The 56393-nt window shown below is 67.3% G+C and carries 52 protein-coding genes, 6 tRNA genes, 2 pseudogenes and 1 riboswitch; of the genes and pseudogenes, 25 read left to right on the top strand and 35 right to left on the bottom strand.

Translation table 11 applies throughout. From position 1 onward, the window contains the following. Positions 1-93 precede the first annotated feature (93 nt). Entirely contained in the window at positions 94-534 is a 441-nt protein-coding gene (gene hisI / locus ACETK3_RS17455; protein WP_236802115.1) for a phosphoribosyl-AMP cyclohydrolase, read from the bottom strand. Positions 535-645: 111 nt separating this feature from the next. Between hisI and ACETK3_RS17450 the strand changes: the two genes are divergently transcribed. Beyond that, positions 646-1290, top strand: coding sequence for a TIGR03085 family metal-binding protein (locus ACETK3_RS17450; RefSeq protein ID WP_236802836.1), 645 nt, complete (start codon positions 646-648; stop codon positions 1288-1290). 50 nt (positions 1291-1340) lie between these two features. Here the strand turns inward: ACETK3_RS17450 and hisF are convergent, their stop codons facing one another. From hisF to ACETK3_RS17380, 14 genes are all read right to left on the bottom strand, one after another. Beyond that, entirely contained in the window at positions 1341-2117 is a 777-nt protein-coding gene (gene hisF, locus ACETK3_RS17445; protein ID WP_373993259.1) for an imidazole glycerol phosphate synthase subunit HisF, read from the bottom strand. A 42-nt stretch (positions 2118-2159) separates the two neighbouring features. Beyond that, on the bottom strand, positions 2160-3020 hold the full coding sequence (gene hisG, locus ACETK3_RS17440; protein WP_142134150.1) for an ATP phosphoribosyltransferase: 861 nt from the start codon (positions 3018-3020) through the stop codon (positions 2160-2162). Between the two features lie 91 nt (positions 3021-3111). After that, positions 3112-3375, bottom strand: a complete 264-nt coding sequence (locus tag ACETK3_RS17435; protein ID WP_236821832.1) for a phosphoribosyl-ATP diphosphatase — start codon at positions 3373-3375, stop codon at positions 3112-3114. Positions 3376-3476: 101 nt separating this feature from the next. Beyond that, complete coding sequence (ribH, locus tag ACETK3_RS17430) at positions 3477-3965, bottom strand: 6,7-dimethyl-8-ribityllumazine synthase (RefSeq protein ID WP_018770776.1); 489 nt, start codon at positions 3963-3965, stop codon at positions 3477-3479. 32 nt (positions 3966-3997) lie between these two features. After that, complete coding sequence (gene ribA, locus ACETK3_RS17425; protein WP_236802114.1) at positions 3998-4732, bottom strand: GTP cyclohydrolase II; 735 nt, start codon at positions 4730-4732, stop codon at positions 3998-4000. Continuing rightward, complete coding sequence (gene ribB / locus ACETK3_RS17420) at positions 4729-5472, bottom strand: 3,4-dihydroxy-2-butanone-4-phosphate synthase (protein ID WP_373993258.1); 744 nt, start codon at positions 5470-5472, stop codon at positions 4729-4731. Before ribB ends, ribA begins: the two co-directional genes overlap by 4 nt. Beyond that, positions 5469-6131, bottom strand: a complete 663-nt coding sequence (locus ACETK3_RS17415; RefSeq protein WP_236802113.1) for a riboflavin synthase — start codon at positions 6129-6131, stop codon at positions 5469-5471. The genes ribB and ACETK3_RS17415 overlap by 4 nt, the downstream gene beginning before the upstream one ends. Beyond that, positions 6131-7270 carry a bifunctional diaminohydroxyphosphoribosylaminopyrimidine deaminase/5-amino-6-(5-phosphoribosylamino)uracil reductase RibD gene (gene ribD / locus ACETK3_RS17410; RefSeq protein ID WP_373993257.1) on the bottom strand — a complete coding sequence of 380 codons (1140 nt, stop codon included), beginning with the start codon at positions 7268-7270 and terminating at the stop codon, positions 6131-6133. The genes ACETK3_RS17415 and ribD overlap by 1 nt, the downstream gene beginning before the upstream one ends. A gap of 185 nt (positions 7271-7455) precedes the next feature. Further along, positions 7456-7605, bottom strand: a riboswitch (FMN riboswitch). A 39-nt stretch (positions 7606-7644) separates the two neighbouring features. Further along, positions 7645-8322 (bottom strand): ribulose-phosphate 3-epimerase, encoded by a 678-nt coding sequence (gene rpe, locus ACETK3_RS17405; protein WP_306969762.1) that lies wholly within the window; start codon positions 8320-8322, stop codon positions 7645-7647. Positions 8323-8404: 82 nt separating this feature from the next. Continuing rightward, entirely contained in the window at positions 8405-10033 is a 1629-nt protein-coding gene (locus ACETK3_RS17400; RefSeq protein ID WP_306969764.1) for an RsmB/NOP family class I SAM-dependent RNA methyltransferase, read from the bottom strand. Continuing rightward, positions 10030-10950 (bottom strand): methionyl-tRNA formyltransferase, encoded by a 921-nt coding sequence (fmt, locus tag ACETK3_RS17395; protein WP_306969765.1) that lies wholly within the window; start codon positions 10948-10950, stop codon positions 10030-10032. The genes ACETK3_RS17400 and fmt overlap by 4 nt, the downstream gene beginning before the upstream one ends. After that, positions 10947-11549 (bottom strand): peptide deformylase, encoded by a 603-nt coding sequence (gene def, locus ACETK3_RS17390; protein ID WP_237430281.1) that lies wholly within the window; start codon positions 11547-11549, stop codon positions 10947-10949. The genes fmt and def overlap by 4 nt, the downstream gene beginning before the upstream one ends. A 74-nt stretch (positions 11550-11623) precedes the next feature. Then, positions 11624-12499 (bottom strand): cytochrome, encoded by an 876-nt coding sequence (locus ACETK3_RS17385; protein ID WP_237430280.1) that lies wholly within the window; start codon positions 12497-12499, stop codon positions 11624-11626. Between the two features lie 106 nt (positions 12500-12605). Then, positions 12606-12677 (bottom strand) — tRNA-Val (locus ACETK3_RS17380). Positions 12678-12983: 306 nt separating this feature from the next. Here ACETK3_RS17380 and ACETK3_RS17375 point away from each other — a divergent pair. The 7 genes and pseudogenes from ACETK3_RS17375 (at position 12984) to ACETK3_RS17345 (ending at position 15337) form a co-directional block, all read left to right on the top strand. Beyond that, positions 12984-13056: transfer RNA gene (locus tag ACETK3_RS17375), tRNA-Gly, on the top strand. Positions 13057-13103: 47 nt separating this feature from the next. Continuing rightward, a tRNA-Cys gene (locus ACETK3_RS17370) sits at positions 13104-13174 on the top strand. Between the two features lie 38 nt (positions 13175-13212). Continuing rightward, a tRNA-Val gene (locus ACETK3_RS17365) sits at positions 13213-13284 on the top strand. A gap of 54 nt (positions 13285-13338) precedes the next feature. Then, a tRNA-Gly gene (locus ACETK3_RS17360) sits at positions 13339-13411 on the top strand. Between the two features lie 34 nt (positions 13412-13445). After that, positions 13446-13520, top strand: a tRNA-Val gene (locus ACETK3_RS17355). 137 nt (positions 13521-13657) lie between these two features. Continuing rightward, the gene (locus ACETK3_RS17350; RefSeq protein WP_373462176.1) at positions 13658-13927 is read left to right on the top strand and encodes an antitoxin; all 270 of its coding nucleotides are present in this window, start codon (positions 13658-13660) and stop codon (positions 13925-13927) included. A gap of 173 nt (positions 13928-14100) precedes the next feature. After that, positions 14101-15337 (top strand): annotated as a pseudogene (locus tag ACETK3_RS17345) (benzoate/H(+) symporter BenE family transporter). Here the strand turns inward: ACETK3_RS17345 and zapE are convergent. Further along, positions 15334-16371, bottom strand: coding sequence for a cell division protein ZapE (gene zapE / locus ACETK3_RS17340; protein ID WP_306969769.1), 1038 nt, complete (start codon positions 16369-16371; stop codon positions 15334-15336). The pseudogene ACETK3_RS17345 and the gene zapE sit on opposite strands and share 4 nt — an antisense overlap. Positions 16372-16585: 214 nt before the next feature. Between zapE and ACETK3_RS17335 the strand changes: the two genes are divergently transcribed. Genes ACETK3_RS17335 through ybaK form a run of 3 tightly spaced genes read left to right on the top strand, consistent with a single transcriptional unit; the run spans position 16586 to position 18512 of the window. Beyond that, positions 16586-17509, top strand: a complete 924-nt coding sequence (locus ACETK3_RS17335) for a sulfurtransferase (protein ID WP_237430277.1) — start codon at positions 16586-16588, stop codon at positions 17507-17509. A 30-nt stretch (positions 17510-17539) separates the two neighbouring features. Continuing rightward, a complete protein-coding gene (locus ACETK3_RS17330) occupies positions 17540-18001 on the top strand; it encodes a SufE family protein (protein ID WP_236802103.1) in 462 nt (153 codons plus the stop codon). Positions 18002-18011: 10 nt separating this feature from the next. Then, positions 18012-18512: a Cys-tRNA(Pro) deacylase gene (ybaK, locus tag ACETK3_RS17325; protein ID WP_237430276.1), complete on the top strand. Its 501-nt coding sequence runs from the start codon at positions 18012-18014 to the stop codon at positions 18510-18512. On the opposite strand, the pseudogene ACETK3_RS17320 reads toward ybaK, so the two are convergent. The 3 genes and pseudogenes from ACETK3_RS17320 to ACETK3_RS17310 form a co-directional block, all read right to left on the bottom strand. Next, positions 18495-19348: pseudogene (locus ACETK3_RS17320) on the bottom strand (SDR family NAD(P)-dependent oxidoreductase). The gene ybaK and the pseudogene ACETK3_RS17320 sit on opposite strands and share 18 nt — an antisense overlap. A gap of 47 nt (positions 19349-19395) precedes the next feature. After that, positions 19396-20967 (bottom strand): succinic semialdehyde dehydrogenase, encoded by a 1572-nt coding sequence (locus ACETK3_RS17315; RefSeq protein WP_237430275.1) that lies wholly within the window; start codon positions 20965-20967, stop codon positions 19396-19398. Position 20968: 1 nt separating this feature from the next. Further along, complete coding sequence (locus ACETK3_RS17310) at positions 20969-22240, bottom strand: S9 family peptidase (protein WP_237430274.1); 1272 nt, start codon at positions 22238-22240, stop codon at positions 20969-20971. A 158-nt stretch (positions 22241-22398) separates the two neighbouring features. On the opposite strand from ACETK3_RS17310, the gene ACETK3_RS17305 reads away from it, so the two are divergent. The 9 genes from ACETK3_RS17305 to ACETK3_RS17265 all read left to right on the top strand — a co-directional run bounded on the left by ACETK3_RS17305 (position 22399) and on the right by ACETK3_RS17265 (position 32543). Beyond that, the gene (locus ACETK3_RS17305; protein ID WP_236802098.1) at positions 22399-22890 is read left to right on the top strand and encodes a hypothetical protein; all 492 of its coding nucleotides are present in this window, start codon (positions 22399-22401) and stop codon (positions 22888-22890) included. Between the two features lie 59 nt (positions 22891-22949). Beyond that, on the top strand, positions 22950-23408 hold the full coding sequence (gene msrB, locus ACETK3_RS17300) for a peptide-methionine (R)-S-oxide reductase MsrB (protein ID WP_237430494.1): 459 nt from the start codon (positions 22950-22952) through the stop codon (positions 23406-23408). A gap of 233 nt (positions 23409-23641) precedes the next feature. Next, positions 23642-25009, top strand: a complete 1368-nt coding sequence (locus tag ACETK3_RS17295; RefSeq protein ID WP_237430273.1) for a DUF6421 family protein — start codon at positions 23642-23644, stop codon at positions 25007-25009. Further along, entirely contained in the window at positions 25006-25749 is a 744-nt protein-coding gene (locus ACETK3_RS17290; protein WP_237430272.1) for an SDR family oxidoreductase, read from the top strand. The genes ACETK3_RS17295 and ACETK3_RS17290 overlap by 4 nt, the downstream gene beginning before the upstream one ends. 40 nt (positions 25750-25789) lie before the next feature. Further along, positions 25790-26887, top strand: a complete 1098-nt coding sequence (locus tag ACETK3_RS17285; RefSeq protein ID WP_237430493.1) for a low specificity L-threonine aldolase — start codon at positions 25790-25792, stop codon at positions 26885-26887. 58 nt (positions 26888-26945) lie between these two features. After that, positions 26946-27635: a DUF3000 domain-containing protein gene (locus ACETK3_RS17280; RefSeq protein WP_237430271.1), complete on the top strand. Its 690-nt coding sequence runs from the start codon at positions 26946-26948 to the stop codon at positions 27633-27635. A 12-nt stretch (positions 27636-27647) separates the two neighbouring features. Then, on the top strand, positions 27648-28982 hold the full coding sequence (locus tag ACETK3_RS17275; RefSeq protein WP_236802095.1) for an HRDC domain-containing protein: 1335 nt from the start codon (positions 27648-27650) through the stop codon (positions 28980-28982). 121 nt (positions 28983-29103) lie between these two features. Further along, complete coding sequence (locus tag ACETK3_RS17270) at positions 29104-30384, top strand: acetyl-CoA C-acyltransferase (protein WP_236802094.1); 1281 nt, start codon at positions 29104-29106, stop codon at positions 30382-30384. After that, positions 30381-32543: a 3-hydroxyacyl-CoA dehydrogenase NAD-binding domain-containing protein gene (locus ACETK3_RS17265; RefSeq protein ID WP_237430270.1), complete on the top strand. Its 2163-nt coding sequence runs from the start codon at positions 30381-30383 to the stop codon at positions 32541-32543. Before ACETK3_RS17270 ends, ACETK3_RS17265 begins: the two co-directional genes overlap by 4 nt. Positions 32544-32588: 45 nt before the next feature. On the opposite strand, the gene ACETK3_RS17260 is transcribed toward ACETK3_RS17265, so the two are convergent. From ACETK3_RS17260 to ACETK3_RS17210, 11 genes are all read right to left on the bottom strand, one after another. Then, positions 32589-34193 carry an ABC transporter ATP-binding protein gene (locus ACETK3_RS17260; protein WP_237430269.1) on the bottom strand — a complete coding sequence of 535 codons (1605 nt, stop codon included), beginning with the start codon at positions 34191-34193 and terminating at the stop codon, positions 32589-32591. Next, positions 34186-34974 carry an energy-coupling factor transporter transmembrane protein EcfT gene (locus ACETK3_RS17255; protein WP_237430268.1) on the bottom strand — a complete coding sequence of 263 codons (789 nt, stop codon included), beginning with the start codon at positions 34972-34974 and terminating at the stop codon, positions 34186-34188. The genes ACETK3_RS17260 and ACETK3_RS17255 overlap by 8 nt, the downstream gene beginning before the upstream one ends. Before the next feature lie 9 nt (positions 34975-34983). Beyond that, positions 34984-35838: an ECF transporter S component gene (locus tag ACETK3_RS17250; protein WP_237430267.1), complete on the bottom strand. Its 855-nt coding sequence runs from the start codon at positions 35836-35838 to the stop codon at positions 34984-34986. A gap of 201 nt (positions 35839-36039) precedes the next feature. After that, the gene (locus ACETK3_RS17245; protein WP_236821822.1) at positions 36040-37065 is read right to left on the bottom strand and encodes a nucleoside hydrolase; all 1026 of its coding nucleotides are present in this window, start codon (positions 37063-37065) and stop codon (positions 36040-36042) included. Positions 37066-37071: 6 nt separating this feature from the next. After that, the gene (locus ACETK3_RS17240) at positions 37072-38049 is read right to left on the bottom strand and encodes an aldo/keto reductase (protein ID WP_236802088.1); all 978 of its coding nucleotides are present in this window, start codon (positions 38047-38049) and stop codon (positions 37072-37074) included. Between the two features lie 9 nt (positions 38050-38058). After that, positions 38059-38619 carry a hypothetical protein gene (locus ACETK3_RS17235; RefSeq protein ID WP_373993256.1) on the bottom strand — a complete coding sequence of 187 codons (561 nt, stop codon included), beginning with the start codon at positions 38617-38619 and terminating at the stop codon, positions 38059-38061. Next, positions 38616-39236: a DUF402 domain-containing protein gene (locus tag ACETK3_RS17230; RefSeq protein WP_236802086.1), complete on the bottom strand. Its 621-nt coding sequence runs from the start codon at positions 39234-39236 to the stop codon at positions 38616-38618. The genes ACETK3_RS17235 and ACETK3_RS17230 overlap by 4 nt, the downstream gene beginning before the upstream one ends. Continuing rightward, complete coding sequence (gene dxs / locus ACETK3_RS17225) at positions 39233-41206, bottom strand: 1-deoxy-D-xylulose-5-phosphate synthase (RefSeq protein WP_236821821.1); 1974 nt, start codon at positions 41204-41206, stop codon at positions 39233-39235. The genes ACETK3_RS17230 and dxs overlap by 4 nt, the downstream gene beginning before the upstream one ends. A gap of 142 nt (positions 41207-41348) precedes the next feature. After that, positions 41349-44162 (bottom strand): aconitate hydratase, encoded by a 2814-nt coding sequence (locus tag ACETK3_RS17220; protein ID WP_237430266.1) that lies wholly within the window; start codon positions 44160-44162, stop codon positions 41349-41351. A 165-nt stretch (positions 44163-44327) separates the two neighbouring features. Then, positions 44328-45731 (bottom strand): class I SAM-dependent RNA methyltransferase, encoded by a 1404-nt coding sequence (locus ACETK3_RS17215; protein WP_237430265.1) that lies wholly within the window; start codon positions 45729-45731, stop codon positions 44328-44330. Further along, positions 45728-47704, bottom strand: coding sequence for an APC family permease (locus tag ACETK3_RS17210; RefSeq protein ID WP_236802082.1), 1977 nt, complete (start codon positions 47702-47704; stop codon positions 45728-45730). Before ACETK3_RS17210 ends, ACETK3_RS17215 begins: the two co-directional genes overlap by 4 nt. A 118-nt stretch (positions 47705-47822) precedes the next feature. Here ACETK3_RS17210 and ACETK3_RS17205 point away from each other — a divergent pair, with 118 nt between their 5' ends. Both ACETK3_RS17205 and ACETK3_RS17200 read left to right on the top strand, forming a co-directional pair. Further along, entirely contained in the window at positions 47823-48497 is a 675-nt protein-coding gene (locus ACETK3_RS17205) for a TrkA family potassium uptake protein (protein WP_236802081.1), read from the top strand. Next, the gene (locus tag ACETK3_RS17200) at positions 48494-49249 is read left to right on the top strand and encodes a TrkA family potassium uptake protein (RefSeq protein WP_236802080.1); all 756 of its coding nucleotides are present in this window, start codon (positions 48494-48496) and stop codon (positions 49247-49249) included. The genes ACETK3_RS17205 and ACETK3_RS17200 overlap by 4 nt, the downstream gene beginning before the upstream one ends. A gap of 93 nt (positions 49250-49342) precedes the next feature. Here ACETK3_RS17200 and ACETK3_RS17195 read toward each other — a convergent pair whose 3' ends face one another. The 4 genes from ACETK3_RS17195 to dut all read right to left on the bottom strand — a co-directional run bounded on the left by ACETK3_RS17195 (position 49343) and on the right by dut (position 51814). Continuing rightward, positions 49343-50125 (bottom strand): DUF3159 domain-containing protein, encoded by a 783-nt coding sequence (locus ACETK3_RS17195; protein WP_236802079.1) that lies wholly within the window; start codon positions 50123-50125, stop codon positions 49343-49345. After that, the gene (locus ACETK3_RS17190) at positions 50122-50430 is read right to left on the bottom strand and encodes a hypothetical protein (RefSeq protein ID WP_236802832.1); all 309 of its coding nucleotides are present in this window, start codon (positions 50428-50430) and stop codon (positions 50122-50124) included. Before ACETK3_RS17190 ends, ACETK3_RS17195 begins: the two co-directional genes overlap by 4 nt. A 46-nt stretch (positions 50431-50476) precedes the next feature. Continuing rightward, the gene (locus ACETK3_RS17185; protein WP_236821818.1) at positions 50477-51190 is read right to left on the bottom strand and encodes a DUF3710 domain-containing protein; all 714 of its coding nucleotides are present in this window, start codon (positions 51188-51190) and stop codon (positions 50477-50479) included. Positions 51191-51295: 105 nt separating this feature from the next. Beyond that, positions 51296-51814, bottom strand: coding sequence for a dUTP diphosphatase (gene dut / locus ACETK3_RS17180; RefSeq protein ID WP_236821817.1), 519 nt, complete (start codon positions 51812-51814; stop codon positions 51296-51298). Positions 51815-51965: 151 nt separating this feature from the next. Here dut and ACETK3_RS17175 point away from each other — a divergent pair, with 151 nt between their 5' ends. The 3 genes from ACETK3_RS17175 (at position 51966) to ACETK3_RS17165 (ending at position 54638) form a co-directional block, all read left to right on the top strand. Continuing rightward, complete coding sequence (locus ACETK3_RS17175) at positions 51966-52454, top strand: DUF3093 domain-containing protein (protein ID WP_236802076.1); 489 nt, start codon at positions 51966-51968, stop codon at positions 52452-52454. A gap of 163 nt (positions 52455-52617) precedes the next feature. Then, positions 52618-53937, top strand: a complete 1320-nt coding sequence (gene sepH / locus ACETK3_RS17170; RefSeq protein WP_236802075.1) for a septation protein SepH — start codon at positions 52618-52620, stop codon at positions 53935-53937. 95 nt (positions 53938-54032) lie between these two features. Beyond that, a complete protein-coding gene (locus tag ACETK3_RS17165) occupies positions 54033-54638 on the top strand; it encodes a dihydrofolate reductase family protein (RefSeq protein WP_236802074.1) in 606 nt (201 codons plus the stop codon). A gap of 54 nt (positions 54639-54692) precedes the next feature. Here ACETK3_RS17165 and ACETK3_RS17160 read toward each other — a convergent pair whose 3' ends face one another. Then, on the bottom strand, positions 54693-56141 hold the full coding sequence (locus tag ACETK3_RS17160; RefSeq protein WP_236802073.1) for an HNH endonuclease signature motif containing protein: 1449 nt from the start codon (positions 56139-56141) through the stop codon (positions 54693-54695). Positions 56142-56393: the final 252 nt, after the last annotated feature.

Here is a 56393-nt window from a genome sequence, read left to right as displayed (position 1 = left end):
CTGTTCTTCGAGAGCGCCGGCCGTGCCGGCACCTTGGGTGTGCTTGCTGGGTGGCTGCAGCCTCGATGGGGCCGGCCCGGGCAGCGGTTCTGCCTAGCCCGCCTGGCCTTCCACCACGGCCAGGTCCCTGCCGTCAAAGCAGGTCCGGGTGCCCGTATGGCACGCGGCACCCACCTGGTCGACGCGCACCAGCAGTGCGTCGCCGTCGCAGTCCATGGCCACGGATTTGACCCACTGGACGTGCCCCGAGGTGTCGCCCTTGCGCCAGTACTCCTGGCGTGAGCGGGAGTAGAACGTCACCCGGCCGGTGGTCATGGTGCGGTGCAGGGCTTCATCGTCCATCCAGCCGAGCATCAGCACTTCGTTGGTGTCGTACTGCTGCACCACTGCTGCCACCAGGCCTGCGGCGTCGCGCTTGAGTGCCGCGGCGATCCCTTCCGGAAGGGGGCTGGCGGAGGGCGCTTCAACGGACGACGACGGCACGTGAGGCACGTCGGGTCCTGCGGTTTGGACGGGGGTTGGCTGCTCAGACATCGGGTCAAGTCTAGTGCCTTCACGCACCCGCTCTCCTGTTGTGAACAACGGCACGCCACCGGCGCTCCAGTGCTGCCCAACTCCACAGCTCTCGTGCTAGTTTCACAAGTGATGCATTTCGTCGAACCGTCCCGAGAAGTCCTGGCCGAAACCCTGCTTGCGGCGGGCCCTGATGCGCCAACGCTGTGCAAGGGCTGGCGCACCAGGGACCTTGCCGCGCACCTGTACCTGCGCGAGCGCAAGGCTGCCGTCGGTCTCGGCCTGGTGATCAAGCGGCTGGCCAAGGCATCGGACCAGGCCACGGCCAAGCTGGCTGCCAAGCTCACCGGCAGCGACGACTACGCCCGGCTGGTAAACACCTTCCGCGCGGGCCCGCCCGCGCTCTCTCCGATGAGCATCAAGGCGCTGGACGAAAGCGCCAACCTGATCGAGTACTTCGTGCACACCGAGGACGTCCGGCGCGCCGTGGACCGGTGGGCCCCCAGGGCACTCGATGAGGCCTACTCCGACGCGCTGTGGGACGAACTGGTGAAGCGCGCCGCCATCCTGTACCGCGGCGTGGACCTTGGCATTGTGCTGGTGCGCCCGTCCGGCCCCCGCCACGTCGCCAAGCGCGCGCCTGTTTCCGTGGCCATTGTCGGCGAGCCGGGCGAACTGCTGATGCACGCCCACGGCCGCACCCGCCACGCCCTGGTCACCTTCGAAGGCCAGCCGGACGCCGTCGCCCTCCTCCAGTCAGCCGAAGTAGGGCTCTAGAGAAGAAGGCCGGGTCACCTCAGTGACCCGGCCTTGTTTTTCCGTGGGAACTACCGTACTTCGAAGCCTGCTTCGCGGATGGCGTCCTTGACCTGGTGCATCATGTTGTCCGGGCCCCAGTGGAAGATCGATGCGGCCAGGACTGCGTCCGCGCCGGCCGCTACTGCGGGCGGGAAGTGGGCAGGCTCCCCTGCCCCGCCGGAGGCGATGATGGGGACCTTGACGGCGGCCCGGACCAGCTTGATGAGCTCGAGGTTGAAGCCGTCCTTGGTGCCGTCGGCGTCAATGGAGTTCAGCAGGATCTCCCCCACCCCCCGGTCCGCAGCTTCCCTGGCCCACTCGATCGCGTCGATCCCGGTGCCGGTGCGCCCGCCGTGGGTGGTCACTTCGAATCCCGACGGCGTGGGCTGGGATCCCGGGCGGGTGCGCCGGGCGTCGACGGACAGGACGAGCACCTGGGAACCGAAGTGCCGGGTGATCTCGTCGATGACGTCGGGCCGGGCCACGGCCGCGGTGTTGATCGAGGCCTTGTCGGCGCCGTAGCGCAAGAGCTTGTCCACTTCGGCCACGCCGCGGACGCCGCCGCCCACGGTCAGGGGGATGAAGACTTCCTCGGCGGTGCGACGGACCACGTCGAAGGTGGTCTCGCGGTTGCCGGAGGATGCCGTGACGTCGAGGAACGTCAGTTCGTCGGCACCGGCATTGTCGTAGCGGTGGGCGAGCTCCACGGGGTCGCCGGCGTCCCGGAGGCCCTCGAAGTTGACGCCCTTGACCACGCGCCCGGCGTCGACGTCGAGGCAGGGAATGACTCGAACTGCTACTGCCATGGGAACTCCTGGATGTTCTGTGCTGCTGAAGGGTGCCGGTTGTCAGATGCGGCAGGCGTGGATGCTGCTGACCAGGATGGCGCGGGCGCCGAGGTCGTACAGCTCGTCCATGATCCGGTTGGTCTCCTTCTTGGGCACCATGGACCGGACGGCCACCCAGTCGGAGTCGCGCAGCGGCGAGACCGTGGGCGACTCGAGGCCGGGGGTCAGGCTGGCCGCTTTTTCCACCAGTTCCTTGCGGATGTCGTAGTCCATCAGCACGTACTGCCGTGCCACCAGGACGCCCTGGAGGCGGCGGATCAGGACTTCGATCTCCTTGGCCGTGCCGTTGGCGGCCCCGCCGTTGCCGGTGCGCCGGATCAGGACTGCTTCGGATTTGAGGATGGGGTCGCCGAAGATTTCCATTCCGGCGGCCTTCAGGGTGTTGCCGGTTTCCACGACGTCGGCGATGGCGTCGGCGACCCCGAGGCGGACGGAGGATTCGACGGCGCCGTCCAGGCGGACCACCTTGGCGTTGATGCCGCGCTCGGCAAGGTAGTTCCGGAGCAGGCCGTCGTAACTAGTGGCCAGGCGCTTGCCTTCCAGCTCCGCGGCGGAGCTGAAGTCGCCTACCGGGCCGGCGAAGCGGAAGGTGGAGGCGGCGAATCCCAGCGGAAGCAGCTCTTCGGCTTCCACCTCGGCATCCAGCAGCAGGTCGCGGCCGGTGATGCCGACGTCGAGCGTTCCCTGCCCCACGTACACGGCAATGTCGCGGGGGCGGAGGAAGAAGAACTCGATGTCATTGTCGGGGTCCACCATGACCAGCTCGCGGCTGTCGCGCCGCTGGCGGTATCCGGCTTCGGAGAGCATGGCGGAGGCGGCTTCGGACAGGGAGCCTTTGTTGGGGACGGCTACTCGCAGCATGGGAAGTACTTTCTGGATTTAGAGTTGTCTAGGTGTTCAAGCAGTGCAGGCCACGGCAGGAACCGGCGGCAAAAACGCGCCGGACCGGTGGCTACAGATGCTTGTAGACGTCTTCCAGGGTCAGGCCTTTGGCGAGCATCAGAACCTGCAGGTGGTACAGCAGCTGGGAGATTTCCTCGGCCGCGGCTTCATCGGATTCATATTCGGCAGCCATCCAAACCTCGGCTGCTTCCTCAACGACTTTTTTGCCGATGCCGTGAACACCGGACTCCAATTCAGCGACGGTGCGGGAGCCTTCCGGGCGGGCGGCTGCCTTCTCGCTGAGCTCAGCGAACAGCGTCTCGAAATTCTTCACGCCCTCCAGCCTACTTGCTGCGGCCGCACGGGCGCTTCCCGGGCCCTTGCATGACGGGCGCGATGTGAGGGAATACACACCGCACCCGTCCGCTGCAGCGTTTAGCTGCGGTACTGCTTGAGGACGACGGCGGTGGCCAGCGCTGCGGTCACGGCTTCGTGGCCCTTGTCTTCCTTGGAGCCGGGGAGCCCGGCGCGGTCCAGGCCCTGCTGTTCGTTGTCGCAGGTGAGCACACCAAAGCCCACCGGCACTCCGGTGGAGACGCTGACGTCGGTCAGGCCCGACGTCGCGGCCTGGCAGACGTAGTCGAAGTGCGGGGTTCCGCCGCGGATCACGACGCCGAGGGCAACGACGGCGTCAAAGTGCGGTGCCAGCCGCGCGGCAGCCACCGGAAGCTCAAAACTGCCGGGAACGCGCAGGACGGTGGGCTCGGCGATGCCGGCGTCCTTGGCCGCCCGGAGCGCGCCGTCCAGGAGCCCGTCCATGATCTGGGTGTGCCAGCTGGCTGCGATGATCGCCAGCTTCAGCTGTGAGGTTTCGGCCGGGTTGAGGGTGCTCAGGTCAATGTCGGGGGCGCCGTGTCCGCTCATGGGTTCTTCTGTTCCGTTCGTTCTTGAAGACGTCAGTCTTGTTCGTGGTCGTAGGGGGCTTCGGGGGCCGGCACGGAAACGGGGGCCGCCTGCGTGTCCAGCAGCAGGCGGTGTTCCATGCGGTCCTTCTTGGTGCGCAGGTACCGGATGTTCTGTTCGCGGGACGGCACCTCGGTGGGCACCATTTCCACGACCTTCACCCCGGCCTTGGCCAGCCTGTTCTGCTTGTCCGGGTTGTTGCTCAACAGCCGCACCTCATGCAGCCCCATCTCGGCGAGGATCTGGGCCGCGGCCTTGTAGCACCGGGCGTCAACGGGCAGGCCCAGCTGCTCATTGGCTTCCACGGTGTCGAAGCCAGCTTCCTGCAGCGCATAGGCCTTGATCTTGTTGGCCAGCCCGATGCCGCGGCCTTCCTGGCCCCGGAGGTAGAGCAGGGTGCCGCCGTTGTCCCGGATCAGTTCCAGTGCGAAGGCAAGTTGTTCACCGCAGTCGCAGCGGTAGGAACCGAAGACATCGCCGGTCAGGCACTCGGAGTGCAGGCGCACCAGGGGAGCTTTTCCGTCGGTGGGAGGGTTGGGGGAACTGACGGCGAGGTGCTCAACGCCGGTCACGAGGTCCGTCCATGCCTGGGCTACGAAGTCGCCAAAGGCGGTGGGGAGTTGGACGATGGGCCCTCCGCTGACGGGATGGGGCGCTTCACCGGACACCGCGTGGGGCTTCCGGTGGCCGTCCTGGTGGCTGTCGTCGCTGGCTGCCGCTGCCGTCATGGCTTCTCCTTCTCTTCGCCCGGGACCGCCCGGGCATCCTCCTGCGGGACTCCCCCGGCCCCGGCTTCAAGATACGCCACCAGGTCCTCGATGGAGATCAGGGGGCATCCATGTTCAGCTGCGAACGAACGGAGCCCGTCCAGGCGCATCATTTCACCGTCGTCGTACACCACTTCCGCGATCACCCCGACAGGCTCCAGGCCTGCCAGGCGGCACAGGTCCACCGCGGCCTCCGTATGGCCCTGGCGTTCCCGCACACCTCCGTCAACTGCCCGGAGCGGGAAAATATGCCCCGGCCGGGTCACGGATGCCGGACCGGCATTCGGGTCCGCGAGGACGCGGGCGGTCAGGGCCCGGTCGGTGGCGGAGATTCCCGTGCTGACACCGGTGGCGGCGTCACAGGACACGGTGTAGGCGGTGCCCTTCGCGTCCTCGTTGACGGCCGTCATGGGCGGCAGGGCCAGGGCATCGGCACGGACTCCCGTCAACGGCACGCAGATGACGCCGGAGCTGTAGCGGATGGTCCAGCCCATCAGTGCCGGCGTGGCGTGTTGGGCGGCGAAGATAATGTCGCCTTCGTTTTCGCGGTCCTCGTTGTCCACCACCAGAACGGGGTGGCCGGCGGCCATGGCGCGCACGGCGTCCTCGATGGTGTCCAGTCCCCTGGCCGGTGCGGCCGGCGCTGCGGCGGACACCAGATCGGCGGCAACCTGGGATTCCAGGTGTACTGCGGCGTTCACCGGGCACCTCCGGCAATTGCGGCTTCGCCGGCGGAGGTTGCTTCGCCTGCGCCGCGGAAGGCAAGCAGGCGTTCGGTGTATTTGGCCAGCACATCCACTTCCAGGTTCACCCGGCTGCCGGTGGTCTTGGTGCCCAGACCGGTTTCGGCCAGGGTGGTGGGAATCAGGCCCACTTCGAACCACGGCTCCTGCTCGGCTGCCGGGCTGACTGCCGTCACCGTGAGGGAGACGCCGTCGATGGCGATGGAGCCCTTCTCGGCGATGTAGCGGGCCAGGTTGGCGGGCACGCCAAAGCGCAGCCGCTCCCAGTTGCCCTGGGGTTCGCGTTCCAGCAGGACGCCGACGCCGTCCACGTGTCCCTGCACCACGTGCCCGTCCAGGCGGCCGCCGGCGGGAACGCAGCGCTCCAGGTTCACGGTGTCCCCGGCGGTAAGCTCGCCGATGGTGCTGCGGACCAGGGTTTCGCCCATGACGTCCACGCTGAAGTCCTTGCCGTCAATCGCTGTTGCCGTGAGGCAGACCCCGTTGACGGCGATGGAGCCACCCAGTGCCAGGCCCTCGGTCGAGCCGGGCGCGTGCAAGCGGAGGGTGGCGCTGGTGTCGCCGTCACGCTCCACGGACAGCACCTGCCCCTGCTCGGCAATAATTCCGGTGAACATCAGTAGCCTCCCTGGGCTTGCTCCGCGGTGGCGCGGGTTGGTTGGTGGTCGAGTGCAACTTTGCGCTGCGGTCTCAGGTGCAGTCGAAGGTCCCGGCCCAGCGTACGGACAGCGCCGCCGTCGGACGGGTCCCATTCCCACTGCTGGGCGTCCGGGAGGCTGGTGATGCCGAGCCCGTTCAATGAGGGGGTGCCGGATCCCAGCAGGGTTGGCGCCAGGTACACAATGAGTTCATCCACCAGGCCTGCGGCGAGGAAGGAGCTCAGGATGCTGGAGCCGCCCTCCACCATGACGTGGCGGGTGCCGGCGTCGTAAAGCATGGACAGCGCCTCGCGCGGGTCGCGGGTGGGAAGGTGCACGGCCAGGCCGTCGTCGCCGTGGATGGCGGCGTCCGCCGGAATTCCGCGGAGCCCCATGACGGCCCGGACGGGCTGTTTGGGCGAGGGATTGCCTGAAGCGTCCCTGGCGGTCAGCCGGGGGTTGTCCACCAGCACGGTCTGGGTACCTACCAGGATGGCGTCGATGCGGCTGCGGATCCCGTGGTTGTCCGCAAGGGACTCGGGGCTGGAGATCCATTGGCTGGTGCCGTCTTCCGCGGCGATCCGGGCGTCCAGCGTCTGGGCGATGTGGACGGTGACGAAGGGGCGCTTGGCGGCCACGGCCTCGAACCACTGGCGGTTCAGGTCCAGCGCTTCCTCGGCGCCAAGGCCGCTCCTGACCCGGATGCCCGCCGCGCGCAGGGTTGCGGCGCCGCCGGCGGCGGGGTCGTGGGGGTCGTCAACGGCGTAGACGACGTCGGTGATCCCCGCGGCGATGATCGCCTCCGTGCACGGGCCAGTGCGGCCTACGTGGTTGCAGGGTTCCAGCGTGACCACCATGGTGCAGCCGGAAAGATCCAGGCCGACGGCGGCAGCCTGGGCAATGGCGTCGGCTTCGGCGTGCGCGGTGCCGGCTCCGCGGTGGTAACCCGTTACGAGGTCCTTCCCGTCAGGACCGACGACGACTGCGCCCACCAGGGGGTTTGCACCGCGCGGTCCCTGGAGGGCTGCCTGGAGGGCATGATCCATGGCCCGGGTTTCGTCTGCGGTGAAGGCGGTGACCACCCCGGCGGCGGGGTGCAGTTCCACGGCGCCCGTCATGCGGCGGCCGTTGTTGGCAGCGCGGACGCGGGATGTGGGCCTGCCATCAAAGCGGCAGGAGTTTCGGCGTTAAAGAGCCATCGCTGGGGGTTCATTCGTGTGTCGTTCCTTCCCTGTCGAACCGCGATGGCTCCGGGGATACGACAGCAGAACGCTGCGCGGCGCAAGGCTGCACAGATACAGCTGTACGTGCTTCTCTCATCCAGACTTTAACTGTCGGTACCGGAATTCCACCGGTTCAACCGTCCGCCGGGATCCCCCTGAAGAGAACACCGGCTCGCGGGTCGCGGACTGTCACCGCCGGTTCGGACTTACACCGACCCCGGAGCACGTATGTGTGTTGTTATTGTGCCACAACCTGCAGGGGCTCCCGGTTATTCCGTCGCCGCACGTAATGTCCGCGCACCCTTGGCGCGCAGCAGGTCGATGGCGGCGGCGGGATCGTCCGCGCCGTAAACGGCGGAGCCTGCCACGAAGACATTGGCGCCGGCCTCAGCGGCGCGCTCAATGGTTTCCTCGGTGATGCCGCCGTCCACCTGGATGGCCACGGCAGCCCCTGATCCGTCCACGGCTGCGCGGGCCCTGCGGATCTTGGGCAGGGTGACGTCCAGGAAGGCCTGGCCGCCGAAGCCTGGCTCCACCGTCATAATGAGCAGCATGTCCAGCTCGGACAGCATGTCCAGGTACTGCTCAACCGGCGTGGCAGGCCGCAGGGCCATCCCCGCCTTGGCTCCCCTGCTGCGCAGCTCCCGGGCCAGCTTGATGGGTGCAATGGAGGCCTCGGCGTGGAACGTCACCGACGCCAGGCCCGCGTCGGCGAACCCGGGTGCCCAGCGGTCGGCATCGGCAATCATGAGGTGGGCGTCGAGCGGAACCGGGCTGACGGCCTGGATCCGCTCGACGACGGGAAGCCCGATGGTCAGGTTGGGGACGAAGTGGTTGTCCATGACGTCTACGTGCACGGCGTCGGCATTGCTGATCCGCTGAAGTTCGGCTTCAAGGTTGACGAAGTCGGCGGAGAGGATGCTCGGGTTGATGCAGCATTGCGTCAAGGGTGTGCCTTTCGCTGAAGGTGCGGTGGTCCCGCGGACAAATACGTCGGTGGGTTGAAAGCTGCACGGGTTTTCCTCCCGTTCAGGCCTTCTTCTTGATCAGGGCCAGGAACATGGCGTCGGTGTGGTGGATGTGGGGCCAGAGCTGGGCCGTCATGTCGTGCCCGGCCTCAAGGCTTCCGGTCAGGCTGACCGCGTCAAGGGCGGCGCCGGCGTCGAGGAGTTCCAGGTCATCGCGCTTGCGCAGGACGTCCGCCACCACAGCAGTGGTCTCCGCCGGATGCGGTGAACAGGTCACGTACGCCACCACTCCCCCGGGACGGACTGCCGCAAGGGCGGAGGCCAGCAGTTCGCGCTGCAACGGGCCGAGGTCCGTGATGTCCTTGGGCGAGCGCCGCCACCGGGACTCCGGCCGGCGCCGCAGTGCTCCCAGGCCGGTGCAGGGAACGTCCACCAGCACTCGGGTGTACCGTTCCGGCTGCTCGGCCCCCACGTCCCGGCCGTCACCGGTGCGGACCTGCCAGGTGTCGTGCGGAACTGCAGACAACGCCTGGCTGACGAGCTTTGCCCTGTGCGGCGCGGGTTCGTTCGCCAGCAGTGTGGCACCGCGCTGGTGTGCCAGGGCGCCAAGGAGCGCAGCTTTTCCACCGGGTCCCGCGCAGAGGTCCAGCCAGGCCTCCTTTGTTGAGCCGGGGGCTGTGCGGTCTGCGCCTGCACGGTCCGCCGCCCCGCCGAGGTCCACGGCAGCAAGGGCCCTGGCCACCAACTGGGACCCAACGTCCTGCACCCGCGTGGTGCCGGCCCGCACGGACGCGAGGCGGCCCAGGTCCCCGCCGCTGGAGAGCGCGGAGCCTTCCACCAGTTCGCCGGGGGCGGCACCGTTTTCCAGGGCTTCGTCCAGGCTGCCCAGCCCGGGCAGGGCCACCAGGTTGACCACCGGGGCGGCATTGTCGGCTTCCAGCAGGCCGTCGATTTCGGTGGCGGGCCTGCCGTGTGCCACAAGCGACTGGCGCATGGCCCGCACGATCCACTCGGGGTGGGCGAACCGCAGCGCGGCAATCTTCGTCTGGTCGGTTTCGCCCTCCACCAGCAGGTCCAGCCATTCTTCAAGGGTGCGGGCGGACACCTTGCGCAGGACGGCGTTGATCAAGGCGGAGGGACCGGCGCCAATGACTGCACGGGCCAGCCCCACGGTCTGGTCCAGCGCCGCGTGCGCCGGGACCCGCATGGCCAGCAGCTGGTGCGCGCCGATGCGGAGGGCGTCCAGGACGGCGGGATCGAGTTGGGACAGGGGCCGGTCCACGCAGCGTGCCAGGATGGCGTCGTAGGTGCCCTGGCCGCGCAGGGCCCCGTAGCTCAGCTCGGTGGCAAAGCCGGCGTCCCGCTTGTCCAGGTGGTGGTGCCGGATGCGGGCGGGCAGCACCAGGTTGGCGTAGGCGTCCTCCTGGGCCACGGCGCGAAGGACTTCGAAGGCCACCAGGCGCGCGGGGTCGGCGCGCCTGGTCCGCTGCGACGGCGCCTGCTCGGTGAAGTTCCGTTTGGGCCCGCGGTTGCGTTCCCGTCCCTGGGCATTGCGCCTGCTGGTGTCCGGAGGTCCGCCCCTGCCGCGGCCACCGGCGGGTCCGCCGCTGCTGCCTTGGCCGTTCCTCCCGGCGCCACCCCGCCCTCCGGCGCTGCCTTGTCCGCCTGCGTTGCCGCCGGAGCTGCTCATTCGAACACCACACTTTCCAGAGAAGCCAGGCCGCGCGCCCAGTCGGCTGCGGCCATCATCTTTTTGCCGGCTGGCTGGATCCGGGTGAGTTCCACGGCGTGGGAACCTGTTCCAACCAGCACAGCTTTCCCGTGGAGCGCCACTGCGCCAGGAGCCAGGTGGGTCACCTCGGGGCGGAGCCGGACCGGCTCGAGTTTGACCCGTTGTCCGTCCAGCAGGGTCCAGGCGCCGGGCTCCGGGGTAACGCCGCGTGCCTGCCTACTGATGGCCAGCGCCGGATGGGCCCAGTTGAGATGGCCGTCCTCCAGGGTCAGCTTGGGCGCAAGCGACACCTCGCCGGCCTGCGGCTGGGGGGAGGCCTTTCCGGCGTCGATGGCCGACAGTGTCTGTGCCAGCAGCACCGCGCCGCTGTGGGAAAGCCGCTCCAGCAGGTCCCCTGCCGTGTCCTGGGGTTTGACGGCTTCCGTCAGGGTGCCGAAAACAGGGCCCGTGTCCAAGCCTTCCTCGAGTTGGAAGGTAACAGCACCGGTGACGTCGTCACCGGCCATGACGGACCGCTGGACGGGGGCGGCACCACGCCAGGCGGGCAGCAAAGAGAAATGCAGGTTGACCCAGCCGTGCCGCGGTATGTCCAAGGCTGCAGGTGGGACCAGGCCGCCGTAGGCGACGATGGCAGCAACGTCCGGCTGCACTGCGGAGATTTTGGCGATGGCCTCAGCGTCCAGGCGGGCTGCGTGGATGACGTCGATGCCAAGTTCAGCGGCCCGCTGCGCAACGGGCGACGGCGTCAGCACGCGTTTCCGGCCGATGGGTGCATCGGGGCGGGTCAGGACGGCGACGACTTCGAACCCGGCGTTGACGAGTGCGTCAAAGGATGGGACTGCGGCCGCGGGGGTTCCCGCAAAGAGGACCCTCACCCGGCTGCGCCGAAGCTGGCGCCGGGGGCGCTGTTTCCGCCAATGCTTGACCCGCCGAAACTCGACCCCACGCTCTTGGCGCGCTTGGCCGTGGTGCGTTCGGTCACGGCGTCATAGTTGGCGTTGCGGATGGACCGTAGTGCAGCCTTCCGGTCCTCGCCCTCAAGCCGGTCGGTGTAGAGGATGCCGTCCAGGTGGTCGTTTTCATGCTGGAAGCAGCGTGCCAGCATGCCCTCCCCTTCGATGGAGACGGGGTTGCCATGCATGTCCACGCCGGTGACCCGTGTGGACCGGAAGCGGCGGACCGGGAACCCGAGGCCCGGAATGGAGAGGCAGCCTTCCACATGGTCCGGCTGGTAGTCCCCGCTGTTCTCCAGGACCGGATTGATGATGTGTCCTTCGACGCCGTCGATGCGGTAGGTGAAGACGCGCTTGCTGACGCCGACCTGCGGAGCGGCAAGCCCGGCGCCGTCGACGTCCTCCATGGTCTCGGTCATGTCGGCGACCAGTTTGGCAAGCTCGGGTCCGAATTCCGTCACTGGATCGGCGACTGTGCGCAACACAGGATCGCCGATGATGCGGATATTCAGAATAGCCATGCGCTGTTTGTCCTCACGGTTGGCGGCAATTGGAACCTATCCAGTTTAGGTGCAGTGCTGATGGCTGCACGGAGCTAAGCCGTGCGCGCCTGGACAGCTCCTGCCTGGGCGAGCGGCGGAGGTGCGATAGGCAGCAGCGCCGTGCCGGCACCGATCGTGTCGGCGTTCAGTTCCCAGACCCGGCGCAGCGCGCAGAATTTCCACCAGTGGTGCTTAAGGACTTCAGGGTTTGCCCGGACGGGCCGGACCTCTGTCTCACCGATGGCGACCGCCAGCAGGACGGGATTTTCCCCATACTTCCAAGGCTCCCAGGTTCCCGCCTCCGCATCCACGAGGCTCTCTTCCGCCTTCATCCCAGCCACCAACTGCATGACCACTTTGTTATCCAGGGGCTTGACCAGCCCGTCCCGGGTGGTGCCCTTGGTCTTGTAGTCAATCAGGCAGACGCGCCCGTTGATACGTGCTACGAGGTCCAGGGTTCCGGCGTAACCGACGGAATCGTTCCACACCGTGATCTCGGGAGCGATGGGCTCCACCCGGAAAAGTTCCCACCATTCATCGAAGCGCACCGCGAAGGCTTCCTCGCCGTTGGCGGCCAGGGCCTCGCGGGCTTCCTTCATGGCGTGCGGCCGCCCCAGTGCGCGCAGCGCCACCTGTTCGCAGTAGTTATGGACGCGGTCGCCGCGCCGGGCGGCGTCATCCCGGTAGGTTTCGGCAGCCTTGGCGGCACGGTTGATGGCCTGCTTGATCTTGGCAGGGCTGCCCAGGCAGTCCGAGAGCAGCGGGTCATTGGCCAGGCTGCTGGCACCCATGTAACCGAACCAGCCGTCGAGGCCGTGTGGCTGCTGGCTGATCACGGTGGTGATGGAAGGGACGGCGAACTGCTCAGACGTTGACCGTGCGTACATCCGACCGTATTCGGTGGCATGGGCGAGAAGCGGATCAGTCATACAAAAGACTCTTTCACAGGGGGCCGACAAAAGCTCCGGGAGCCGGAGCTGCACACGAAAAAAGGTCCGCTTCCGCTGCTGATGAGCGGAAACGGACCTCTGCGGGTGGGCGATACTGGGTTCGAACCAGTGACCTCTTCGGTGTGAACGAAGCGCGCTACCACTGCGCCAATCGCCCCGATGCATTTGAATGCTAGCCCACCTCTGCCCCATTTCAAAAATCGGCCTCGGCGCCCTCGGCGCCTCCCGGCAAAAGTGCCTCCAGCAGCACCTCCCACCAGCAACCCGGCCGCGGGAGACCGCCAGACGCCGTCGTAAAATTACACAGCTGTAAGTCACTAAACCCCCGGAATCACGCGGAAGCGGGGGGCATCCCGCATCAGGCGGACGGAGCGATTTGGAGTTTCCCGGAACCTCCTATATTGTTTTTACTCGTTGGAACGCGAGGAAATGCCGGAAACGGCAGGGAATCAACCTCCAAAATGCGGACGTAGCTCAGCTGGTAGAGCACCACCTTGCCAAGGTGGATGTCGCGAGTTCGAATCTCGTCGTCCGCTCGCAGGACACTGTCACAGCAAACGTTCCCAGGAACCGAAGCTAACACGGTGGGTTGGCCGAGAGGCGAGGCAGCGGCCTGCAAAGCCGTATACACGGGTTCGAATCCCGTACCCACCTCGGTGAAAACCATGGATTCCGGATCTTTCGGATTCAATGGGCGATTGGCGCAGCGGTAGCGCGCTTCCCTGACACGGAAGAGGTCACTGGTTCGATCCCAGTATCGCCCACTGGCAAGGAAACTTGCCCGCAGTACCACCGGTTTACCGGAACATCCTGCATCCGCGGACGTAGCTCAGCTGGTAGAGCACCACCTTGCCAAGGTGGATGTCGCGAGTTCGAATCTCGTCGTCCGCTCTCTTTTTATCCCATTTGCCGGTCTTCCGGTTCCGGGCGATTGGCGCAGCGGTAGCGCGCTTCCCTGACACGGAAGAGGTCACTGGTTCGATCCCAGTATCGCCCACCACGAAAAGCAGCTCTCCGGAGCTGCTTTTGTCGTTTCGGGTATCCGCTGCTGGCGAACGCAATTCCCTTGGCACCCCTTCTCCGCCCCCGATAGGATCGAATGCGCGAGGAGCAACCTGGCTCCGCGATAGAAGGGAGGTGCTCGTGGGTTTGATTGACGATCTAAAGGGCAAGGCTCAGGGTCTCATCCGCGGTAACGAGCAGGCCATCAAGAACGGCATCAGCAAGGCCGGCGATTTCGTCGACACCAAGACCGGCGGCAAGTACGCAGGCCACGTCGACAAGATCCAGGATGGCGCTTCCAAGCTCGTGGACAAGAACGGAACCCCGGGCCAGGCACCTGCCACCGGGCAGGTTCCCCCGGCTGCTCCTGCAAATCCGGTTCCGCCGGTTGACAGGGCTCCGTAAAGGATTTGGCCAGGGCCTTGCCCTAGCACGTCAACGGGGCGCGGGTCCCGCCGCGAGGCGGCGCCCGCGCCTTTGGCGTTTAAGGACTGTCTATACGCGGCACAGTTGAGGCCGGTTGACCGCGATGCCGTTGCAATTCCCGCTTCCCCAAGCCCCACCGGTAACCTGCGGATATGCCCAAGCCCCCCGCACCTTCCACCACTCCACCTGCCGGCCGGACCCGGATCGAGTCCCGTCCGGTGGTGGCCGGCATCGTCACCGCGCTGGTGGGCTTCACCTCGTCGTTTGCCGTCGTCCTGGCCGGGCTCAGGGCAGTGGGCGCCGATCCCGCGCAGGCAGCGTCCGGCCTGCTGGCGCTGACGCTCGCCGTCGGCCTTGGCGTCCTTGTCCTCGCCTGGCGCTCCAAGGTTCCGGTAACGCTGGCCTGGTCCACGCCGGGCGGGGCGCTGCTTGCGGCGTCAGGGATGCCCGACGGCGGGTGGCCGTCTGCCGTCGGGAGCTTCATTGCCGCCGGGGTGCTGCTGGCCCTGACCGGCCTTGTGCCGGCGCTCGGCAGGGTGATGGCGAAGATCCCCTCCTCCCTGGCCCAGGCGATGCTGGCCGGGGTCCTGCTGCAACTCTGCCTGGCCCCCTTCAAGGCGCTGGGCACGGTGCCCGTGTTTGTGGCGCCGGTAATTCTCTGCTGGCTGGTGATGATGAAGTTCGCTCCGCGGTGGGCCGTGCCCGCTGCCTTGCTTGTGGCCCTGGCCGTGATCGGTGTTTCGTTGGCCTCTGCCGGCACGTCCGTGGATTCGGGTGCCCTGATGCCTGCACTAACGTGGACCACGCCCGCATTCAGCCTGCAGGCCATGGCAGGGATCGCCCTCCCGTTGTTCGTGGTGACCATGGCCTCGCAGAACGTGCCCGGCGTAGCGGTGCTTCGTTCCTTCGGGTATGAAACACCTTGGCAGCCGGCCATGCTGGTCACGGGAGCGGGAACTGTTGCGGCGGCGCCATTTGGCGGCCACGCCATCAACCTCGCGGCGCTGAGCGCGGCGCTGGCCGCCGGCGATGAGGCCGGCGCCGACCGCAGCAGGCGGTGGGTGGCCGGCTTCACGTCCGGACTGCCTGGTGCTGGCCGCCTTCTCCACCGCCCTGGTCTCCGTGGTGAACCAGGCGCCGGCGGGAATGCTCGAAGCCGTGGCGGGTCTGGCCCTGCTGGGCACGCTGGCGTCAGCCGTGTCTGCCGCGCTGGCGGACCCGGAGGACCGCATCGCGCCCGCCGTCACCTTTTTGATGGCAGCTTCGGGCCTGGCCTTTGCGGGCATTGGTTCAGCATTCTGGGCACTCCTGGCCGGCCTGGTGGTCCGGGCAACTCTGGTCAGGCGGCAGAAACCGGAACGCAGCGGCGGTGAACCGGGAACCCGCTAGGAAGGTTCGTGGTTCTGGCCTTCGCGCGCCAGGGCTGTAAGGCGGGACACGGCGCGGAAGTACTTCTTCATGTACCCGCCGGTCATCATTTCCTCGGTGAACAGCTTGTCGAACGGAACACCGCTGGCCAGGATCGGAACGTCCTTGTCGTAGAGGCGGTCCGCCAGCACCACGAAGCGCAGCGCCACAGCCTGCTCGGTAATGGTTTCCACGTTGCGCCACACCACACCGTCAATGCCGTCGATCAACTGGCGGTAGCGGCTGGGGTGCACGCCGGCGAGGTGGTGGATGAGCGTGGAAAACTCGTCCTGTGCCACGGTCTTGCCGTCGAACTCCGCCTTCATGTGGGCATTCAGCTCGCTGTTCCTCAGCGGGGCCGGTGCCGCGGGGAGGCCGCGGTGCCGGAAGTCCTCGCCGTCGATGCGGATGACCTCGAACTGGTCTGCCAGCACCTGGATTTCGCGCTGGAAGTCCACGGCGGCGAACCGGCCGTCGCCCAGGGAGCCCGGCAGGGTGTTGGAGGTGGCGGCAAGTTTGACGCCGGCGTCGGCCAGTTCCCGCATGAGCCGGGACATCAGGACGGCGTCGCCCGGATCGTCCAGCTCGAATTCGTCGATGCAGACCAGTTGGTAGCTGCTCAGGGCGTCCACGGTCTTGCGGAAGGAGAGGGCGCCCACCAGGTTGGTGTACTCCACGAAGGTACCGAAAGCCTTGGGGCCCGGGGCTGCGTGCCACAGGGACGCGAGCAGGTGCGTCTTGCCCACGCCGAAGCCGCCGTCCAGGTAAATGCCGGCCCTGGACTCGTCCTTCTTGCCGAACAGCTTCTTGAAAAGCCCGCCCCCGTTGCCCGACCCCACGCCGTCGGCGAATCCCTGCAGTTCACGCACTGCGGCGGCCTGGCTGGGCTGTTTGGGGTCCGGGCGGTAGCTCGAAAAGGAGACCTCGCCAAACCGCGGCGACGGGTAGAAGCCCTTGAGGAGCTCGTCCACCGAGACTGCCGGGGTGCGGGCGGCAAGCTGTTCGATCTGTACCAAGGTGGTCCGTTCTGCTGGTGGTTGGTCCCCAGAAAGGATACCGGCAATGCGGACCGTACCCGGGCGGGAGGCCGTCCTGCCGCCCGCCACGTGATGAAGGCAACATTTCCCCCTGTTAACGGAATACGGACAACCTCCCGGGCGCTGGCTAGGGTGGGAAGAGGTTCCAACGCATGTTCCGCGGTTTCCCGTGCTCTTACTGAAAGGCCAAGCCATGCCCTACCCGGTTGAACAGAATGAGAAGTTCGCAGCCTATGCCCACCCGGAGCGGCTCGTTTCCACCGAGTGGCTCGCAGCTGCCATCGAAGGCGGCGCAGTGGCAAACGGCGAACTCGTCGTGGTGGAGTCCGACGAGGACGTGCTGTTGTACGAGACCGGCCACATTCCGGGCGCGGTCAAGATCGACTGGCACACCGACCTGAACGACGAAGTGTCCCGCGACTACGTTGACGGCGCCGCATTCGCCGAACTGGCCGCATCCAAGGGAATTTCCCGGGACAGCACCGTGGTGATCTACGGCGACAAGTCCAACTGGTGGGCTGCCTACGCCCTCTGGGTGTTCACGCTCTTCGGCCACCAGGACGTCCGGCTGCTCGACGGCGGCCGGGACAAGTGGGTTGCCGAAGGCCGGGAACTGACCAAGGACAAGCCAACGCCTGTCCGCGGCAACTACCCGGTGGTCGAGCGCGATGACGCTCCCATCCGGGCCTTCAAGGACGATGTCCTGGCCCACCTGGGCAAGCCGCTCATCGACGTCCGCTCCCCCGAGGAATACACCGGCCAGCGCACCCACATGCCGGCCTACCCGGAAGAGGGCGCGCTGCGCGGCGGACACATCCCCACCGCTGCGTCCGTCCCGTGGGCCCGCGCCGCTGCCGCCGACGGCACCTTCCGCAGCCGGGAGGAACTTGAGGCGATCTACCTTGGCGAGGCCGGCCTGGCCCAGGGTGACGACGTGGTGGCTTACTGCCGCATCGGCGAACGATCCAGCCACACCTGGTTCGCGCTCAAGTACCTCCTGGGCTTCGATTCCGTCCGCAACTACGACGGATCCTGGACCGAGTGGGGCAACGCCGTGCGCGTTCCCATCGTCAAAGGCGCTGAGCGCGGGTCCGTACCCGTCGCCGTCGGAGCCTGACCCTCTGCTCCCCCGCGTAGACTTGGACCGATGACTACTCAAGCTTTGCCTTCCGCCCTGGCGGCGATTGTGGACGACTTCCAGGCCCTGTCCGAACCCGAAAGGCTTCAGTTGCTGCTGGAGTTCTCGGAAGGACTGCCGGAGCTCCCCGACCGGCTCAAGGACCACCCTGAGCTCCTTGAGCAGGTGGTGGAGTGCCAGTCGCCGCTGTTCCTCACCATCGAGACAGAGTCCAACGACGCCGGTCCCGCCGGCGAAGTGCGCCTCTACTTCAAGGCTCCCGCCGAGGCTCCCACCACGCGGGGTTTTGCCGGTGTCCTGCACGAGGGGCTGGACGGCCTTTCCGCAGCAGAGATCCTGTCTGTCCCGGATGACATGCCGGAACTGCTGGGGCTCACCCGCGCCATCACGCCGCTGCGCATGCGCGGCATGACCGCCATGCTGGGCAGGATCAAGCGCAAGGTGGCCGCCGCGTCCGGCGCCCAGTCCTGACCGCCCATTCATGGCGCGCAGAAACTCAGCCCAGGGAACCCCGGCTACAGCGGCATTGACCGCGGCCGGGGTTCCCTTTGTGCTGCACCCGTACACCCACGATCCCTCCGCCGCGAGCTACGGCGCCGAAGCTGCGCAGGCCCTGGGCATGGATCCGTCCCGCGTCTTCAAGACGTTGATGGTGGACGTTGAGGGCAGGCTCGCGGTGGGCATCGTTCCGGTGAGCGGGGCCCTCGACCTGAAGGCCATGGCCGCTGCCATGGGCTCCAAAAAGGCTGCCATGGCCGATCCTGCTGCAGCCCAGCGGCGCACCGGATACGTCCTGGGTGGCATCTCCCCGCTGGGCCAGCGCCAGCCGTCCCCCACGGTGCTGGATTCCAGTGCCCTGGCCCTGGACACCGTGCTGGTGTCCGGCGGCAGGCGGGGCCTGGATATTGAGCTCGCCCCAACTGACCTGGTCCGCCTGACGGGCGCGGTCACCGCCCCCATCAGTTCACTTCCGGCCGGGTAAACCTCCGCCGTTCGCAGACTTTTCAGGACCAGTGTGCCGGCCGGTGAAATTGTCCATGGTCCGGTTGACTCCGAGGACGTCCATGAGCCGGTCAAAAACGCTGACCGGAAGGATACGGAGGACCGGAAGCAGGTTCACCAGGGGCGGCAGGACCAGCTTCCTGTGGCCGGCCTCGATGGCATCGAGGACCTTGGCGGCCACGTCCTCTTCCTGGAGGATCGGGAGGAGCATGGGCCAGCGGGTCTGGACGCCGGCGAACATCCCGGTGTCGATGTAATACGGGCACACCACCAGCGTGTTGACCCCGAGTTGGGCGGCACGGACCTCGGCGCGCAGAGACTCATTGAAGCCGAAGGGGCGAACTTGCTGGCGGAGTAGTCAGTCTGCCTGGCGACCCCCACCAGTGCGGCGGCGCTGGCAACGGTGACGACGGTTCCGTGGCGCCGGCTTGCCATCCCGGCGAGGAACGCGCGCGTCACCCAATACAGCGCCATGACGTTGACCTTCATGGTCCGTTCGATGGCCTCATCCGTGGTATCAAGGAGCGGTTGGCCGCTGACCACCCCGGCATTGTTGACCAAGACATCCACGGGCCCGGCCGCAGCGGCGGCCGTCACCACGGCTTCCCGGTCAGTGACGTCGACGATCCGGGCCTCGGCCGACCCTCCTGCGGCGCGGATCTCGTCACGAACCGCTGCCCCTGCTTCAGCATCTACATCCCAGATCACCACCCGGCTTCCGCGCCGCGCCGCTCCCAGCGCCAGGCGGCGGCCCAGCCCGCTTCCACCTCCCGTAATCAACAGTGTTGCCCCGGAAAGTCGGGTTCCTCTGGCCATGTCGGTTCTCCTGGTGTTTGGTGGAACGGGTGTGGGCAGGGCAAGCCCTACCGTCTGCGGGGGAAGCGGCCCATGAGGGTGACTGCGCCCTTCATGATGCGGGCGTAGGCGCGGTTGGACATGCCGGGGGTTGGCGCCACCCTGAGCAGCCGCTGCACGGCAATGGTTTGCGGCTCGGTGTATTTGAGGATGCCTTCCCGGCCGTGGCGGCGTCCGGCGCCGGAGTCCTTCATCCCGCCAATCGGCGCGTCATGGGAAGCCCAGGTTGCGGCATAGCCTTCGTTGACGTTGACGGTTCCCGTCAAAAGCCGGCGGCCCACCTCTTCCCCGTGGCGGGCAGACCAGACGCTGCCGTTCAGCCCAAAGTCGGAATCATTGGCCATTGCCACGGCTTCGTCGTCGTCCGCTGCCCGGTAGACGGCCACCACGGGACCGAACGTCTCCTCCCGGGCCAGGAGCATCTCCGGGGTGACTCCTGCCAGGACCGTGGGTTCGTAGAACAACGGTCCCAGGTCCGGCCTCCGCCGTCCGCCGGCGAGGAGTTGTGCCCCCTTGGCCAGCGCGTCCTGGACGTGGCGGTCCACGCGCTCCACCTGTGCCACGCTGATGAGTGACCCCATGCCGATGTCCCAGTCCGGTCCCGGGCCCATCCGGATCGCCTTCACCTGGTCAGTAAACGCCGCGAGGAAACCGGCATGCACGTCAGCATGGACGTAAATCCGTTCGATGCTCACGCACAGCTGCCCGGAGTTGGAAAAACAGGCGTGGACGGCGCCGCTGGCTGCCTTGGCAACGTCCGCATCGGCCAGCACCAGCATGGGGTTCTTGCCGCCAAGTTCGGCGGAGAAGCCGATCAGCCGCTCGCCGCATTGCCGGGCCACGGTCTTGCCGGTCTGCGAGGAACCGGTGAACATCAGGAAGTCCACCCGCCCGATCAAGGCGGGGCCAATCTCTGTGCCTGGTCCCGTGACGATCTGGAACAGGTCCGCGGGCAGGCCGGCCTCGCGGAGCAGTTTGAGCATCAGCAGGGCCGTGAAGGGCGTCTGGGAATCCGGCTTCAGGACGATGCCGTTGCCTGCCAGGAGGGCGGGCAGGGCGTCGGAGACCGCGAGGGTAAGCGGGTAGTTCCAGGGGCTGATGACCCCCACCACTCCCTTGGGCACACGGTATTCGGTGGTGCGGGTCAGGACAGGGGCGGCCCCCTTCCGGCGCCGCGGCCCCAGGTACCGCTCGGCGCTGCGCTCGTAATAGTTGGCCGTCAGCACGACGTCCGCGAACTCCTCAAAGGCACTCAGCCGGGCCTTGCCGCTTTCGGCCTGCACCAGGTCCAGGATGTCCTGTTCCCGGTCCAGCAGCAGCCTGCGGAAGCTGCGCACCACCGCCCGGCGTTCGGTGACCGGGAGCCCGGCCCAACGCTGCTGGGCGAGGCGTGCGCGGTCAACGGCGGCGCCGACGTCGTCCGTGGTGCACACCGGCACTTCGCCCACCAGGGTCCCGTCGAAGGGGGCGTGGGAAGCCTGGCTTGGCCGGCCTGCTGCGGCCGCCACCAGTTGGGAAAGATCCGCAGCCAGGAGCCGCCCCCGGTCAATCAACGCCCCGGTCCCCTGTTGTTTCGCCATGTCACGCCCCCGTTGCGGTGTGTTGTGCCGCTGATTCCGGGCCAGGCCTGGAACCGGGATTGAGGCGGGGCGCAAGCTGTTGACGGAGCCAGGCCTTCACCAGCCGCTCCCAGCGTTCGGGATCGACGTTCCATTCCTTGGTGTGCCGCGCATGGTTGAACGTTTCGAAGGTCACCATCTCCGGGTTCCGTTCAGCCAGCAGGGCGGAGGGTCCGTACGGTACGTACTCGTCGTCGACGCTGTGGATGATGAGGGTGGGCGTGCGCAGTTCGACGGCCCGGGACACCCAGTCCATGACTTTGAGGTCCACCGGTGCGGACAGGCCGGTGAGCCTGCGTCCCAGTGGATGGCCCAGCATCAGCTGCCCGTACCTGCCCACCAGCGACGGGATCCGGTTCAGCTGCGCGTGGTGCGCCAGGACGGTGACCCAGTCGATGACCGGTGCGTCGAGCACCATGGCCCGGATCAGGTGCCGGTGGCGGGAGAGGTCTGCGGTCTGCAGGCAGATGGCTCCGCCCATGGACCAGCCGAACAGGACCACTTCCTCGGCACCGTGGGCCAGGGCGTAATCGATGGCGGCTTCGATGTCCTGCCACTCCGTTGAACCCAGGCCATACCGTCCATCGTCAGCCGAGGGCGCCAGTCCGTCGTTCCGGTAGGACACCAGCAGGCTGGTCAGTCCCAGTTCCAGGGCCGGGCCCACCGCCCGGAGGGCCTCCTGCCGGGTGGCACCGCGGCCGTGCACCATGATGGCCCAGGTGCGGGCCGTTCCCTTGGCGCGCACCAGCCAGGCCGGCGCTTCGCCCCGCTCGACGGGAATCAGCACATCTTCGGCAGGAATCCCGACGGCGGCCGGGTCCGGGTAGGTGGCGCCGCTCCACCATCCCCAGCGCGCGGTTGAGAGGTCCCCGCTGTAGACGGCTTCGACCTCGCGCAGGACCGTCCGTTCCGCCGGTGAGTAGGAAATGATGCGGCCGATGCGGGCGTGGCCCTTGCCGCCGTCGAAAAAGAATCCGTAGACCCCATCCACCGTGGTGTCATCGTTGGCAGCCAGGATCACCTGCTGCTTTTGCCCGTCACGGATCACGGCCAGCACTTCCTTGTCCGCCGCCCGTTGCCGGGCCGGGGTGATTACGCGGCGGGCGAAGTACACGGCGAGCGCTGAGGACCCTGCTCCCAGCAGGCTTGCCACCGAGCCGCCGGCAATCGCCCCGCCGATGGCCCACTTCGCCCCCGGCGACATGCCGCCGGAGTCCCGGGTGGGTGCAGTCATTGCAGGGCGCGCTCGCCGGAAAGGTGCCATGGGACTATTCTTACCGGCCCTGCCGCCGATACCTGCATTCCAGGACGGGACCGGCACGTCGCCCTGCGGCGTGCGGCGTGCACCGGAAGTGCAGTGCAGGCCTCCCCGCGCGGCGCTAGGCTAAGGCCATGAGTGATCCCATCGTCATCCTGACCGAAGAACCACTGGGCGCGGAAGACCGCCTGAACATTGAACGGCTGGTGGATGGCGGGGACAGCCGCCTGCTGGTCCTGGTGCCGGCAAACACGGAGCGGCACCTGCTGGTGGACTTCCTCGAAAACCTGTCCCTGCTGGACGTTGCCAAGGCATTCCGTGAGCTCGCGGCACGCAACCCGGACGCCGCCGTCGAACGGGCCCACGCGGACGAAACCCTTGCGGCATCACTTGCTGCGCTGGAGGGGCTGGGTTCCGGGGTGACCGGCCAGGTGGTGGACGGCAAGGCCGTGGACAGCCTGGTGGCCAAGGTCCGGGAAACCGGAGCGTCCCAGGCCGTGGTGATCACCAGGCCGCATGCCGTGGCCGACACCTTCCACACGGACTGGGCCAACAAGGCACAGGACCAGCTGGGCGTCCCTGTGCTCCATCTATACGCCGGTTCGGGATTTATCGGCGACTCCTGAGCGTTGGAAATGCTATGAGCATCTTTGGAAACAGCATCTTCGGTAACAAGGCAACGGACATGATTGGTGGCGGCCAGGAAAGTGCCGCACGGGCAAACGCGGTCCAGAAAACCGACGCCCAGTGGCGGGAGGAGCTGACCCGGGAGGAGTACCACGTCCTCCGCCAGGCCGGGACGGAACGGCCTTATACCGGCGAGTACTGGGACACCCATACCGAGGGCGTGTACCAGTGCCGTGCCTGTGGTGCCGAACTGTTCACCAGCAACGAGAAGTTCGATTCGCACTGCGGCTGGCCCTCCTTCTGGGCTCCGCTGGCTGAGGGGAAGGTCCGCTACATCCACGACCGCACCCTGGGTATGGAACGGATCGAGGTGCGGTGCGGGTCCTGCGACTCCCACCTGGGCCACGTGTTCGAGGGCGAGGGCTATGGCACACCCACCGACCAGCGCTACTGCATCAATTCGGTGTCCCTCCGGCTGGTCAGCAAGGACGACGCCGAAGGCGGTTCGCAAGGCTAAGGCGCACCCCCGGCCCCCGGGCCAGGCGGGCCCAGGCGCACCATCACAGGCCAAGCACCAAGCAAGGCCTCCCCAGCCCTCGCGCTGTTCCAACAGCCGGGGGCTGGTCTCGTACCAGGCCCGCACCCACCGAGCATAAGTCTTTCTTACTCATCCGACCTTCGGGCATAAGCCGTTCTTGCCGCTTGTTACGCTCACCAGAGAGACGCAAGCACCCAGAAAGGCAGCCGACGATGACAGAGACCCTGACCACCGCTGTTACCGGTATTTCCCCCCAGAACCAGGACTGGCTCCGTCTGAAGACGGCAGCCACGGCACTGCAGGCGCTGCAGGTCAAGGACGGGTCCATCCCGGATCCTGCCGATCACATTGGGGCAGCCGACCACGTGGAAACCATCGTGACGGCGATCAGGGCCCTGTCCCCCGCCTTCCCGCACGACGCCGCTTACCTTGAGGCTGCCTGTGCCGACTTCGAGGTCTGGGCCGCCGGCGGCTTTGCGGTGCCGGACTTCCTGTCCTCCCTGCTGGCGTTCCAGCCGCAGGAACTGCGCCAGGACGGCCTGCAGCATCTGGTGGTCTTTCCCATGTACACCCAGAACGGCAGCAGCAACCGCCTGGTGGAGGCCGTGCTGGTCGAGGTGATCTGGCCGGAGTTCATCAACGGGCTGGAAGCAGGGGGATACTCCAACAAGCTGTTCGTCCCCATCCGGTTCGTCGACTTCACCCCGGGCTACGACACGAACTCTGCCGTCCTGTTCCCCGAGACGGTGGCGGTCAGCCAGACCCCCACCTTTACCTGGGGTGCCATCTTCGCCGACCGCGAGGCCGCCCGGTTCCGCCGCGTCCTGAAGGCCGCCGCGGAGATCACCTCCCTGGAACTGCCGGAAGGCGCCGCGGAACTCCTGGCGGACCAGGACCTCACCGAGGCCACGTTCGTGATGTGGGACCTGATCCACGACCGGACCCACATGCGTGGCGACCTGCCTTTCGACCCCTTCATGATCAAGCAGCGCATGCCCTACTTCCTGTATTCGCTGGAGGAACTGCGCTGCGACCTCACCGCTTTCCGCGAGTCTGTGCGGATCGAAAAGGACGAGGACGCCGACCCCGAAGCCCGGCGGCACGCGAAGCTGGTGCAGTACGCCATCATCTTCGACCGCATCTTCCGCTTCGCCATCACCGGCAGCCGGATCCGCAACTACGACGGCCTCGGCGGCCAGCTCCTCTTCGCCTGGCTGCACCAGCAGCACGTGCTGCATTGGACGGACACGCGGCTTACCATCGACTGGGATGAGGTGGCGGACGCCGTCATCGCTTTGGGAGCCGGCATCGACGAACTGTACTGGCGTTCCATCGACCGGCCCAAGACCGCCCACTGGCTGGCGGCCTACAAGCTGGTGTCCGCCACCGTCACCCCGAACCCGGCCTCCGTGTGGGCCAAGGGCCCGGATGCGCTGCCGCTGGCGGGGACACCCCGCGGCCTCACGGACCAGGTCCTGGATGACGAATTCCCGCTGTCCATGTTCTACGAGGCACTGGAGAAGAAGATGCGCCCGGTTATTGAGTCCACCGCCGGCATCACCGGCCGTTCCGCGCTGTGACAAGTACGGCCACAGGCGCCGCGACTGGCTCTGCGCCGGCGCGCGTCCTGGTCACGGGCGGCAGCGGCGCCTCGGGGATCGCCGTGGCCCGCGCCCTCGCCTCGGCCGGCCACCGCGTGGCCACGGTGGGCTCGGATGAGGCCAGGATCAGGGCGGCCGCGGAGAAAGCGGGCGACGGCGTCACCCCCTTCACGTGCGACCTGGCGGATTTGGAAAACGTCAGGAAGCTGCGCGGCGAGGTCGGCGCAGCATTCGGGCCCGTGGACGCCGTGATCCACCTGGTGGGTGGCTGGCGCGGGGCCAAGGGGATCCCCGACCAGACCGACGACGACTGGGACTTCCTGGAACGCGGCGCCGTCACCACGCTGCGGAACGTGTCGCGGGTCTTCTTCGAAGATATCGCGGCGTCCGCCTCCGGCAGGTTCGTGATGGTGTCGTCCACCGCGCTGGACAAGCCCACCGCGGCAGTAGCCAGCTATGTCGCAGCGAAGGCAGCGGCGGAAGCCTGGACCATGGCCGTGGCCGACGGCTTCCGCCGGGCGTCCGAGGCCGGCGGCGGCAACGCCGCTGCCGTCGTCCTGGTGGTCAAGGCGCTGGTGGACGACGAACTCCGCCGCGCCCACCCGGAGCGGAAGTTCCCCGGGGCGACGGACGTGGCCGACCTTGCTGCCGCCGTCGTACGGCTTTTCGGCACCCCGTCCACCGAACTCAACGGTGCCCGGCTCCGGCTGGCGGACTGACGGCCGTGACTGTCCCTAAACTGAAAGCGTGAGCATCCCTATGACGACAACAGCAGAAACCGGCACGGCGCTGCGGCTGCACGATCCCAACGTGCGCGGCTTCGCTTCGGACAACTATTCCGGCGTCCACCCTGAGGTTTTGGCGGCCCTGGCCGCGGCCAATGAAGGGCACCAGGTCTCCTACGGCGAAGACGACTACACCGCACGGCTGCAGGAACTGATGGTTGAGCACTTTGGGCCCGGCATTGAATGCTTCCCGGTGTTCAACGGCACCGGAGCCAACGTCCTGTCCCTGCAGTCCCTGCTCCCCCGCTGGGGTGCCGTGGTCTGTGCCTCCACCGCCCACATCAACATGGACGAAAACGGTGCTCCGGAACGCATCGGCGGCCTCAAGCTCCTGCACGTTCCCACCCCCGACGGCAAGCTGACCCCCGAACTGATTGACCGGGAGGCCTGGGGCTGGGGCGACGAGCACCGGGCCCAGCCGCTGGCCGTGTCCATTACCCAGACCACGGAACTGGGCACCTGCTACACACCGGAAGAGATACGCGCCATTGCCGACCACGCGCACGCCAAAGGCATGAAGCTGCATATGGACGGCGCGAGGCTGGCCAATGCGGCCGCCCACCTTGGCGTGCCCCTGCGCGCCTTCACCAGGGACGCCGGGGTAGACATCCTGTCCTTCGGCGGCACCAAGAACGGACTGCTCTTTGGCGAAGTGGTCGTGGCGCTGAACCCGGAAGCAGCCCACGGCCTGCTCTACCTGCGCAAGATGGACATGCAGCTCGCCTCCAAGATGCGCTTCATGTCCGCCCAGTTCATCGCTTTGCTGGAAGGCGACCTGTGGCTGCGCTCGGCCTCGCACGCCAACGCCATGGCTGCCCGGCTCCGCGCCGCCGTCGACACCATCGACGGCGTACGGCCCACCCAGAAGACCGAATCCAACGGCGTCTTCGCCGTCCTGCCTCCCGGAGTGGCGGACAGGCTGCGCAACTCCTTCCGGTTCTACGACTGGGACGAAGCCACAGGGGAAGTCCGGTGGATGTGTTCCTTTGACACCACCGAGGAGGACGTTGATGCCTTTGCCGCAGCAATCCGCCATGAGCTCCGGGATTACCGGGACCCGCAGGCCGGCTGAGCGTCCGCTGACGGCGAGCCTTCCTGCCCCGCACCGCCCCGCACCGTAATCTGCCAAGGTGAACGCACTTGACCAGGTTCCCCCGGATTTTCTCCATGCCTTGGGAACCCTCAGGAAAGCCCGGTGCCGCAAGGAACTGCGGCTCGCGGAGATCCCTGCCCCTGCACGCCTGGCACCCTTCGCCGTCGCGCTGGGCGCCGAAGTCATGGCGCCCGGCGTTGCTACGCCTTCCACCCCCGTGCACGGACCGGCGGCGCTGGCCTTCGCCGCCGCCTCCGGAACGGCCGGCCCTGCGGCGGATGAGGACGAAACGGAACTCGCCACCGGGCGCTTCATCCTGCTGCACGACCCCGAGGGCTCCGCGGTGTGGGACGGGGAATTCCGCATCGTCACCTACATCCGCGCCGAGCTGGAACCGGAGATGGGTAACGACCAGATGCTGGGGACCGTGGCGTGGACCTGGCTGGTAGAGGCACTGGAAAACCACAAGGCCGGCTACCGGGCAGCGGGCGGTACCGCAACCCGGGTCCTCTCCGAAAGCTTCGGCACCCTGGCGGAGCGGCCGGGGTCGATCGACATCGAACTCCGGGCCTCCTGGACCCCCGATTCCTCCGACGTCCAGGCCCACCTTGAGGCCTGGTCCGACATGGTGTGCACGTTCGCCGGCCTCCCACCGCTGCCCGACGGCGTCACCGCGCTCCCGCCCCGCCGCCGAAGCCAACAGAACGGTTATGGCACAGCCCGGTAAACTGGGGGCATCATGACCCTAAACACTCCGGAAAACACCACAGCCGGCGTCCCGGCTGCTGCTGCCGCACCCCACATCACCGTGGAGGGCTTTGACAGCCCCATCCCCGAAATCATCGACCTTGACGCTCCACGGGATGGCGTTCCGCTGGTTATCGAGACCCAGTCCGGCCTGGAGCGCTGCGCCGCTGCCATCGCCGCCGGGACCGGACCCGCGGGGGTGGACGCCGAACGCGCTTCCGGCTTCCGCTACGGGCAACGCGCCTTCCTGGTGCAGATCCGCCGCGAGGGCGCCGGCACATGGTTGATCGATCCGGAGCCGTTCGGAAACCTGGAGATTATCAACGACGCCCTGCGCGGCGTCGAGTGGATTTTGCACGCTGCCAGCCAGGACCTGCCCTGCCTGTCCGAGCTGGGCATGTGGCCGGACAAGCTCTTCGACACCGAACTCGCCGCCCGGCTTGCGGGGCTGCCCCGCGTAGGGCTGGCCGCGGTCATCGAACAGCTGCTGGGGTTCGGGCTGGCCAAAGAGCACTCCGCGGCCGACTGGTCCACCCGCCCACTGCCTGAGCCATGGCTGCGCTACGCTGCACTTGACGTCGAAGTCCTGGCCGAACTGCGCGAGGAACTCATCGAACTGCTGCAGGCCAACGGAAAACTGGAGTACGCCGAGCAGGAATTCGCAGCCATCCTGGCAGCCGGCATCGCTCCCCCGCGCGTGGACCCGTGGCGCAAGACCTCCGGCCTGCACCAGATCCGCGACCGCCGCCAGCTCGCCGCGGTCCGCGAGCTGTGGCTGGAACGCGATTCGCTGGCGCAAAAACGCGACGTGGCCCCCGGCAGGCTGCTTCCCGATTCAGCCCTTGTGGCAGCGGCGAAGGCCATGCCGACCACTGTTCCGCAACTGCTCACCACCAAGGGGTTCCACGGCCGAGCCGCACAGCGCGAAGCTCCCCGCTGGCTGCGCTGCATCTCTGCGGCCCGCGCCTTGGAGGAACTGCCTCCGCTGCACCTGGCCACCAACGCTCCGCCGCCGCCCCGGGTCTGGGCTGACCGGGATCCGGAAGCAGCCGCCCGCCTGGCCACGGCCCGGCCCCTGCTCCAGGCGAAGGCCGAGGAACTGGACCTGCCGCTGGAAAACCTTTTGACCCCTGACTACCTGCGGCGGGTGGCGTGGCGGCCGCCGGCCGAGGTCACGGAGGATTCGATCGCCGCAGAGCTGCTGGCGCTCGGCGCCCGAAAGTGGCAGGTTGAACTCACCGCTCCCCTGATCGCCGGTGCGTTCCTGGACCCGCAGCCGCTGCCGCCCAAGGAGGCCAAGGCGCCCGCAACGGCGGGCGGCCAGTAGCCCGCGCGATTCCAGCCCTTGCAGGCTAAGTTACTCACGAGTAACATCGATGTGACCCACGTCAGGCTGCTGCCGTCCTTCGGCATGCACCGGCGCGTTACGTCTCGATGAGGAGTTACACGTGAGCCAGCACGGAAGCGGCGCATCCCAGCGCACTGTCCGCGACGTCGTCTTTGTGGACGGCATCCGCACACCCTTCGGCAGGGCCGGCGAGAAAGGAATCTACGCCGGAACCCGGGCCGACGACCTGATCGTGAAATGCATCCGCGGCCTGCTGCGCCGCAACCCGTCCCTCCCGCCGGAGCGGATCGATGAGGTGGCCATTGCCGCCACCACCCAGACCGGCGACCAGGGCCTCACGCTGGGCCGGACCGCGGCCCTGTTGGCCGGCCTGCCCCGCTCCGTCCCCGGGTTCGCCATCGACCGCATGTGCGCCGGCGCCATGACTGCTGTCACGACGACGGCCGGCGGCATCGGCTTCGGCGCCTACGATGTGGTGATTGCCGGCGGCGTGGAGCATATGGGCCACCATCCGATGGGCTCCGGGGCGGACCCCAATCCGCGGTTCATGTCCGAACGCCTGGTGGACCCTGCGGCCCTGAACATGGGCAACACTGCAGAGAACCTGCACGACCGCTTCCCCGCCATCACCAAGCAGCGCACCGACGCGTACGCGGTGGCCTCGCAGGACAAGCTGGCAGCCGCCTACCAGGACGGGCAGATCCAGCCCGACTTGGTTCCCGTCGCCGCCCGCAAGCCCGGCGAGGGCTGGACGGTGCACAGCAAGGACGAGCCTCCCCGGCCCGGCACCACCCTGGACGACCTGGCCGGTCTGCGTACGCCGTTCCGCGCACACGGCCGGGTCACCGCCGGAAACGCGGCCGGCCTCAACGACGGCGCAACTGCGGCGGTCCTGGCATCCTCCGACGCCGCCGCAGAACTGGGCCTGCCGGTGAAGATGCGGCTGGTCAGCTACGCCTATGCCGGCGTGGAGCCCGAAGTCATGGGCATCGGCCCCGTCCCCGCCACCGAAAAGGCGCTGCAGAACGCAGGACTGACCATTGATGACATCGGCCTGTTCGAAATCAACGAGGCATTCGCCGTCCAGGTCCTGAGCTTCCTGGACCATTACGGCATTGCCGACGACGACCCCCGGGTCAACCGGTACGGCGGCGCCATTGCGGTGGGCCACCCGCTCGCTTCCTCCGGCGTGCGGCTGATGATCCAGCTGGCCCGCCAATTCGAGGAAGACGCGTCCGTCCGTTACGGGATCACCACCATGTGCGTCGGCCTGGGCATGGGCGGCACCGTGATCTGGGAAAACCCGCACCACCCCGACTACAGTGGAACCCCCTCCGGCGAGACCGCCGCCGCTACCGTTTCCGAAGGAGCCCTGGCATGAGCGCCGCAGACTTCCGCAAGTTGGCCGACCTCTTCCCCAACGAAACCGTGACCCATTCCTACGTGCAGGACATCACCCTCCCGGCCACGGCAGGAAAACCAAGCCCCGGCACCTTCGCCCTGGTCACCCTGGACAACGACCTGGACCACACCAAGCCCACCACCCTGGGCCCCAACACCCTGGTGGAGCTGGGGACCGTGCTGGAGGGCCTGCGGGGCCGCGCGGCCCGCGGCGAAATCGTGGGCGTCGGCGTCACCGGCAAGCCGCATTACCTGGTGGCCGGCGCGGACCTCTCCGCCGTGAAGTCACTGGAAGAACGCGAGCACGGACTGTGGATGGCACAGCTGGGCCATGACGTCTACGCCACACTGGCCAACCTGGGCGTCCCCAGCTTCGCGTTCATCAACGGCGCTGCCCTGGGCGGGGGCCTGGAGATCGCCCTGCAGTCCACTTACCGCACGGTCTCCACGGGGGCCGGCGCCCTGGCGCTGCCGGAGGGATTCCTTGGCCTGGTGCCCGGCTGGGGCGGCGTCTACATCCTGCCCCGCCTGGTGGGTCCGGAGAACGCGGTCAAGGTCATGATCGAGAACCCGCTCAGCAACAACCGGACCCTCACCGGCACCCAGGCCTTCGCCATGGGCATCGCGGACGCCGTCTTCGAGCCCGCCGACTTCCTGGAACAGTCACTGGCCTGGGCAGCCGGCGTCATCTCCGGCGAGGTGGTCCCGGAGCGGCCCAACGCCGTCGACCCTTCCTCCCCCGACGCTGCGGCCCGCTGGACCGCCGCGGTTGAAGCCGGCCGCAGGTTCGTGGAGGGCAAGACCTCCAATGCCTCCCCGGCCCCCGCCAAGGTCCTGGAACTCCTCGAGGCCAACCGGACCATGACGGCCGCGGAATCCGCCGCCCTGGAATGCGAGACGCTGGCCGGACTCATGCAGACGGACGAGTTCCGTTCCACGGTCTACGCGTTCCTGGACCTGGTGCAGAAGCGTGCCAAGCGCCCCGCCGGAGCCCCCGACCGCAAGTTGGCCCGCCCCGTCACCAAGGTGGGCGTGGTGGGCGCCGGGCTGATGGCCGGCCAGCTGGCACTGCTGTTCGCCCGCCAGTTGAAGGTGCCGGTGGTCCTGACCGACATCGACCAGGCGCGGGTGGACAAGGGCGTGGCCTACGTCCATGCCGAGGTGGACAAGCTGCTGGCCAAGCAGCGCATCAGCCAGGACGCCGCCAACCGCACCAAGGCACTGGTGACGGGATCGGTGTCGAAAGAGGTGTTCGCGGACGCCGACTTCGTGATCGAGGCGGTCTTCGAGGAACTGCACATCAAGAAGCAGGTGTTCGCCGAGCTGGAGGGGATCGTGGGGCCGGAGTGCATCCTGGCCACCAACACGTCCTCCCTGTCCGTGACGGAGATGGCCGCCGACCTGCAGCACCCCGAGCGGCTGGTGGGTTTCCACTTCTTCAACCCGGTCGCCGTCATGCCGCTCCTGGAGATCGTCCGGGCCCCGCGGACCGATGACGCTGTCCTGGCCACCGCCTTCGAACTGGCCAAGGCCCTGAAGAAGACGGGCGTTCTGGTCAAGGACGCCGCGGCGTTCGTGGTCAACCGCATCCTGCTCCGGCTCATGGGCGAAGTGACGGCTGCGTTCGACGAAGGCACCCCGGCGGAAGTGGCAGACACCGCGCTGCGTCCCATGGGCCTGCCTATGACGCCTTTCACGCTGCTGGCCATGGTGGGCCTGCCGGTGGCACAGCACGTCCAGGAATCGCTGTATGCAGCTTTCGGGGAACGCTTCCCGGTGTCCGACAACCTGAAGAAGCTCATCGACAACAACGTCAAGGCGTTGTGGGAGGCTGCGCCGGACGGCTCGCGGGCCATCCCGGCTTCCACGTTGGAGCTGATGTCCTTCGGTACCAGCCCTTCCACTGGAGAGCAGGTGCTGCGCCGCGTCCAGGATGCCCTGGCTGAGGAAATCGGACTGATGCTGGACGAGGGCGTCGTGGCAGGGCCCGAGGACATCGACCTTTGCATGATCCTTGGCGCGGGCTGGCCGATGTTCCTGGGCGGCATCACGCCGTACCTGGACCGCGTGGGCGCCTCGGAACGGGTCAACGGCAAGCGTTTCCTGGCCCCCGGCGTCGCCTCACCGGCGCAAGGCTAGCAGCGGCAGGCTGCCTGGCCCGCAAGGGCCAGGCAGCACACGCGGTCAGGCCGGCACCAGCCGGCCGCCGTCGAGCGCCAGAATGCGGTCCGCCGCCGAGCGTGCATAGGCCAGGTCATGGGTGACCAGCACGACGGCGGCGCCCCCCGCCGCTGCTGACCGTACAGCGGCGTCGAGCAGGGCCAGCCCGTCCCCGTCCAGCGCCACGGTGGGCTCGTCCAGCGCCAGGACGGCGGGCTTGCGGGCCAGGACGGTAGCCAGGGCCAGGAGGCGCTGGGCTGACGCCGGCAGCTCGGCCGGATGGTCTTCAGCCGCAGCCGCCAGGCCCACCGCCCGCAGTGCCGCTGCGGCACGGTCCTTCACCGCTGCCGGACCCACCAGGCGGTCCAGCCCGAAGCTGACCTCCCGGTGCACGGTCCGCTCAAACAACTGGTCACGCGGCTGCTGGAACAGCAGGCCCACCGAGGCCGCGGTCCTCCCCACCGGGGTTCCGGCGATGTCAGTGCCGCCGACTGCCACGCGGCCAGATGTGGGCCGCAGCAGGCCGTTGAAGTGCCGCAGGAGGGTCGACTTGCCGGCGCCGTTGGGTCCGGTCACGGCCACGATCTCCCCCGGATGGACGACCAGGTTTATGTCCTGCAGCACCGGGGTTGAGGGTTTCCGCCTTAATACTTTCCGCTGTCTCCTGCCCCTGGGCGGTGCCGGGTAGCCGAAAGACACGCCCTGCAACTGCAGCGAAGGGGCACCGCGCTTGACTTTCAGTGTCCGCGGAAGGGAGCTTGCCGGAGCCTGCACGGTGCCAGGGCGCCGGATCGATGCCGGCAGCGACCCTGGACTGCTTTCCATGGCCGCCGGCGGACCGCTGGCGGTGACCGTACCGTCCGACAGCACCAGCCAGGTGTCGGCGCCCTGCAGCAGGGGATCAATGGTCTGGCTGAGGATCACGACGGCGGTGCCGCGGTTCAGGAGGTCGCGTACCAGTGCTGCAAGCTCCGCAGTCCCTGCCGCGTCCAGGGAGGCCAAAGGCTCGTCCATGACCAGTACCGGCGGCCCGGCGATGATCGCGCAGCCAATGGCCAGGCGGCGCAGTTGGCCACCGGAGAGCCGTGCCGGGTCCTCGTCCAGTTTGCACCGCAGTCCCAGCAGCCCCGCGGTGCGTTCCACCGCCGCCACCATGGCGCCGCGCTCGATCCCGGCGTTTTCCAATCCGAACGCCAGCTCCTCGGCCACCGTCGCCCGGACGGTGGACAGAACAGTGGCGGGGTCCTGCGGGACGAAACCCACCTGGCGGCCCCACTCGGCGGGATTGATCCGCGGATCCCCCGGGCCGCCGTCGAACTCCAACCTGGTGCCTGACAGCTCAAGGAATCCTGACAGGACTCCATGGCCGCCCGGTGGCAGCCAGCTGGCCAGGAGACGGCCCAGGGTGGATTTGCCGCTCCCCGAGGCGCCCAGGACGGCTGTGAAGGACCCGGGCGGAAAGGAAACACCCACCTCCCGCAGTGCCGGGGCTTGCCCGTCATGGAAGGTGAAATGCCGGATCCCGGCCGCGAGCACAGGCGCGGCAGCAGCACTGTCATTGCCCGCACTACTGTCATTGCCGGCCTTGCCTGCGTTCCGTGGGCCTTCCGTGGCCATGCGCTCAGCCACCCGGACCTGCCTGCACCAGGCGGAGCACCACCGCTGCCAGGGCCATCAACACCAGGACCGCGCGTGCGGCCCGCTGCAGGCTGGAATCAGGAACCTCGCGGAAGCTGGTCCGTGGGCCGGGATTGCTCAGTCCCCGCGCCTCCAAAGCCGCCGCCCTGGTTCCGGCATCCTCGATCAGGGACAGCACCAGGGGGACGGCCTGCAGCCGGAACGCGCCAACCCGGGACACCAGGCTGCGGGTGACCACCAGGCCGCGTGATTCCTGGGCCTGCCGGATCCGTTGTGCGCGTGCGGTGATGGCAGGCAGCAAGGTCATGGTGGACGCCAGCACGAATGCGAACCGGCCCTGCACGCCGCGGGCGGACAACGCGGCCACAAGGTCAGGCACCCTAACGCTGAAGGAAAACAGCAGCAGCGCCAGAACGACGGCGGCCAGCTGCAGGATCCGCCGGCACGCGAAGTCCAGGCCCTCTGCCGTGATGCGGGCAGGTCCCCACTCGGCCAGGACCGTGCGGCCTTCAGGGAAAAACAATCCGTGCAGGACAAGCAGTGACAGGCCAAGCGGAACCAGGACCGCTGCGGCCGCGGGCAGCACGCGGCGGGCTGTGCCACCTGCCAGCGACAGGCCAAGCGACGCGGCAACCACGGCGACTGACAGCTGCCAGCTTGCTGCCGCCGTCGTAATGGCCGCCGTGCTGCCGGCAGCCGCCAGCAGGGTCAGCGGATTAAGCCGCGTCCGCCTGGCGCCCGCCGCGGTCCTGCCTGCCGGGGATGCTGTCACAGGGTCCGGTCAGCCTTTCGCAGCTGTACCCGGGGCCGGGGCGTCTGTGCGGGCCTCGGCAGACGAGGCGTTCCCGGCAAGGACGCGGTGGCGCCGGATGAACGGGAACTGCTGGCGTGCCCGGCGGGGCAGCGCGTAGGCCAGGATGGCGACGACGGTGAACACGATCGCCTTGTCCATGGGATCGGAGATCAAGGCCTGCTTGGTGATGGCACCCAGCAGGCTGTCCCCCATGGCCCGGAAGGCGCTGACGATGGCGCCCGTCGCTACACCGGAGGTTCCGCCGAAAACGAAGGCGGCCACCGGAGCGGAGACCACGCCCGCGACGATCCCGGTGATGAAGCCGGCGATCGGAGCCAGGTAGAAACGGCGGAACAGTCCGTAGCGTGCCGCCAGTCCTGCCAGGCAACCGATGAGCGCGGCGCCGGCAGCGAACGGCAGCACCGTGGGGTTGAAGAAGGACCAGACGATGCTGCTGAGGGCACCGGTGGCTGCGCCGGCTGCTGGTCCGGCCAGGACTGCGATCAGCACCGTGCCGATGGCATCGAGGTAGAAGGGCACCAGGGTGCTGCCGACGAACTGCCCCAGCACGATGTTGAGGACCAGGGCCACGGGGATCAGCACCAGGGTGGACGCGGGCAGGGTGGGCAGGACGGCGACGATCAGCAGGACGGCCCCCGCAAGGAAGCCGGTGAGGGCAATCAGGGCGGACGCGCTGCCCGGGCCGCCGGTGATATCGGCTGGCTGGTTGAGCACAAGGTAGATGTAGGTGGCGGCGATGGCCAGGGCGCCGAGGATCTCCAGCAGGCGGCGGCGCGCCGGTGAGCGTTCCTGTGACGGGAGCGTCAGAGAGGGCGATGACATGGGGAATGTTCCTTTGGGGTGCAGGCAGTGGCCCGGCCAGTACCGGGCCGGAGTGTGGCTGCCTATGTCACCTCGGCAGCAGCCGGCGGCAACTGCGCCGGGCCGGTCCGGTGCCCATTCTACCGGCCATTCCCCGGCAGCGTCCCGTGGAGGACCACCACCCGGTGCAGCCCGTTTTACCCCTGTTCGCCAGCCCTCCGGCTACCCCACGCGGCGGGCCAGTCTCCCGACGGCGGACACCAGCTCACCAAAGGCCTGCCGGGGGTTGTTCCCGGACACCACCCGGGCGTTCGGCGGCGCGCCCCAGAGCCCGCGGAAGTCAGCCACGGTGGTCCCCACCAGGAGCGGTGAGTCCGTTTCCACGTCCACGGTGGCGGGCCGGGCGGTGTACTCGAGCGTGCCGGCGGCGACTCCGGCGGCGAAAAAATCGTGGACGTGGGCCAGGTACCCCTGGTCGTAATGCCGGTGGAATTCGAAGTAGAAGCGGAGCGCATCCGACAGGTGCCTGACCAGGCTGTTGTCGGAGGTGCTGCGCCGGCCCTCCGGGTCTTCGGGGAGAACCAGTTCAGGGACGGTGGCCCCGGCGGCCTCGGCAAGCGCCTGGACGTGGGCAGGGTGCAACTCCATGCGCTCCGTGGTGTCCAAAGAGCAGACTATGGGCAGCTTCTCCTCCGGCCGGCCCCGGTATGCGGCGTACACCTCCTTCGCGGCGTGGGGATCCACGTGGGTGTTCCACTCGGCCGTGGGCGTGGTGTTGCCCTGGTGGTAGAAGGCACCACCCATGATCACCACCTTGGCCAGGAGATCGGGAAGTTCCGGTTCCTTCCGCAGCGCCAGGGCGAAGTTGGTCAGCGGGGCCGTGATCAGCGCAGTGAGTTCCCCCGGCCGGGCCCTGGCGTGTTCGATCCAGAGGTCCACGGCGTTCCGGGTGCTGAGCTGCCCCGATGGTTCAGGCAGCACGGCGTAGCCGATGCCCTGGGGTCCGTGGGTTTCGGGGGTGGTGAGCAGCGGGATGGACAGCGGCTTGCGCGCCCCTACCGCCACCTCTACTCCGGGCCGGCCGCACAGTTCCAGCAGCGCCAGGGTGTTGCGGGCCACCTGGTCCGCGTCCACGTTCCCCGGCGTGGCCGTCACCGCCACGAATTCGGTGTCCGGGAGGGCGGCAAGGTAGGCAAGCGCCAGGGCGTCGTCGATGCCGGTATCGACATCCAGCAGGTAGGCGGGCACGGCTGCCTAGAAGAGCGCCACCTTGGGCACTGCGGGGAAGATCTCATCCAGGGCGGCGAGCTCGTCCGGGGTGGGGACCCAGTTGGCCGCTTCCGCGTTCTGCCTGACCTGCTCCGGCCTGGTGGCGCCGGCGATGACGCTGGCCACCGAGGGCTGGGCGGCGAGCCAGGAGAAAGCCACCTCAATTTCCGTCAGGCCGCGCTCCTTGGCGAAGGCGCTGTACTGGCCCAACTGGTCCCAGTCGGCGTCGTTCACCAGGTTGGTGCGGGTGTGGCTGAGGCGGGACCCCTCTGGCGCGTGGCCCGGCGCGTACTTGCCGGTGAGCAGCCCGTTGGCCAGCGGGAAGTACGGCAGCACGCCCAGGCCGAACTCCTCGGCGGCCGGGGTCACTTCGAGTTCGGCGCGCCGGTCCAGGAGGTTGTAGTGGTTCTGCGAGGAGATGAAGCGTTCAGTGCCCAGTTCCCGGGCCACGTACTCCGCCTGGGCAATCTGCCAGCCGGACCGGTTGGAGTGCCCGATGTAGCGGACCTTGCCGCTGCGGACCAGGGTGTCCAGCGCTGCCAGGGTCTCATCGATGGGAGTCAGCGGGTCCGGGGTGTGGAACTGGTACAGGTCAATCCAGTCGGTGCCCAGCCGGCGCAGCGAGGCTTCCACCGCCTCCATGATGTAACGCCGGGAGCCGCGGGCGCCGAAGTCCGGGCCATTGGCGCCTTTGGCGTCCATCCCGAACTTGGTGGCCAGGACCACGTCGCCACGCCGGGCGCCGAGGGCCTTGCCGAGCATGGTCTCGCTGAGGCCAGGTTCCCGGCCGTAAGTGTCTGCGACGTCGAACAGGGTGATGCCGGCGTCGAGGGCGGCATGGACGACGGCGTCAGTTGCGTCCTGCGACTCCGTGGCGGTGTTCGCCCGGCCCAGGTTGTTGCAGCCAAGTCCCACGGTGGAGACGGTAAGGCCTGATTTTCCGAGGCGGCGGTAACTGGTCAAGGCTGTCTCCTAGAGGCTGAAGCCGCCGGCGGGCTTGGCTGAGTGCTTGAGTTTGAAATGGTCCGGGTCATTGTAGGGAGCGGCACCGATGCTGAGCTTGGTGAAGTCCAGGTCCTCGCCGCGGATGCAGACCTTGATGGCATTGACCGCTTTGTTCACATCCGGGCACAGGCAGAAGATGTTGAGCTTGTAGTCGGTGAACTCGGAGCGTTCCACCGTGCCCAGGCCGCGCCATGCCAGGTGGCTGATCAGCGCGTCCTTGGCCTTCTGCTCCAGGTAGCGGTCCCCCTCCGTGCCTTCCTTGGTCTTGAGGGCGAACTGGGCCACCACCCAGGACTGCTCCTCATTGGGGATTTCGACGTAGCCGTCCTCGGCGCACTGGGCCGCGAAGGCGTCCAGGAGCGCGTCGGCAGCAGCGGCGTCGGGGACGTCGGTCTCCTCCGTCTTGCTCTGGTGCCCCACGGCACCGAAATTCATCACGAACTGGGAGTAGTCCTCGTCGAACCAGGCCTCCCTGAACTGGAGGGCGCCCTCGTCGTCGCGCTTGTAGACCCTGACAATGCCGCTCATATGTTGCGTCCTTTGGTAAACCAGTCGACGTCGGTGCCGTCGAAGGGCGCCTGCTGCGCCTTTACTGCGTGGTAGAGATCGTCCGCTGCGGCCTGGATGTCCTGGATCAGCCGCTCCGGGTAGTGCATGGAGACGCTGTGTTCCGCGAATTCGTCCTGGTCGTCGATGAAGACACCGCGGCTGTCGGTCCGGATAACGTCGAGGTCCATGTCGATCACATGGAACTCGGTCACGGTGGGACGGATGTGCGTCCACTCGTGGCCGACGGCGAGATCAATGTACACGCGGACGCCGCCCGGGTGGGCTGAGTCGTAGAACGTGGCCACCCAGTCACCCTGGCGCGGCACCAGCAGGACCGCGTCGGAGCGCGTGTAGAAGGCAGCGCCGGGGCGGGAGCAGAACTCGTTGGTGCCTTGGAAGATCCACCATCCGTGCTGGTCTTCGCCGATGTACTGCCCGGGCACCACCCAGTGGGCCTTCCCGTTCCACTTGCGGTTCCGGGAAACCACCAGCTGGCCCGGCTGCAGTCCGTTGGGGACCCTGGTCGTGGTGGTGTGCAGAACCGGTCCGGACTCCCCGGCAGGGCCGGGATACTTCAGTTCGTCCTCGTCCCTCACAGGATCGGAAGGCTGCCGGTGGTGGGGTGCTGCTGCCCGGGGAGGGGACGCGCAAACGGAACCTTCGTGCCCAGGACCTGCGCCACGACGTCGTGCGTGATCTGCTGGGCGGTGAGCCCGACACGCTCCAGCACCTGGTTGCGGGTGCCGTGGTCCAGGAACTCGACGGGCAGGCCCACCTCGTTCAGGGCGGTGTCCACTCCTGCCGCCCGCATTTCCTGGCGGATGCGGGAGCCCACGCCGCCGGCCCGGACGCCGTCTTCGATGCAGATCACCAGGCGGTGGTGTGAGGCCAGCGCAATGATGGAGCGGCGGACCGGGAGGACCCAACGGGGGTCCACCACGGTGGTGCTGATGCCTTGGGCGCCGAGCCGGTTGGAGACATCGAGGGCCAGCTCCGACATGGCCCCGACGCTGACGATCAGCACGTCATTTTCGGTGGAGCCGGAGGGACGGCGGGCCAGGACGTCCACGCCGTCGCTGAGCCGTTCCAGGGCCTCCACTGCCGGGCCGACGGATCCTTTGGAGAACCGCACCACGCTGGGAGCGTCACTGATGGCAACGGCCTCGCGGAGTTCCTCGCGGAGCCGGGTGGCGTCACGGGGCGCGGCCAGGTGCAGTCCGGGAACGATCTGGACCATGGCCATGTCCCACATGCCGTGATGGCTGGCACCGTCGGGTCCGGTGACGCCGGCGCGGTCCAGGACGATGGTGACGCCTGCCTTGTGGAGGGCGACATCCATGAGCAGCTGGTCGAAGGCGCGGTTCAGGAACGTGGCGTAGACGGCCACGACGGGGTGCAGCCCGCCGAAGGCCATGCCTGCGGCGGCGGTCAGGGCATGTTGTTCGGCGATGCCGACGTCGATGACCCGTTTGGGGTGCTTGGCTGCAAACTTGTGCAGGCCCACCGGGATCAGCATGGCCCCGGTGATGCCGACGATGTCGTCGCGTTCGTCGGCGATGGCGGCGATCTCGTCCGCGAACACCGAGGTCCAGGACTGTGCGCTGCCCGTGCCGGTGGGCTCGCCGGTTTCGGGGTCGATGATGCCGACGGCGTGGAACTGGTCGGCTTCATGGGCGCGGGCCGGAGCGTAGCCGTGGCCCTTTTCCGTCATCGCGTGAACGATGACCGGGCCGCCGTAGTTCTTCGCAGTGGACAGTGCATTCTCCATCGCCTGGAGGTTGTGGCCGTCCACGGGGCCGATGTATTTCATGCCGAGGTCCTCGAACATGCCCTGCGGTGCCCACCAGTCCTTGATGCCCTTTTTCATGGCATGCAGGCTCTTGTAGGTGAACTGGCCTACGGGGCCGCCGTTCTGCAGCCTCTTCTTCCACCAGTCCAGGGCGCCCTCGTAGGCAGGGGCGGCGCGGAAGGAGTCGATGGTGGGGCGAAGTGAGGCAAGGTAGTCAGCAAATCCGCCCACGGTGGGTGCATAGGAGCGGCCGTTGTCGTTGACCACGATCACCACGCGGCGCTTCTTGTCGGCTGCGATGTTGTTGATGGCCTCCCAGGCCATGCCGCCGGTGAGGGCGCCGTCACCCACGATGGCCACCACGTGCCGGTCACCTTCACCGATGAGCTGGCGGGCGCGGGAGATGCCGTCGGCCCAGGACAGGGACGATGACGCGTGGGAGCTTTCCACGATGTCGTGTTCGGATTCGGCCCGGGCAGGGTAGCCGGAGAGGCCGCCTTCCTGCCGGAGGGTGCTGAAGTCCTGGCGCCCGGTGAGGAGCTTGTGCACGTAGGACTGGTGGCCCGTATCAAAGACGATGCTGTCACGGGGAGATTCGAAGATGCGGTGCACGGCCAGCGTCAGTTCCACGACGCCGAGGTTGGGCCCGAGGTGGCCGCCCGTCTGGGAGACGTTCGTGATCAGGAAGTCCCTGATCTCCGAAGCCAGCTGTTCCAGCTGTTCCTCGGTCAACTCGTTCAGGTCCTGCGGATTCCGGATGGTGTCCAAGATTCCCAATGACCCCTCCTTCGGATGGTAGACGTGCCGTTTAACTCTAACGCCTCGGTTCGCAGGGCCGGACGTGGCTGAAAAGCCGAAGCCCCGGCTGGTCGGTGACCGGCCGGGGCTTCGGGAGGATGCTGCCTGCTGGCAGAGCCCGCTAGTTGGCGGAAATCTGGCGCAGCACGTACTGCAGGATGCCGCCGTTGCGGTAGTAGTCCGCTTCACCCGGGGTGTCGATGCGCAGGACGGCGTCGAACGTCTTCGATGAGCCGTCCTCGGCGGTGGCGGTGACCTTCAGGGTCCTGGGCGTGGTGCCCTCGTTAAGGGCGGTGACGCCCTCAACCGAGAAGGTTTCGGTGCCGGTCAGGCCCAGGCTGGCAGCGTTCTCGCCGGCCGGGAACTGCAGCGGCAGGACGCCCATGCCGATGAGGTTGGAGCGGTGGATACGCTCGTAGCTCTCGGCGATGACGGCCTTGACGCCCAGCAGCGCGGTGCCCTTGGCGGCCCAGTCACGGGATGATCCGGAACCGTACTCCTTGCCTGCCAGGACCACCAGCGGGGTGCCGGCTGCCTGGTAGTTCTGGGCGGCGTCGTAGACGTAGGCCTGGGGGCCGTCTGCCTGCGTGAAGTCGCGGGTAAAGCCGCCCTCAACGCCGTCCAGGAGCTGGTTCTTGATGCGGATGTTCGCGAACGTACCGCGGATCATCACTTCGTGGTTGCCACGACGCGAGCCGTAGGAGTTGAAGTCCTTGCGCTCCACGCCACTGGCCAGCAAGTACTGGCCGGCGGGGGTGTCGGACTTGAACGAACCGGCCGGGGAGATGTGGTCGGTGGTGACGGAGTCGCCGAGCTTCAGGAGCACGCGGGCACCGGTGATGTCCTTGACCGGTTCCGGCTGCGCCTGCATACCCTCGAAGTACGGGGGCTTCCGGACGTAGGTGGACTTCTCGTCCCAGGCGAAGGTGTCACCTGCGGGGGTGTCCAGCGCCTTCCAGCGGTCGTCGCCTTCGAAGACGCCCTCGTAGCCCTTGGCGAACATGTCCTTGTCGATCGAGGAATCGATGACCTGCTGGACCTCAACCGGGTTGGGCCAGATGTCCTTCAGGAAGACGTCGTTGCCTGCTTCGTCCTGGCCCAGGGGGTCGGCTTCGAAGTCGAAGTCCATGGTGCCGGCCAGGGCGTAGGCGATGACCAGCGGCGGGGAGGCCAGGTAGTTCATCTTGACGTCCGGGTTGATGCGGCCTTCGAAGTTTCGGTTGCCCGAGAGGACTGCAGTGACCGAGAGGTCGTTGGCCTGGATGGCCTCGGAGATCTCTGCGTCGAGCGGTCCGGAGTTGCCGATGCAGGTGGCGCAGCCGTAGCCCACGATGAAGAAGCCCAGCTTCTCCAGGTAGGGGGTCAGGCCCGACTTGTTGTAGTAGTCGGTGACCACCTTGGAACCGGGAGCCACGGAGGTCTTGACCCACGGCTTGGCAGTGAGTCCCTTCTCCACGGCGTTGCGTGCCAGCAGTGCGGCGGCCAGCATAACGGAGGGGTTGGACGTGTTGGTGCAGGAGGTGATCGAAGCGATCGACACCGCGCCGTGGTCCAGTTCGAATTCGCGGCCGTCGGCGGTCTTGACCGCTACCTTCTTGGAGGGGCGGCCATTGGACTTCGGTCCGTGGGCGTGCGGGGCTTCCTCGGAGAGGTGGGTGGCCGTGGCGGTGAACGACGGCGAGTCGGAGGCCGGGAAGCTCTCGTCGATCGCTTCGTCCAGGCTGCCGTCAGCGAGGTCCACCTTGACGTAGTTGCGGAGGTCCTCGCGGAACTGGGCCTTGGACTCGGAAAGGATGATGCGGTCCTGCGGGCGCTTGGGGCCGGAGATCGACGGAACAACCGTGGACAGGTCCAGTTCCAGGTACTCGGAGAACTTGATGTCGCGGGAAGGATCGTGCCAGAGGCCCTGTTCCTTGGCGTACGCCTCGACGAGGGCGACGTTCTGGTCCGGGCGGCCGGTGAGGCGCAGGTAGTCCAGGGTGACGTCGTCGATGGGGAACATGGCAGCGGTGGAGCCAAACTCGGGGCTCATGTTGCCGATGGTGGCGCGGTTTGCCAGCGGCACCGCGGCCACGCCTTCGCCGTAGAACTCAACGAACTTGCCCACCACGCCGTGCTTGCGCAGCATCTCGGTGATGGTCAGCACCACGTCGGTGGCGGTGGCGCCGGCGGGGATGCTGCCGCTGAGCTTGAAGCCCACGACGCGCGGGATCAGCATGGAGACGGGCTGGCCGAGCATCGCTGCCTCGGCTTCGATGCCGCCAACGCCCCAGCCCAGCACACCCAGGCCGTTGACCATGGTGGTGTGCGAGTCGGTGCCGACGCAGGTGTCGGGGTAGGCGCGGAGCGCACCGTCCACTTCACGGGTCATCACGGTGCGGGCCAGGTATTCGATGTTGACCTGGTGCACGATGCCGGTTCCCGGGGGAACCACCTTGAAGTCGTCGAATGCGGTCTGGCCCCAGCGCAGGAACTGGTAACGCTCACCGTTGCGCTGGTATTCGATCTCCATGTTGCGCTCCAGCGCCCCGGCGTTGCCGAAAGCGTCGATCTGGACGGAGTGGTCGATGACCATTTCGGCCGGTGCCAGCGGGTTGACCCGCTTGGGGTCGCCGCCCAGGTCCTTGACCGCTTCACGCATGGTGGCAAGGTCGACCACGCAGGGGACGCCAGTGAAGTCCTGCATGATCACGCGTGCCGGCGTGAACTGGATTTCTGTATTGGGCTCCGCATTGGGATCCCAGCCTGCCAAAGCGCGAACGTGATCGGCAGTGATGTTCGCGCCGTCCTCGGTCCTCAACAGGTTTTCAAGCAATACCTTGAGGCTGAACGGAAGGTTTTCTGCACCTTCAACGGAGTTCAACCGGAAAATTTCGTATTCGGTTCCGGCTACATTAAGTTTGCCTTTTGAACCGAAGCTGTCCACAGTGCTCATCGCAGGACTCCTCTCGCAACAGTTTCATCTTTGTCGCGCGGTTGACCGCCTGCTAGTTAGGACGCCCTAAGTAGTTACAGGGCCCGAAAATTGCACACGGCCGGCCGAGAATTCGGGCGCGACGTGGGACTACTACCGCCATCGTAGTCCAAAACCCCGGCCCCATCACCGACCCGGAGTAAGCAGTGCCACCGTCTCAAGGTGGTGGGTGTGGGGGTACAGATCGAAGGCGCGCAGGCCTGCCAATTCCCAGCCGGAGCGGCGGAAGTAACCGAGGTCACGGGCAAACGACGCCGGGTCGCAGGACACGTAGGCGATGGCGCGGGGCTGCGATGCGACCAGTTGTCCCACGACCGCTTTCCCGGCACCTGCCCGGGGCGGGTCGAGGACCAGGGCGTCGAAATTCCGCGGCTTTTGGCGCAGGACCCGCTCCACGCGGCCCTGCACCACCTCCACCTGCGCGGCGGAATGCAGGTTCTTCCGCGCGTCACGGCTGGTTCCCGGCGCCCCTTCCACGGAGAGCACGGACCCCGTCTCCCCCACCGCATCGGCCAGGACGGCAGTGAAGAGCCCGGCACCCGCGTAGAGGTCTGCAACCACCGCGCCCGGGTGCAGGAAGTCCCCTTGCAGGGGGTCCCCTTGCCGCAGGAATTCCGTGACGGCCCCCACAAGGGTCCCGGGCGCGTCGCGGTGGATCTGCCAGAAGCCTTCGCCGGTTACGCGGTATTCGTGGCCGACGGCGGATTCCTGCACCCAGGTGCGTCCCCGGAGTTGGGTCACCTGCCCGGTCAGCGGATCAAAGGCAGCGGCGGAGGCGTCACCCGGCACTTCCGCGGCGATGGCCCGCAACCGTTTTTCCTTGGTTCCGGGAGCCGGGGCGAGGAGCACCAGGGGGCGCGAGCCGTTGGCGGGGGCGGCTACCTCAACGCGCTCCACCCCTTGCAGGTCCAGGTTCCACAGGCGCAGGCCATTGATTGCTTCGCTGGCCAAGGGCATCTCCCGCACCGGGATGATGTGGTCGGAGCGGTGGGCGTGCATCCCCAGCCTGCCGCCGGGGGTGACCGAGAAGCTGGCGCGTGTGCGCCACGCAAGGCCCGTGCCGCCGTCGTTCCTGTCCCCTACCGCTTCCACGCCACCGGTCCACACGGACGGCACCTGCTCGAAGCCGGCCAGCCGGGTGAGTTGCTCGGCCAGCACGTCCGCCTTGAGGCTGCGCTGCCGGGCCAGGGCGATGTGGCCGAATTCGGCGCCCCCAACCGGCGGGTGGCCGTGGCTCCAGGCGCGCAGGGAATCGGCCGGACGCCAGAAGTGTTCCACCCGGTCCGGGGAGGCCTCCAGCACCTCGATGGCATCTGCGCGCCAGAACTTGGCGCCGTCCTCCGCATCGGTCAGCCGGACCCGGACCTTTTCGCCCGGAATGACGTGGCGGACAAAGACTACGCGGCCCTCATGCCGGGCTACGCAGTGCCCGCCGTGGGCAACGGGCCCGACGTCGAGCACCGCCTCTTCGCCGGTGTGGCCGGCCTCACCGGCTTGGTGCTGGGTGGCTGTGGGCGTCCTGCTGGTCACTGCACGTCCTGGAGGTTCTTGGCTTCTTCGGATGATTTGAGCTGCCAGGGCACGCTGGCCACCATGACGCCCGGTTCGAAGTGGAGGCGGGTCTTGATGCGCAGGGCCGTCTGGTTGTGCACCAGCTGCTCCCACCACTTGCCCACCACGTATTCGGGGATGTACACCACGATGAGGTCCCTCGGGGAGTCCAGGCGCATCTGCTTGACGTAGTCCATGATGGGCGTGACGGTTTCCCGGTAGGGGCTGGCCAGGACGGTCAGGGGCACCGGGATTTCGAGCTTGTCCCAGTCGGCAATGGTGTGCGCCGTTTCCTCCGGGTCGATGTCCACCGTGATGGCATCAAGCCGCGACGGCCGGGAAGCGCGGGCGTAGGCAAGGGCACGCAGGACGGGCTTGCGGACGTGCGACACCAGCAGGACCGCGTGCACCCGGGTGGGGAGCGCCCGCGGCGAGGAATCCTCATCCACCGCGAGTTCCTTGGCCACGTTGTCGTAGTGCGCGCGGATGCTCCACATAATCAGGAACAGGACGAACATGGCCAGCAGGGCGATCCAGGCACCCTGCTCGAACTTGGTGATGAGGACGATCACCAGCACCAGGCCGGTCATGCCGAAACCGATCGTGTTGATGGTGCGTGACTTCAGCATCCGCCGCCGGACAGCCTTGTCCTTGGCGAGTTTCAGTTCCCTCCCCCAATGCCGGATCATCCCCAGCTGGCTGAGGGTGAAGGAGATGAAGACACCCACGATGTAGAGCTGGATGAGCTTGGTCACGTCGGCGTCGAACGAAATGATGAGCACCAGGGCGCCGGCGGCGAGGGCCAGCACACCGTTGCTGAAGGCAAGGCGGTCGCCGCGGGTGCGGAGCTGGCGGGGCAGGTAGCCGTCCTGGGCCAGGATGGAGCCCAACACGGGGAAGCCGTTGAAGGCGGTGTTGGACGCGAACACCAGGATGACGCCGGTGGCGGCAACGACGATGTAGAAGGGAATGCTGCCCGCGCCGAAGATGGTCTGGGCGATCTGTGAGATGGCAGGGTTCTGGACGTAGCCCTCCGGCAGCGGCTTCCCGTCCAACAGAAATTCTGTGGCGGGGTCCAGCACAATGTGGACCTTGGTGGCGTTGGCAAGGTAGATGATGCCGGCCAGCATGGCTGCGCCGATGACGCCCAGGAGCAGCAGCGTGGTGGCCGCGTTCTTGCTCTTGGGGTGCCGGAAGTTGGGAACGCCGTTGCTGATCGCTTCCACGCCCGTGAGCGCCGCGGCGCCGGAGGAAAAGGCCCGGAGCAGCAGGAAGGCACCGGCCAGGCCCACCAGGCCCTGGTCGAAGCCCTCCGCCGGGACGATGGTGAAGGCCGCCGACGGCGCCTCCCCCAGCTGCCCTGTTGCGGCCTGGAACATGCCCACAGCGGTCATGCCAAGGATGGAGGCCATGAAGATATAGGTGGGGACGGCGAAGACGCTGCCCGCTTCCTTGATGCCGCGCAGGTTCACCAGGGCAAGGATGACGACGCCGATGGTCGCTATCACGGCCTGCTCACCATGCAGCGACGGTACTGCAGTGGTGAGGTAGGCGGCGGCGGACGACATGGACACGGCCACGGTCAGGACGTAGTCCACCAGAAGGGCCGACGCCACCGTCAGGCCTGCGAACTTGCCGAGGTTTTCATTGGCGATCTCGTAGTCGCCGCCGCCCGAAGGGTATGCGTGTACGTTCTGCCGGTAGGAAGCCACCACGGTGAGCAGCACCACCATGACGGCCAGGCCCACCAACGGCGAGATGGCCACGGCACTGACACCGGCCAGGGCCAGGGTCAGCAGGATCTCATCCGGAGCATAAGCCACGGAGGACAACGCGTCGGATGCAAAGATCGGAAGTGCGATCTTCTTCGGGAGCAGGGTATGGGACAGGCGGTCGTTCCGGAAAGGGCGGCCCACCAGCACGCGTTTGACGGCGTTCAGTATTGTCAACACCCCACAAAGCTAGTCTGATTCGCGGGCGATGTCATGACGGGGCCGGGCCGGGCCGAACGGGGGCCATGCCGGTAGAGTTCTAGCTGCACGATCCTGACATACATAAAGAGGAGATACGGTGGCGCATTTCGTGATCATGGGATGTGGCCGGGTGGGGGCAACGCTGGCGCACACGCTGGAGGATGCCGGGCATTCCGTGGCCATCATCGACCAGGACGACCGCGCTTTCCGCCGGCTCCGCCAGGGCTTCACCGGCCGTAAGGTCACCGGAGTGGGCTTTGACCGCGAAACCCTCAAGCAGGCAGGAGTGGGCGAGGCCTATGCCTTCGCTGCCGTTTCCAGCGGCGACAACTCCAATATCCTTGCAACGCGGGTTGCCCGGGAAACCTTCCACGTGCCGCATGTCGTCGCGCGCATCTACGATCCCGGGCGTGCTGAGATCTACCAGCGCCTGGGCATCCCCACGGTGGCCGCCGTCCGCTGGAGCGCGGACCAGGTGCTGCGGCGCATCCTTCCCGAACAGCACCTCGCGGGCGACTTCCGTGAACCGTCCGGACGCCTGGTCCTGGCCGAACTTGACCTCGACGCCGGCTGGATCGGGCACCGGATCAGCAGCATCGAAAAGGCCGCGGATGTCCGCGTCGCCTACCTCACCCGCTTCGGCGAGGGCATCCTTCCCGATGCCGGGACCGCATACCAGGACGGCGACACCGTGCACGCCATGCTGCAGGTGGACCGCAGCGCCCACATCGCCCAGGTCCTCGCCAAAGCCCCCGCCAAGGAGTACCAGTGAAAGTCGTTATCGTCGGCGCAGGCAGCGTCGGGTCATCCATCGCCCGGGAGCTGCTGGCGCACAAGCACGAGATCCTGCTGATCGACCTCAAGCCCGAGGTGATCGGCCGCAGCGGCCTGCGTGGCGCCCATTGGCTGGTGGGCGATGCCTGCGAGCTTTCCACCCTGCAGGGCGCCAAGGTGGAGGACGCCGATGTGGTGGTTTCCGCCACAGGCGATGACAAGGTCAACCTGGTGGTGTCCCTGCTGGCGAAAACGGAGTTCGGTGTAGGCCGCACCGTGGGCCGGGTGAACAACCCGAAGAACGACTGGATGTTCAACGACTCCTGGGGCGTGGACGTCGCTGTCAACACTCCGCAGCTCATGACCGCCCTCGTGGAGGAGGCGGTGGAGATCGGCGACCTGGTCCGGCTCCTGACGCTGCAGACCGGGGTTGCGTCGCTGGTGGAATTCACCGTCCCGCACGATTCGCACGTGATCGGCATGACGGTGGGCGATATCCACTGGCCCGAGGACGCCACCCTGGTGGCCATCCTCCGGGACCAGGCACCCATCACCCCCAGCAGGGACGACGTGATCGACGGCGGCGACGAGCTCTTCTTCGTCACCACCATCGCCGCTGAGGACCGGCTCCGGGAGCTGCTCTCCTCTGCCCCCGGCAGCATCGACGCCGGCCACGTGCCGGCGGACAGCAGCACGCCCGCCGGCGCCAGCCACGGGCATGCCACGGACGACGACGGCTTCGACGGCTAGGTTTCCGGCGCCGCCTTTGGTGCCGGGTGCTGGGCGTCAGCCGACATTGGGTGCCGGCGCGGGGCGCGTTCTGGTGCCAGTTTCTTCGGTGGGTCAGCTTTCCTGGTCGGCTTCGGGTTCCGCCGGAGCCGGCCGGGTCACGAGCCAGGCCACCCAGATCCCGAGGATGTACAGGGGTGCACCCATGATCAACCGGGTGGTGGCGAGGGCGGCCAGGCCGTCAGTGCCCATCAGGTACAGGGGCACCTGCACGATGAGCCGGAGTGCCAGGACGGCAACAATGATCCAGGTGCCCAGGCGGTAGGCCTTGACGCGGTCCGGATCCTTGCGCCATTCCACGCCCTCATTCCGGATGAAGCCGAAGAGCAGTCCGGCCACAGGCCACTTGACTGCGATCGAGATAACCATCGCCAGGATGTAGGCTGCGTTGGTGAAGAAGCCCGGCAGGTAGAAGTCTTCGGCTTTGCCGGTGGTGTTGGCCAACCAGGCCGAAATGCCGACGCCTGCCACGCCGGCCAAGGCCTGGGTGAGGGGCCGGCGCTGGACCAGGCGGACAACAGTGAACACGGCCGCCGATGCCAGGGCCGCCACCAGGGACAACGTAAGTTCGCGGGTGACGGTGAAAGCCACCAGGAACACCAGGCCAGGAACAATGCTTTCGGCAATGCCCTGCACTCCCCCGGCGCTGCGCAGGACGTCCACGCGGCCGTCATGGGTGCGGTGGAGTCCGGCCTTGGCTGCATACTCTGCGGCCAGGCCGGCAACTGGGGACTGTCCTGCAACCGGGGACTGTCCCGCAGCCTGCGGCCTTCCCTCCTGCGGCCTCCCGGCGGGGCCTGCAGAGCCGTTCGGCTGCTCGGGCTGGTGCTCGCTCATTCGTTCTCCTGGCGGGACAGTATCTCGTAACGGGGATTGAAGATGGTGGGCACGTCCTTGCCGCGGGCCAGCATTCCCTCTACCCGGATCTCGGCGCCCGCTTGGATGCCCGGCACGCGCCGCCGGCCCAGCCAGACAACCCGGAGCCGTGGGGGCCTTCCGCGGCCCACCCCTGTAGCAGGGCGGCCAGCGTCGTCCTCAGTGACGATGGCGCTGAACTCGGGGGCCCGGTCGGCCGGAACGAAGGTCACTGATTCGATGTGCCCCTGGCAGAGGACACGTCCCCTGTCCGGAAGCTGCCGCAACGGCGTGAGGCCGCCACGTCCCGTGGCCGCCTCGTCGGGGTGGGAATCAGCCGATCTGGGTGATTTCTGGACCACGTTCGGGCTCCTCCAGGGTGGGCGCGGCGGGCGGAGGAGTAGTGGAGGCGTCCTTGGGCAGCCGCAGCTGCAAAAGATCACGCGGCGGCATGGGGCTGTCACCGCGAACCACCACAACCTGCCGGAACAGGGCTTCAAGCGGTTCCGCAGCGGGGCGTTCCAGTGCCGCAGGTCCACCCAGGACGCCGCGCAGGAACCAGCGGGGGCCGTCCACACCGATGAACCGGGCCACACGGTAGCCCTGGCTTCCGTCCGGGAGCCCTGCGGGAAGCTTGGCCACCAGTTCGGTACCGAATGCCCCTTCCACCTCTTCAACCTGGCCGCCCTGCGCACCGACCGACTGGCCGATCTGTTCGCGGATCTCGTCCCAGAGCGTCTCCGTCTTGGGGGCGGCGAAAGCCTGCAGCTGAAGGCTGGAGCCGTTCAGGTCAAGGGTCACTGCCACGACCCGCTGTGTTGCCTCTTCCACTTCGAGCCGGAGTTGAAGGCCCTCGCTCGGCGTGATCAGCAGGGCGCCCAGGTCCACGAAACCGTCGGTGCTGGTGATTTCGGACTCGTCGAACGGGCCGTGCTGGCGGCGGGCGTCGGGGGCGGGGGCGTCTTCGCCGGCCTCCGCGAGCGTCAGCTCTTCCACCGGCTCCGCCGGTTCGTCCTTCTTTGCTTTCCTGCCGAACCCAAAGACCATGGGTGACTCCTTAATTCTTCAAATGTGCCAGTTCTGAAACCTGCCGGCCGGGCCCTGGAGGTCCCGCCGTCGTGCGTGCTGGCGTGGCAGCGGGTGCAGCCGGGGTCAGGCCCCGGGTACGTTGAACCCGCCGGTGGAGCCGAAGCCCCCGGTGCCGCGCACGGATTCGCTCAGGTCACTGACAGGAATGAACTGGGCGTACTCCACCCGCTGGATGACCATTTGGGCAATTCTATCGCCGCGCCGCAGCTCTATCGGCTGGGTCGAATCGGTATTCAGCAGGGTTACCGAAATCTCGCCTCGATATCCCGCGTCCACGGTGCCGGGAGCATTGACGATCGTGAGGCCATGCTTGGTGGCCAGGCCGGACCGGGGGTGGATCAGCGCCACGAAGCCGTCAGGCAGTGCAATGGCCACGCCGGTGGGAACAAGCTTGCGCTCCCCGGGCAAGAGGACCACGTCCTCCCGGGCGCGAAGGTCGGCGCCGGCGTCGCCCGGATGCGCGTAGGAGGGGGCTTCCAGCTCCGGATCCAGCATCTTCAACTGCACCTGCAGGGTGGGGGCAGCAGCAGCGGGCGATGCTGCGTCCGGGACAAGGTCTACCGTTGCGGGATGATCAGTCACAGTCACTCACTCTAGCCCGCGCCCCCAAATCGAGCCTAGGCAGCACTTGGGCGCGGGGCTGTCCAGGGGCCGGCACGGGGGGCCGGGGCAGGGTTGCGGGAGCAGGGTAGCCCAAGGTGAAATACCCAGCCAAAGGTGGAAAGCTTGGGCTATGCCCGAATCAAGCCCGCACGCATCCGTACCAAGCACGCCCTCAGCCGGGGCGCCTGTTGTCTACAGGGAAAAACTGTGGCCCAACGCCTGGATCTGGATCATCGCAGCCGGCGTCTCCGCAGCGGGCATCCTTGTCTTCGCCCCCATCAGCATGGCGGCGGGTTACACGGCGGCGCTGGTGCTCTTCGCCATCATCACTGTCCTCCTGGTTCTCTCCACCCCCGCCATTACGGTGACCGGGGACGCGCTCACCGTTGGAAGGGCCACCATTGAACGCCGGTTTGTGGGCAGCGTGCAGCAGTTCACCGGCGGCGAGGCGACGGCCGAGCGCGGGACCCGGTTGAACGGCCTCGCCTACCTGTGCATCCGCGGCTGGATCGATCCCGTGGTGAAGATCGAGATCACTGACCCTGCCGACCGTACCCCGTACTGGCTCGCCTCCACCCGTCATCCGGATCAACTGACTGCGGCCCTGACGCGGCGCTGACGACCCCGGGATCCCGGCGCCGGGACCTCCGAAGTCCTGTGACCTCCCCCTTTATCCCTGGGGATCCAGCGGAAAATGACGGCGCGCCCTGCTCCTTGAGCCAAATCCGCGCCTCCGAGTGGCAGAGTTTCGGTTGATAGTAATGCCAGGGTGGAGGATTTGTATGCAGGATCTACGGCTTGTAGGCGTGCACGACGACGGGACGCATGTCCTGTTGAGCGGGGCCGGCGGCGAGATGTTCCAGCTGCCGATCGATGAAGCACTCAGGACGGCCAGCCGGTCTACGGCAAAACCGCGCGCGGAACGGCCAGCTGTTCCCATGTCTCCCAGGGACATCCAGGCCCGCATCCGTGCCGGTGCCACCGCTGCGGACGTCGCCGAGTTGTCCGGGATGCCGTTGGCCAAGGTGGAGCGCTATGAAGGCCCCGTCCTGGCGGAGCGGGAGTATGTTGCCCAGCAGGCCCGGAAAGTGGAAGTTGCGGCGCCCTCCCCCGGCCACGACGTCTACCGGTCCGCCTTCGGCGACAACCCGGCGACCCTGGATGACATGGTGGCCCACCGCCTGTCAGCCCACGGCATTGACCCCGGAACCGTGGAATGGGATTCGTGGCGGCGCCAGGACGGCACGTGGACGGTCTCGGCAAGCTTCGAGGCCAAGCCCGGCGGGACGTCCGGAATCGGCGAAGAACCTCCGGCCCTGTGGACGTTCAACCCCGCACGGAAGTCGCTGCAGAACACCAACCGCTGGGCGCAGCAGCTGAGTGAACTTGAGCCGTTGGACGGTCCTGTTCCCGCGCGCAGGCTCACTGCAGTTTCAGACCGCCCCTTCGATTTCGAGACTGACGCTGATACGTCCAAGGCCTCTTCCGGTGCCCAGGCCGGCCCTGCCCAGGATGCCGGCAAGGAACCCGATGGCCTGCTGGACATGCTCCGGTCACGGCGCGGGCAGCGGCTGGGTGTGGACGAGGATTCCGACGACGCACTTGCACTGCTCCTCACGCATGGCGTACCGGCCGCGCACCCCCGTCCTTCCGAAGTGGCCGCCGAACCTGAGGCAGAGGAACCAGAGCCACGGGACGACCAGCGGGACGCGCCCGCGGCCCAAGGCGATTCCTTCATCCGGCGCAGGGACACCAGGCCGTCGATGCTTTCGAGGCTCAGCCTGCTTCCGCAGCACCGGGAGGGTCACGACGATGGTCTGCGGCTCCACGACGGCGTGAGCACAGATACCAGGGAAATCACCATTGCGGCGTCCCCGAAGAATCCCTCCGGTTCCGCAGCCGGCTCGGGGTCCGAGAATACTGGCGGAGCCGGGCTGGATGAACTGTTGGGCAGCAACCCGCGCCGCCCTGCCAAAGAGGACGACGCTGCACCTGCCACTGGGCAGCTGCCTGAGACCGAGGCACCGGAGCGCCCTGCCCGGCCGAAGCGGTCCAGCGTGCCGTCCTGGGATGAAATCGTCTTCGGCACCCGGAGCGACTAGGGCTTTTCCTCCCGCCGTAAGGGGTGTTCCTGCTGCGCTGCGTGCTACGATCCCCGCACGCTCTCGGTCAGAAGCTGCAAGTACGGAGGTTCCCTGTGTCGGACACTACCTGCCACATGTCCATGTCGCTGGACGGCTTCGTCGCCGGGCCTGACCAGAGCCGCGAAAACCCCTTGGGTAAGCGCGGGCTGGAACTGCATGGCTGGCACATTGGCGATCCTCGGGCCAACGATGCCGACGAGACCGCAACCGGATGGCTCATGCGCCCCCGGGGAGCGTATGTGATGGGCCGGAACATGTTTGGCCCTATCCGTGGCGAGTGGGATGGTGACTGGACGGGCTGGTGGGGGCCGGAACCGCCGTACCACGCTCCGGTGTTCGTGCTGACCCATTATGCGCATGACCCGATCCAGATGGAGGGCGGGACGCCTTTCCACTTTGTCACCGGGGGCTTCGACGCAGCCTATGCGGCAGCACTCGATGCCGCCGGCAGCAAAGGGGTGGACATCGCGGGCGGCGCCTCCACTGTCCGGCAGGCGTTGAAGGCGGGCGTTATCGACGAGCTCACCCTCGACATCGCGCCGGTTCTGCTCGGCTCGGGCGAGCGGATCTTCGACGGGATTGAGTCCTTCGACTTCGAACCTGTCGAGGTGCTACATTCCCCACTCGCCACCCACGTCCGCTACCGCCGGGTGGCCTAGCGAGAATTTGTGCTGCCGCAGCCCCGAATGCGGCACCACTCCGGAGTGGCACGATTACAAGACGAGATGCTCCTCGAGGGCTTCCTCGAGGATGCTGTGTTCGCCGGGCAGGGTACAACGAGGCCAGTGTGTTGGTTCCCAGTCCTGGTGCTCGCTGGGGTAATGCCGGCCGGTGGGTGAAATCCAGCCGGGCGGCTCGTTCTTCGCGGCCGGGGTGGGTTTCCATCCGGTGGTGTGCCGGAGTTTGTGGTGTTTCGGGCAGGGTTGTCCCAGGTTGCTGATCCCGGTGGTGCCGCCCTTGTGCCAGGCGAGGATGTGGTCGGCGTCGTTGTCCAGGGAGTTGTTGCTGCAGCCCGGAAACGGGCACTTTCCGTCCCGCATCCTCAGCCAGGCCCGCATCGCCCCGGTCACCCGGTAACTCTTCCGGCCGATCTCCAGCGGCGCCCCATCCCGCGGATCCACCAACACCCGGTAAAACGACCCGGCGCCGTTCGCCACCAGGTCCCGGGCCATCGACGGCGGGATCGGCCCGTACCCGTCGAGCATGGCCGGTTCATCGGTCAAGCCCATCAGGGAGAACACAGGAACCGTAACCAGAACCTGGGCCCGGATCGGTGAAGGCAAGTCTTCCCGTCCGGCGCCGGCACCTTCAACGTCAGCACTGCCGCTGTCACGCGCCCCGCCGTGGCCACTGCCGCTGCCGAGGAACACCTCGGCGAAGTTGTCGGCCCGCAACTGGGACATGGTCCGGGACTCCTCCGGACCCTGCATGCTCCGGGACATTGCGGTGAGCCGGTTCCACCCGGCCAACGCCTGCTCCGCCGGCAAACACGCGGACAGCCACGCCATCCCGTCCTGGTCCGGCCGGAACTCAACCCGCCGATCCGCCACCCCCTTGGCATGGCGCACTTCGATGCTCTCGGCGTGGTGGCGTTCCCGCCACGTCCGGGCCTTGACCCTGAACCGATGCGCTGGCATCTCCCCCACCGGGCATCCCCTCGCCGGATCCTGGGCATCCGGGTCCAAGAAATGAGCCTCCAACGCTGCCGCCCCGGCAGCATCCAGGCACACCGCTTCATCGGCCATCACCACCGCGTGCTGCCACGACAACGTCCCCGCCTGCAGCCCCGCAAGGGTCCGCGGCAACGACGACATCAGGGCGTGCGAAGTCGCCAGGAACGACGACGCCGCCCGGGGCCCCAACGCCAGCACACACCCAATCTCAGCAGCGACCGCCATCTCCTGCGCCTGCACCGGCACACCCGGCCCGGCAACAGCGCATGCGCTCTCCGCGTACCTCACCGCGGCCTTCGCCTTCAACCCCGCCAACCCGGCTTCAACCTCCCGGGCACCGGCAAGAATGTCCAGGCACCCATCAGCCAACCCAGCCAACGGATCAGCCACCGAAAACGCGTCAGACCCGCACCCATCCACCTCAGCACCAAGCACAGCAAGGGCAGCCCGGATGTCCGCATAAGCCTTGGCCACCGCCGCCTTTCCCATAAACCCATCATGACAAAGGGGTACGACAATCAGACTTTGGCACTTAAGACCTGCAGTAGCTGCTTCTGCCTGCACAGTTACCGACAATTGAAGCGCACCATGCAGCTATGCCAGCAGGTAGCATCCTCGTTCGGGACTGTGGAATTAACGGTGTATCCGGCTCGACACGCCAGGCGGTCTGCTTGGCAGGAATGAGCTGGATATGCCGGTGACACTGGATGCCGTGAAGACTGCGGACACCACTGGGAAACC

Origin of the sequence: Arthrobacter sp. E44 (assembly GCF_041877125.1) — a bacterium.
Taxonomy (GTDB): domain Bacteria; phylum Actinomycetota; class Actinomycetes; order Actinomycetales; family Micrococcaceae; genus Arthrobacter.
The sequence above is the reverse complement of the archived record's forward strand: the minus strand, read 5'-3'. Positions and strand labels throughout refer to the sequence as shown.

What these genes read in the sequence shown, in the direction of transcription:
- hisI (WP_236802115.1), bottom strand. Translation starts at nt 534, where the DNA reads ATGTCTGAGCAGCCAACCCCCGTCCAAACCGCAGGACCCGACGTGCCT.
- ACETK3_RS17450 (WP_236802836.1), top strand. Translation starts at nt 646, where the DNA reads ATGCATTTCGTCGAACCGTCCCGAGAAGTCCTGGCCGAAACCCTGCTT.
- hisF (WP_373993259.1), bottom strand. Translation starts at nt 2,117, where the DNA reads ATGGCAGTAGCAGTTCGAGTCATTCCCTGCCTCGACGTCGACGCCGGG.
- hisG (WP_142134150.1), bottom strand. Translation starts at nt 3,020, where the DNA reads ATGCTGCGAGTAGCCGTCCCCAACAAAGGCTCCCTGTCCGAAGCCGCC.
- ribH (WP_018770776.1), bottom strand. Translation starts at nt 3,965, where the DNA reads ATGAGCGGACACGGCGCCCCCGACATTGACCTGAGCACCCTCAACCCG.
- ribA (WP_236802114.1), bottom strand. Translation starts at nt 4,732, where the DNA reads ATGACGGCAGCGGCAGCCAGCGACGACAGCCACCAGGACGGCCACCGG.
- ACETK3_RS17415 (WP_236802113.1), bottom strand. Translation starts at nt 6,131, where the DNA reads ATGTTCACCGGAATTATTGCCGAGCAGGGGCAGGTGCTGTCCGTGGAG.
- ribD (WP_373993257.1), bottom strand. Translation starts at nt 7,270, where the DNA reads ATGACGGGCGCCGTGGAACTGCACCCCGCCGCCGGGGTGGTCACCGCC.
- ACETK3_RS17400 (WP_306969764.1), bottom strand. Translation starts at nt 10,033, where the DNA reads ATGAGCAGCTCCGGCGGCAACGCAGGCGGACAAGGCAGCGCCGGAGGG.
- def (WP_237430281.1), bottom strand. Translation starts at nt 11,549, where the DNA reads ATGGCTATTCTGAATATCCGCATCATCGGCGATCCTGTGTTGCGCACA.
- ACETK3_RS17385 (WP_237430280.1), bottom strand. Translation starts at nt 12,499, where the DNA reads ATGACTGATCCGCTTCTCGCCCATGCCACCGAATACGGTCGGATGTAC.
- ACETK3_RS17335 (WP_237430277.1), top strand. Translation starts at nt 16,586, where the DNA reads ATGCCCTACCCGGTTGAACAGAATGAGAAGTTCGCAGCCTATGCCCAC.
- ACETK3_RS17330 (WP_236802103.1), top strand. Translation starts at nt 17,540, where the DNA reads ATGACTACTCAAGCTTTGCCTTCCGCCCTGGCGGCGATTGTGGACGAC.
- ybaK (WP_237430276.1), top strand. Translation starts at nt 18,012, where the DNA reads ATGGCGCGCAGAAACTCAGCCCAGGGAACCCCGGCTACAGCGGCATTG.
- ACETK3_RS17315 (WP_237430275.1), bottom strand. Translation starts at nt 20,967, where the DNA reads ATGGCGAAACAACAGGGGACCGGGGCGTTGATTGACCGGGGGCGGCTC.
- ACETK3_RS17310 (WP_237430274.1), bottom strand. Translation starts at nt 22,240, where the DNA reads ATGACTGCACCCACCCGGGACTCCGGCGGCATGTCGCCGGGGGCGAAG.
- ACETK3_RS17305 (WP_236802098.1), top strand. Translation starts at nt 22,399, where the DNA reads ATGAGTGATCCCATCGTCATCCTGACCGAAGAACCACTGGGCGCGGAA.
- msrB (WP_237430494.1), top strand. Translation starts at nt 22,950, where the DNA reads ATGATTGGTGGCGGCCAGGAAAGTGCCGCACGGGCAAACGCGGTCCAG.
- ACETK3_RS17295 (WP_237430273.1), top strand. Translation starts at nt 23,642, where the DNA reads ATGACAGAGACCCTGACCACCGCTGTTACCGGTATTTCCCCCCAGAAC.
- ACETK3_RS17285 (WP_237430493.1), top strand. Translation starts at nt 25,790, where the DNA reads ATGACGACAACAGCAGAAACCGGCACGGCGCTGCGGCTGCACGATCCC.
- ACETK3_RS17275 (WP_236802095.1), top strand. Translation starts at nt 27,648, where the DNA reads ATGACCCTAAACACTCCGGAAAACACCACAGCCGGCGTCCCGGCTGCT.
- ACETK3_RS17265 (WP_237430270.1), top strand. Translation starts at nt 30,381, where the DNA reads ATGAGCGCCGCAGACTTCCGCAAGTTGGCCGACCTCTTCCCCAACGAA.
- ACETK3_RS17250 (WP_237430267.1), bottom strand. Translation starts at nt 35,838, where the DNA reads ATGTCATCGCCCTCTCTGACGCTCCCGTCACAGGAACGCTCACCGGCG.
- ACETK3_RS17235 (WP_373993256.1), bottom strand. Translation starts at nt 38,619, where the DNA reads ATGAGCGGCATTGTCAGGGTCTACAAGCGCGACGACGAGGGCGCCCTC.
- ACETK3_RS17220 (WP_237430266.1), bottom strand. Translation starts at nt 44,162, where the DNA reads ATGAGCACTGTGGACAGCTTCGGTTCAAAAGGCAAACTTAATGTAGCC.
- ACETK3_RS17195 (WP_236802079.1), bottom strand. Translation starts at nt 50,125, where the DNA reads ATGAGCGAGCACCAGCCCGAGCAGCCGAACGGCTCTGCAGGCCCCGCC.
- ACETK3_RS17185 (WP_236821818.1), bottom strand. Translation starts at nt 51,190, where the DNA reads ATGGTCTTTGGGTTCGGCAGGAAAGCAAAGAAGGACGAACCGGCGGAG.
- ACETK3_RS17175 (WP_236802076.1), top strand. Translation starts at nt 51,966, where the DNA reads ATGCCCGAATCAAGCCCGCACGCATCCGTACCAAGCACGCCCTCAGCC.
- sepH (WP_236802075.1), top strand. Translation starts at nt 52,618, where the DNA reads ATGCAGGATCTACGGCTTGTAGGCGTGCACGACGACGGGACGCATGTC.
- ACETK3_RS17160 (WP_236802073.1), bottom strand. Translation starts at nt 56,141, where the DNA reads ATGGGAAAGGCGGCGGTGGCCAAGGCTTATGCGGACATCCGGGCTGCC.